Genomic DNA, 56,550 nt, shown 5'->3' with positions numbered 1-56,550 from the left:
CCGTGTGCGTGACCGGCCTGGCCGATCAGCCCGGCATTGCGCCCGAGCAGGTATTGCAAGCGGTGTTCGAGATGGTGGCGGTGGACGCCGCCGGCCGTCCCGTCGCCATCGACACAACCCTTCGCAACCAGGAGACCCCCACATGACTACCGCCACCCTCGACGCCGCAGCCACCGCGGCTGCCACATCTGCCGCGCCCAAGGCCAAGAAATCCGTCGCCCTCTCGGGCGTGACGGCGGGCAACACCCAGCTGTGCACCGTGGGCCGCAGCGGCAACGACCTGCATTACCGCGGCTACGACATCCTCGACATCGCCGAGGTCTGCGAGTTCGAGGAAATCGCCCACCTGCTGGTGCATGGCAAGCTGCCCACGCGCGCCGAACTCAAGGCCTACAAGGCCAAGCTCAAGGCCCTGCGCGGCCTGCCCGGCAGCGTGAAGGCCGCGCTGGAGCAACTGCCCGCCGCCAGCCACCCCATGGACGTGATGCGCACGGGCGTATCGGCCCTGGGCTGCGCCCTGCCCGAGAAGGACGACCACAACCTGCCGGGCGCGCGCGACATTGCCGACCGGCTGATGGCGTCGCTGGGCTCCATGCTGCTGTACTGGTACCACTACAGCAACTCGGGCCGTCGCATCGAGGTGGAGACCGATGACGACTCCATCGGCGGACACTTTTTGCACCTGCTGCATGGCGCCAGGCCGCAGGAGAGCTGGGTGCGCGCCATGCACACCTCGCTCAATCTCTACGCCGAGCATGAGTTCAACGCCTCCACCTTCACGGCACGCGTGATCGCCGGTACGGGCAGCGACATGTATTCGAGCATTGCCGGCGCCATCGGCGCGCTGCGCGGCCCCAAGCACGGCGGCGCCAACGAGGTGGCCTTCGAGGTGCAAAAGCGCTACGACAACCCCGACGAGGCCGAGGCGGACATCCGCCGCCGCGTGCAGGCCAAGGAGGTGGTGATCGGCTTTGGCCACCCGGTCTACACCGTGAGCGACCCGCGCAACGTCATCATCAAGGGCGTGGCCCGGCGCCTGGCGCAGGAGGCGGGATCGACCAAGATGTACGACATTGCCGAGCGGCTGGAGGCCGTGATGTGGGAGGTGAAACAGATGTTTCCCAACCTCGACTGGTTCAGCGCCGTGAGCTACCACATGATGCAGGTGCCCACCGCCATGTTCACGCCGCTGTTCGTCATCGCCCGCACCAGCGGCTGGGCCGCGCATGTGATCGAGCAGCGCCAGGACAACAAGATCATCCGGCCGAGTGCGAATTACACCGGGCCGGAGGATCAGAAGTTTGTGCCCATCGAGGAACGCATTTAAAAAACCATAGCTGCTTGCGCTTATCTCATGCGGGTTACAACCGCTTTACACCCTCTCCCCTTGCGGGAGAGGGCCGGGGAGAGGGGTAAAGCACCCGGCGCAGCGCCTGCCAAGCCCCCTCTCCCCCAGCCCCTCTCCCGCAAGGGGAGAGGGGTGAAAACCCGAAAAACCGTGCCATCCCCATGACGAACACCGCCCACCGCAAACCCCTGCCCGGCACCGCCCTGCATTACTACGACGCGCGCGAGGCCGTCGATGCCCTTGAACCCGGCGCCTGGGCGCGCCTGCCCTACACGGCGCGCATCCATGCCGAAAACCTGGTGCGCCGCGCCGACCCGGCGCAACTCAGCGACTACCTGCGCCAGCTCATCGAGCGCAGGCGCGACATCGACTTCCCCTGGTTCCCCGTGCGCGTGGTCTGCCACGACATCCTGGGCCAGACGGCGCTGGTCGATCTGGCGGGGCTGCGCGATGCGATTGCGAAGGAGGGAGGAGACCCGGCGGCCGTGAACCCCGTGGTGCCGGTGCAGCTCATCGTCGATCATTCGCTGGCCGTGGAATGCGGCGGCTATGACCCCGAGGCCTTCGCCAAGAACCGCGCCATCGAAGACCGGCGCAACGAGGACCGCTTTCACTTCATCGAGTGGACGAAGAAGGCGTTTGCGAATGTGGATGTGATCCCGGCGGGCAACGGCATCATGCACCAGATCAATCTGGAGAAGATGTCGCCCGTCGTCTATGTGCAGGACGGCGTGGCCTTCCCCGACACCTGCGTCGGCACCGACAGCCACACGCCGCACGTCGATGCGCTGGGCGTGATAGCAGTGGGCGTGGGCGGGCTGGAGGCCGAGAACGTGATGCTGGGCCGTGCCTCGTGGATGCGCCTGCCCGACATCGTGGGCGTGAAACTGACCGGCAAGCGCCAGCCGGGCATCACGGCCACCGACATTGCCCTGGCGCTGACCGAGTTTCTGCGGAAAGAGAAGGTCGTCGGTGCCTATGTGGAGTTCTTTGGCGAGGGCGCAGACAGCCTGTCGATCGGCGACCGCGCCACCATCTCCAACATGTGCCCCGAATACGGTGCCACTGCCGCGCTGTTCTACATCGACCAGCAAACCACCGATTACCTGCGCCTGACCGACCGCAGCCCGGAGCAGGTGCGCCTGGTGGAAACCTACGCCAAGGCTGCCGGATTCTGGGCCGACGACCTGCAGACCGCCGAATATGAGCGCGTGCTGACGTTTGACCTCTCCAGCGTGGTGCGTAACATGGCCGGCCCCAGCAACCCGCACCGCCGCCTGCCGACCACGGCGCTGGTGGACCGCGGCATCGCCGGCCCCGTCAAGCTCCAGATGGCGCGCGACGAGGAGGCCAACGGCCTGCTGCCCGATGGCGCGGTGATCATCGCCGCCATCACCAGCTGCACCAACACCAGCAACCCGCGCAACGTCATCGCCGCCGGCCTGCTGGCGCGCAATGCGCGTCGCCTGGGCTTGGTGCGCAAGCCGTGGGTCAAGACCTCGCTGGCCCCCGGCTCGAAAGCCGTGGAGCTGTATTTGAAGGAAGCGGGGCTGCTGGCCGATCTGGAGGTGCTGGGCTTTGGCATCGTGGCCTTTGCCTGCACCACGTGCAACGGCATGAGCGGCGCGCTCGACCCCAAAATTCAGCAAGAAATCATCGAGCGCGACCTCTACGCCACGGCCGTGCTCTCGGGCAACCGCAACTTCGACGGGCGCATCCACCCGTATGCCAAGCAGGCGTTTTTGGCCAGCCCGCCGCTGGTGGTGGCCTATGCGATCGCGGGCACGGTGCGCTTCGACATCGAGCAGGACGTGTTCGCGGTCGTCGATGGCAAGGAAATCCGCCTGAAAGACATCTGGCCCAGCGACGAAGAAATCGATGCCATCGTCGCCCGCGCCGTCAAGCCCGAGCAGTTCCGCAAGGTCTATGAGCCGATGTTCGCCATCCGTGTCGATGATGGCGAGCGCGCCGCGCCGCAGTACGACTGGCGCGCGCAGTCCACCTACATCCGCCGCCCGCCGTACTGGGACACGGAAGGCGTGGGTGCGCTCGCGGCCAACCCGCGCAGCTTGAAAAACATGCGCCCGCTGGCCCTGTTGCCCGACAACATCACCACCGACCACCTCTCGCCCTCCAACGCCATCTTGGCCGACAGCGCCGCAGGCGAGTACTTGGCCAAGATGGGCGTGCCCGAGGAGGACTTCAACTCCTACGCCACGCACCGCGGCGACCATTTGACGGCGATGCGCGCCACCTTTGCCAACCCGCAGCTGGTCAACGAGATGGCAGTGGTCGATGGCAAGGTGCAAAAAGGGTCGCTGGCGCGCATCGAGCCCGAGGGCAGGGTGGTGCGCATGTGGGAGGCGATAGAGACCTACCTGAACCGCCGCCAGCCGCTCATCGTCATCGCCGGGGCCGACTACGGCCAGGGCTCGAGCCGCGACTGGGCCGCCAAGGGCGTGCGCCTGGCGGGCGTGGAGGTGGTGGTGACCGAGGGCTTCGAGCGCATCCACCGCACCAACCTGATCGGCATGGGCGTGCTGCCGCTGGAGTTCAAGCCGGGCGCCAACCGCCTCACGCTCAGGCTCGACGGCACCGAGACCTATGACGTGGAAGGCAAGCTTGAGCCACGCGCCGAGCTTACGCTGCTCATCCACCGCAGGGGCGGCCAGGCCGAGCGCGTGCCCGTCACCTGCCGCCTGGATACGGCCGAGGAGGTATCGGTCTATGAAGCGGGTGGCGTGCTGCAGCGCTTTGCGCAGGACTTCTTGGCACAGCGGGAGGCACCGTGAATCCATCCCCTCTCCCCAACCCCTCTCCCGCAAGGGGAGAGGGGCCAAAGCCGAACGCGACTGCAGTGTTGCTTGTCGTTGGCGGGAGAGAGGCCAAAATCCACAGCCACCGCAGCTCCCCTCTCCCCTTGCGGGAGAGGGGCCGGGGGAGAGGGGGCCTGACCATGCACCAACGCGACTTCGCCAAGACCCTGCGCCAGACCATGACGGACGCCGAGCAGCGCCTGTGGAAGTACCTGCGAGCCCACCGCCTGGACGGCCAGAAGTTCCGTCGCCAGCAACCCATAGGCCCTTACATCGTCGATTTCGTGCATTTCGGTGCCCGGCTGATCGTCGAGGCCGACGGTGGCCAGCATGCCGACTCGCCGCACGACATGACGCGCGATGCCTGGCTGCGCGGCCAGGGCTTCACGGTGCTGCGCTTTTGGAACGACGACATTCTGTTGCGCACCGAGGCGGTGCTGGAAAGCATCTGGGCGGTGCTGCAACCCAACCCCTCTCCCCCGACCCCTCTCCCGCAAGGGGAGAGGGGGGGCAACAGCCGCCCTCATCCATCCTCATCTCCCGCAAGGGGAGAGGGGAGCATGAAAACCAACCACGCCCCTGCCTTCCTCCCCTCTCCCCTTGTGGGCGAGGGGCAGGGGGAGAGGGGGACAAGCAAACCATGACCCACCCTCCTCAACACAAAATCCCCGCCACCTATATGCGTGGCGGCACCAGCAAGGGCGTGTTCTTTGACGCCAAGGACCTGCCCCCGCCCGGCCCGCAGCGCGACGCCATTCTGCTGCGCGTGCTCGGCAGCCCCGACCCCTACGGCAAGCAGATCGACGGCATGGGCAATGCCTCATCGTCCACCAGCAAGGCCGTCATCCTGAGCCGCAGCACGCGGCCCGGGCATGACGTGGACTATCTGTTCGGCCAGGTCAGCATCGACCGGCCCTTGGTGGACTGGAGCGGCAACTGCGGCAATCTCTCGGCCGCCGTCGGGCCCTGCGCCATCCACCTGGGGCTGATCGACCCCGCGCGCATCCCCCTGCACGGCAGCGTCACGGTGCGCATCTGGCAGGCCAACATAGCCAAGACCATCGTCGCCCATGTGCCCATCACCGGCGGCCAAGTGCAGGAGACGGGGGACTTCGAGCTCGACGGCGTGACCTTCCCCGCGGCCGAGGTGCCGCTGGAGTTCATCGAGCCCGCCGACGATGAGGGGGCCATGTTCCCCACGGGCCAGGTGGTCGATGCGCTCGAAGTGCCCGGCGTGGGCACATTCAAGGCCACGCTCATCAACGCGGGCATTCCCACCATCTTTCTCAATGCCCAGGACCTGGGCTACACCGGCCGCGAGCTGCAGGGCGACATCAACGAGGACCCAGCCGCGCTCGCGCGCCTGGAGACCATACGTGCGCATGGCGCCGTGAAGATGGGCCTGATCCGCGACGTGGCTGAGGCCGCCCAGCGCCAGCACACGCCAAAACTGGCCTTCGTCGCGCCACCGGCGGACTATGTGTCGTCCAGCGGCAAGACCGTGCGGGCCGCAGACGTGGACCTGCTGGTGCGCGCCCTGTCCATGGGCAAGCTGCACCACGCCATGATGGGCACGGCGGCAGTGGCCATAGGCACGGCCGCGGCCATTTCCGGCACGCTGGTCAACCTGGCGGCGGGCGGCGGCCAGCGCAACGCGGTGCGCTTTGGCCACCCTTCGGGCACCCTGCGCGTGGGCGCCGAGGCACAACAGATCAACGGCCAGTGGCAGGTCACCAAGGCCCTCATGAGCCGCAGCGCGCGCATTCTCATGGAAGGCTGGGTGCGCGTGCCTCAAGACATCGTTTGACCATCAAGGAGACACCATGTCCACCCGCAAGCAACTCAAGCAACTCGTCGAGGCCCGCCGCGGCATGCTCGTGCCCGGCGCGTTCAACGCCCTCTCTGCCAAGGTCGTCGAGGACCTGGGCTTCGAGGCCATCTACGTGACCGGCGCTGGCGTGACCAACATGTGGTTCGGCATGCCCGACCAGGGCTTCATGGGCCTGCACGAAATCGCCGAGCACACGGCGCGCATCCGCGACGCGGTGCAGCTGCCGCTCATCGTCGATGCCGACACGGGCTTTGGCAACGCGCTCAACGTCGTGCACACCGTGCGCACGCTCGAGCGCGCCGGGGCCGACTGCATTCAGCTCGAGGACCAGGTGGCCCCCAAGCGCTGCGGCCATTTCAGCGGCAAGGAAGTGATTTCCACCGAGGAAGCGGTCAGCAAGATCAAGGCCGCCGTCGATGCCAGGCGCGACAGCGATTTCCTCATCATGGCGCGCACCGACGCCGCCGCGACGCACGGCTTCGAGGCCGCCGTGGAGCGCGCACAGAAGTTCGCCGAGGCGGGTGCCGACATCCTGTTTGTCGAGGCCGTCACTAAGCCTGAGGAGGTGCGCCAGCTGCCCCAGCGCCTGGCCAAGCCTCAGATCATGAACATGGTCATAGGCGGCAAGACCCCCATCTTCAACGCCGAGCAGCTCGGCGAGCTGGGCTACGGCATCGTGCTCTACGCCAATGCCGCGCTGCAGGGCGCGGTCATGGGCATGCAAAAGGCGCTCACCCAGCTGCGCGACGCCAGGGAGGTGCAGGAGTCGAGCGGCCTGGTGACGCCGTTTGCCGAGCGCCAGCGGCTGGTGGGCAAGAGCGAGTGGGATGCGCTGGAGCAGCGCTACACCTGATCTGCTTTAGATTTTGTAGCTGCTTGCGCTTGTGTGGTGTGCGCAAGAGCAATAAATGCCTGTAGGAAGTCGGTCTGCAGATCGGCCTCGCGCACGCCCAGGTGGATTTGCTTGGGGATGCCGCGCGGCCCCAGGCGCACGGGCACCACATCCATCCGTGTGGCGTATTCCTGCACCAGCCAGCGCGGCAGGGCCGCCACGCCGCGGCCGCTGGCCACCATCTGCAGCATGATGTCTGTGGTCTCTATGGTCTTGTGCTGGCGCGGCGCGACGCCTGCGGGCAGCAGAAACTGGGTGTAGATGTCGAGCCGCTCCGTCGCCACGGGGTAGGTGATCAAGACTTCCTGCGCCAGCTCGCGCGGCCGGGCGTAGGCACTGCCCGCCAGTGCGTGGCCGTGCGCAACCACCAGCACCTGCTCGTAGTCAAACACCGGTTCAAAGTGCAGGCCCGGCTTGAATACCGGGTCGGGCGTGACCAGCACGTCGATCTCGTAGTCCAGCAGCGCGCCAATGCCGCCGAACTGGAATTTCTGCTTCACGTCCACCTCCACGTCGGGCCACGCCGCGAGGTAGGGCGATACCACCTTGAGCAGCCACTGGTAGCACGGGTGGCATTCCATGCCGATGCGCAGGCTGCCGCGCTCGCCCTGGGCGAACTGGCGCAGGCGCTCCTCGGCCTGCTGCAGCTGGGGCAGCACGCGTTGGGCCAGTTCCAGCAGGCAGCGACCGGCCTGGGTCAGGCGCAGGCTGCGGCCCTCGCGCTGCCAGATGTCGGCGCCGAGCTGCTGCTCGAGCTTCTTCATGCTGTGGCTCAGGGCCGACTGGGTGACGCAGAGCCGATCGGCCGCGGCCGTGAGCGAGCCTTGCCGCTCGACCTCGAGCACCACGGCGAGGTGGATACGCTCCAGCATGATGTATGAGTGAAACTAATCGATTGGTGAGATAAAACCATTTTACGTCATGGACAACGCTGCCTAGGATGCGCCCCATTCAACTTCATCCAACGGACCTGGGAGCAACACATGACCACCATCCACAACCTCGGCTTTCCGCGCATCGGCGCCCGGCGTGAACTGAAGTTCGCGCTGGAGTCCTACTGGCGGGGCGAGTCCTCGCGCGAAGAGCTGCAGACCCTGGGCGCGCAGCTGCGCCAGCGCCATTGGCAGGCGCAGGCCGGCCTGGATCTTGTGCCCGTGGGCGACTTCTCGTTCTACGATCAGGTGCTGGACATGAGCTTTCTGCTCGGCAACCTGCCCGAGCGCGTGCGGGGCTTTCACGGCGACGCGCTCGACAACTACTTCCGCGTCGCCCGTGGCCGCTCTGCGGCCACTTCCGACGCCTGGCGACTGGCTAAGGGCAGCTATGGCCACGGTGCCTGCTGCGGGGGCGTGGCCGCGGGCGAGATGACCAAGTGGTTCGACACCAACTACCACTACATCGTCCCGGAGTTCTGCGCCGGCACCGAATTCAAGCTCGACGCCGCGCGCCTGCTGGCGCAGATCGCAGAGGCGAAGGCTCAGGGCGTGCGCTTCAAACCCGTGATCGTCGGCCCGGTCACCTATCTCGCCATTGGCAAGGCCAAGGACGACTCGAACAAGCTGGCGCTGCTCGAGCGCCTGCTGCCGGTCTACGCCGAACTGCTCGACACCCTGGCCGCGCAGGGCGTGGAGTGGGTACAGATCGACGAACCCATCCTGGTGACCGAGCTCGACGCCGACTGGCAGCATGCCTTCAACACCGCCTACCACCAGCTCAAGGCGGCCAAGGTCAAGATCCTGCTGGCCACCTACTTCGGCCAGCTGCAGGAAAACGCCTACCTGGCGGCCAATCTGCCCGTGGACGGCCTGCATGTGGATGCCATCAGCGACCCCGGCGGCGTGCTGCCGCTGCTGGGCCTGCTGCCGGCGCACAAGGTGCTGTCGCTGGGCGTGATCAACGGCCGCAACATCTGGAAGACCGACCTGTCGGCCACGCTCGACTGGCTCGACCCCATTGCGCAGCGCCTGGGCGAGCGGCTGTGGATCGCGCCCTCGTGCTCGCTGCTGCACGTGCCGGTGGACCTGGACAGCGAGCAGAAGCTCGACCCCGAGGTCAAGTCCTGGCTCGCCTTCGCGCAGCAGAAGCTCGGCGAACTGCGCGTGCTGGGCAAGGCGCTGCGCAACGGGCGCGACGCGGTGAAGGCGGAACTGGCCGCCAACGCCGCCGCACTGGCCGCGCGCCGCGCCTCGCCGCGCGTGCACAACCCGGCGGTGCAGGTGGCCGTGGCGCGCATCGGCGCCGACCTGGGCCGGCGCGAGAGCGCCTACGCCCAGCGCGCGGCCAAGCAGGCGGCGCAGCTGTCGTTGCCGGCCTACCCCACGACCACCATAGGCTCCTTCCCGCAGACCGCGGAGATCCGCCATGCGCGCGGCGAGTTCAAGGCCGGCCGCCTCGACCGGCCCGCCTACCAGGCCGCGATGCGTGCCGAGATCGCACGCAGCGTGCGCGAGCAGGAAAAACTGGGCCTGGACGTGCTGGTGCATGGCGAGGCCGAGCGCAACGACATGGTCGAGTACTTCGGCGAACAGCTCGAAGGCTATGCGTTCAGCCAGTTCGGCTGGGTGCAGTCCTACGGCTCGCGCTGCGTCAAGCCGCCGATTCTGTTCGGCGACATCAGCCGCCAGAACAATGGAACAAAGGCCATGACCGTGGAATGGACCACCTACGCCCAGTCGCTCACGCACAAGCCCATGAAGGGCATGCTCACGGGGCCGGTGACGATGCTCAACTGGTCCTTCGTGCGCGACGACCAGCCGCGCTCGGCGTCGTGCCAACAGCTGGCGCTGGCCATTCGCGACGAGGTGCTGGACCTGGAGAAGGCCGGCATCAAGATCATTCAGATCGACGAGGCCGCGCTGCGCGAGGGCCTGCCGCTGCGACGCGCGCAATGGCAGCAATATCTGGACTGGGCCGTGGAGGCCTTCCGCATCAGCGCCAACGGCGTGCGCGACGAGACGCAGATCCACACCCACATGTGCTATTCGGAGTTCAACGACATCATCGCGTCGATCGCCGCCATGGATGCCGACGTAGTCACCATCGAGACCAGCCGCTCGGACATGGAGCTGCTCGACGCCTTCGAGCATTTCCAGTACCCCAACCAGATTGGCCCGGGCGTGTACGACATCCACTCGCCCAACATCCCGACGCAGGAGCACATCGTCCAGCTCATGAAAAAGGCGGCCGAGCGCATTCCCGCCGAGCGCCTCTGGATCAACCCCGACTGCGGCCTCAAGACGCGCCAATGGGACGAGGTGATTCCCGCGCTGGCGCACATGGTGCAGGCCGCGCGGGCGCTGCGCGCGGAGCTGGCCGCTCACTCCGAACCCCGATCCGTGGCCGAAGCGACGTGTTAGCCGCCGACCGGATGTCGGTCGAGGTTTTTATATGAAAAATGCCTCCATGGCTTATGGATGAAGCGCAAGCAGCTATCAATTTGAGAGATGCGCGGCGCAGGGCAAAGGCGCACAATGGGCGCCGCTGCGGCCTGCTGCGGGCCGGTCTTACCCAGGAGATGGCGCCATGCCCCACGCACCCTTGTCCCTGCCCCGCCGTGCCCTGCTGCTCGCGGCGCTGCTCCCCAGCCCGGCCGTACACGCGCAGGAGGCCTGGCCCACCCGAACCGTCAGGCTCATCGTGCCCTATGCGGCCGGCGGCTTTGCCGACACGCGTGCGCGCAAGATTGCCGATGCGCTGGGCAAGGTGCTGGGCCAGCCGGTCATCGTGGACAACCGTGGCGGCGCCGGCGGCGTGACCGGCACCGACGTGATCGCCAAGGCCACGGACGGCCATACCTTCGGCTTTGGCTCGCCCGCGCCGCTGGTCACCAACCCCATGCTGATGAAGAAGATGCCCTACGACGCCGAGAAGGCGTTCAAGCCCATCATCCTCATCGAGGAGGCGCCGCTGTTTCTCACCATCGCACCCAATCAGAGCTTCAAGAGCGTCAAGGAACTCGTGGACTTCGCACGCGCCAATCCGGGCAAGCTCAGCTACGGCTCCTCGGGCGTGGGCGGCGCGCATCACCTCTCGGCCGAGCTGCTGGCCTACGACACCAGGACCGAGATGACCCACGTGCCCTACAAGGGTGGGGCGCTGGCGGCCACCGACCTCATGGGCGGGCACCTGGCCTTCATGTTCGAGATGGGCTACGCGGCGCTGCCCTCGATCCAGGCCGGCAAGATCCGCGCGCTGGCCGTCTCGAGCAAGAAGCGCCTGAAGGTGCTGCCCGACGTGCCCACGCTGGACGAGGCCGGCATCAAGGGCTTCGAGTCGTACAACTGGCTGGGCATGATCGCGCCCGCGAGCACGCCCGACGCCGTGATCGCAAGGCTCAACCAGGCCGTCAACGAGGCGCTCAAGCAGAGCGACATCCGCCAGATGATCGAGGGCAGCGGCGGCATCGTCGCCGGTGGCACGCCCGAGGCCTACGGCAAGTTCATCGCCCAGGAACGGGCCAAGTGGGGCCCGATCATCAAGAACGCCAAAATCACGCTCGAGTGAGCGCCAGGCGCGGCGCTCCGCCCGCGCGCCATGCGGCGCACGCTGGCGGGCCGACCATGAAACCCGGGTACGGCGGAATATCAGTCATTCCGGGGCGCCCAGGCCGGGACCGTTCTCTCCCTCGTGGAATGGCCCCCGCCGGCGCGTTGCGCGCCCGCAGCAGTCCGGGTCGGCGTGACCACGACAGCGTTTGATGTAACGCTTTCTGTGCAAAAATGGAAACCCGATTACATCGAACGGACTTCAGGAACCCGCCATGAACATGCGAAGCAGCCGCGCCACCAAGATCGTCGCCACCCTGGGCCCCGCGTCCAGCGACCCGCTGCTGCTCGAGCGCATGATCGCCGCCGGCGTGAACGTGGTGCGGCTGAACTTCAGCCACGGCACGGCGCGTGACCATGTGGAGCGTGCCGCCATGGTGCGCGAGGCCTCCCAGCGCGCGGGCCGCGAGGTGGCCATCATGGCTGACCTGCAGGGCCCGAAGATCCGCGTGGGCAAGTTTGCCGAGGGGCGGGTGATGCTGGAGGCGGGCCAGTCCTTCGTGCTCGATGCCTCGCGTACCGAGCCCGGCGACCTGCAGGGCGTGGGCCTCGACTACAAGGAGCTGCCGCGCGACGTGAAGCCGGGCGACACGCTGCTGCTCAACGACGGCCTCATCGTGCTCAAGGTGGACGCGGTGCGCGGCGAGTCCGTGCACACCACGGTGACGATTGGCGGCGAGCTGTCCAACAACAAGGGCATCAACAAGCAGGGCGGCGGCCTCACGGCGCCGGCTCTCACGGCCAAGGACATGGAGGACATCAAGACCGCGATGAGCTTCCAGGCCGACTACGTGGCCGTGAGCTTCCCCAAGAACGCCACCGACATGGAGATGGCGCGCCAGCTGTGCAACGTGGCGGCGGCCGAGTTCCGCCACAGGCCCGGCCTGATCGCCAAGATAGAGCGCGCCGAGGCCATTCCGCGCCTGGAGGAAATCCTGCGCGTCTCCGACGGCATCATGGTCGCGCGCGGCGACCTGGCCGTGGAGGTGGGCAACGCCGTCGTGCCCGCGCTGCAGAAGAAGATGATCCGCATGGCGCGCGACATGGACAAGGTCGTGATCACCGCCACGCAGATGATGGAGAGCATGATCACCAACCCCGTGCCCACGCGTGCCGAGGTCAGCGACGTGGCCAACGCCGTGCTCGACGGCACCGACGCCGTGATGCTCAGCGCCGAGACCGCCGCCGGCAAATACCCGCTGGAGACGGTGGAGGAGATGGCCAAGATCTGCGCCGTGGCCGAGGCTGCCGAGGACCCAGACCGCGATGCCGACTTCGAGGGCCAGACCGTGGGCCGCGTCGACCAGTCGGTGGCCATGGGGGCGCTGTTCACGGCGCACCACCTGGGCGCCAAGGCCATCGTCGCCATGACCGACAGCGGCTCCACGGCACTGTGGATGAGCCGCCACCGCATCCACATCCCGATCTACGCGCTCACGCCCAAGATCGCCACGCAGCGGCGCATGGCCATGTTCCGCAACGTGCGCCCGCTGCTCATGGACACCAGCGCCGACCGCGACACGGCCCTGGCCCAGGCCGAGAGCCATCTGAAGATGCGCAACATCGTGCAGCAGGGCGACCTGTACGTGATCACCTGCGGCGAGCCCATGGGCCAGCCCGGCGGTACCAACATGCTCAAGATCTGCCGGGCACCGTGAGCCCGTGAGGCCGACGCGCAGGACGCGCCCGTGGGGCGCCGCGGGGCCTGGGGGTGGGGTGGTTAGAATCGGCGGTTACCAAGCGGTTACCGCCGCGTTTTCTCAACCCTCGAACGGATTCACCCCATGCCTCTCGTCTCGATGCGCGAACTGCTCGACCATGCCGCCGACAACGGCTATGGAATCCCCGCCTTCAACGTCAACAACCTGGAGCAGGTGCAGGCCGTGATGGCCGCCGCCGATGAGGTGGGCGCCCCCGTCATCCTGCAGGCCAGCGCCGGCGCGCGCAAATACGCCGGCGAGAGCTTCATCAAATACCTGATCGCCGCCGCCGCCGAGGCCTATCCGCACATTCCGCTGGTCATGCACCAGGACCACGGCACCAGCCCCGCCGTGTGCCAGGGCGCGCTGAACCTGGGCTTCGGCTCGGTGATGATGGACGGCAGCCTCAGGGAGGACGGCAAGACCCCGGCCGACTTCGACTACAACGTGCGCGTGACCCAGGAAGTGGTGGCCATGGCGCACAAGGTCGGCGCCACCGTCGAGGGCGAGCTCGGCTGTCTGGGGAGCCTGGAGACCGGCGAGGCCGGCGAGGAGGACGGCATCGGCGCGGTCGGCAAGCTCGACCACAGCCAGATGCTCACCGACCCCGAGGAGGCTGCGCGCTTCGTCCAGGCCACGCAGCTCGACGCCCTGGCCATCGCCATCGGCACCAGCCATGGCGCCTACAAGTTCACGCGCCCGCCCACGGGCGACGTGCTGGCCATCTCGCGCGTCAAGGAAATCCATGCGCGCATTCCCAACACCCACCTGGTGATGCATGGCTCATCGAGCGTGCCGCAGGACCTGCTGGACATCATCAACCAGTTCGGCGGCAAGATGAAGCAGACCTATGGCGTGCCGGTCAAGGAGATCCAGGAGGCCATCAAGCATGGCGTGCGCAAGATCAACATCGACACCGACATTCGCATGGCCATGACGGGCGCGGTGCGCAAGTTCCAGTATGAGAACCCGGACAAGTTCGACATGCGCGAATGGATGAAGCCCGCGCGCGAGGCCGCGAAGGCCGTGTGCAAGCAGCGCTACCTCGAGTTCGGCTGCGAAGGCCAGGGCGCCAAGATCAAGGGCCACACGCTCGAGCAGATGGCCGCGCGCTACGTCGCGGGCGAGTTGCGTCAGCTCGTGAACTGATGCCCCTGGGGCGCGTCCCCGGTGACCGACACAGACCCGGCAGCCGCCGGGTCTTTTTTTGCACCTGCGTTGTGCGCCTGCACCAAACTGGCGCCTGTCTGGCAGGGCGCGGGGGTTCTTCATGTAAGCTCATGGTCAGCTGCGCCCACTGCATCGGCGCGCGCAAATGGAATCTTCCAAGCCCGACTCCCCCATGAATCTGAAGAAACTGGCCATCCGCTGCTTGTTGTCCTGTGCTGCGGCAGCGCTGGCTGCCTGTGCCCCCATGACAGCGCAACAATGGGAGTACCCCGTAGGTCGTGCGCGCCTGGTGTTGCCGCAGGGCGCATGGGAGAGCCTGGACACTGCCAATGAAGCGGTCACGCTCCTGCCCGAACCGAACGGGCAGATCAGCCTGCAGACCAGACTGGTGGCGCTGCGCGGGGCCCAGGGCCAGCTGCTGGCCGTGCTGCGCGTGCAGACCAACCGGACCAACGAGCGTGAGCCCGCCGTGCATTGGACGGGCAGCTGCCCGCCCCAGCAGGGTGTGTTTGTTGACGATGTCACCGCGGGCAGCCGCGTGCGCCAGGACTGTCTGCGTCTGAAGCGCTGGGTGCACGGTACGCAATGGCTGAACCAGAACCATCCCGCCTTTGCGCGGGCATTGCAGACCCATGGGTTGACGCTGGGTCAACCGCATTCGCACATCCACCATCACTACACCACGGCCAGTGGCGCAATGGTGACGGTGGATGCCTTGATCGACCAGCGCCTGCTGACACCACCCGTGCGCACAAACGAAGATTTTCTGGTCGCCGGCCGTCCAGCCCTGCAATGGGGGCATGACCTGGCCCGGGCCGTGCGCGTGAGCACCGGCATGATGGATGGCTATCTGGCCATTCCGCCCTTTCCCTTCGCCGCGCCGGGTTCCTGACGCGGCATGCGCTGCCGGCGCTGCATAACGATTACCAAACTCGAGGAGACCTCTCATGCAGACCAACCCCAGCCCGCAACCGCAGCGCATAGGCGTGCCGCGGGAAATCTTTCCGCTCGAAAAGCGCGTTGCCACCGTGCCCGACGTGGTGGAAAAGCTCATCAAGCTCGGCTTCACGGTGGCCGTGGAGTCGGGCGCCGGCGAGGCCGCGAACTTCGGCGATGACGCCTACCGTGCCGCCGGGGCCGAGATCGTCGATGGCGCAGCAGCCCTGTGGGCGTCCTCGGACATCGTGCTCAAGGTGCGTCCGCCCAGCAGTGACGAAGTGGCGCTGATGCGCGAAGGCGGCACGCTGATCGACTTCATCTGGCCCGCGCAGAACCCCGCGCTCATGGAGCAGCTCGCGGCCAGAAAGGCCACCGTGCTGGCCATGGACTGCCTGCCGCGCACGCTCTCGCGTGCGCAGAAGATGGATGCGCTTACCTCCACGGCGGGCGTCTCTGGCTACCGCGCGGTGATCGAGGCGGCCAACGCGTTCGGCCGCTACTTCAATGGGCAGATCACGGCGGCGGGCAAGGTGCCGCCGGCCAAGGTGTTCATCGCAGGGGCGGGCGTCGCGGGCCTGGCGGCCATCGGCACGGCGGCCAACCTGGGCGCCATCGTGCGCGCCAATGACACGCGCGCCGAGGTGGCCGACCAGGTCAAGTCGCTCGGCGGCGAGTTCGTCAAGGTGGACTACGAGGAAGAGGGCTCGGGCGGCGGCGGCTACGCCAAGGTGATGAGCGAAGGCTTTCAGGCCGCGCAGCGCGAGATGTACGCCACCGAGGCGAAGAACGCCGACATCATCATCACCACGGCGCTGATTCCGGGCAAGCCGGCTCCGAAGCTGATCACCGCCGAGATGGTGCAGAGCATGAAGCCCGGCAGCGTCATCGTCGACATGGCGGCCGAGCAGGGCGGCAACTGCGAGCTCACCGTGCCCGGTGAGGCCGTGGTGCGCCACGGCGTGACCATCATCGGCTACACCGATCTCGCCTCGCGCCTGGCCAAGCAGTCCTCCACGCTGTACGCGACCAACCTGCTGCGCCTGATGGAGGAGCTGTGCAAGGCCAAGGACGGCCAGGCCTTGGTGAACATGGAGGACGACGCCATCCGTGGCCTCACGGTGATCAAGGACGGCGCCGTCACCTGGCCCGCACCGCCATTGAAACAGCCCCCCGCGCCCGCGCCCAAGGCCGCGGCCGCGCCCGTGGCCGAGAAGAAATCCGCCCATGGCGCGCCCGCACCCATGTCGGCCACCGCGCTGACGGTGGTGTTTGCCATCGGCGCCGTGCTGTTCTGGCTCATCGGCGCCTATGCGCCGGCCGCCTTCCTCGGGCATTTCACGGTGTTCGTGCTCGCCTGCTTCATCGGCTACATGGTGGTGTGGAACGTCACCCCGGCGCTGCACACGCCGCTCATGAGCGTGACCAACGCCATCTCCAGCATCATCGCCATCGGCGCGCTGGTGCAGATCGCGCCGCCGGGGGCGGGCGCGGACGGTCGGCCCGACGGCCTGATCCAATGGCTGGCGTTTGCCGCCCTGGTGCTCACGGCCGTGAACATGTTCGGTGGCTTCGCGGTCACGCGCCGCATGCTGGCCATGTTCCGCAAATAAGAACAACGACAAGGAGATAACAACATGTCGCAAAGCCTTGCAACGGTGGCCTATCTGGGGGCCGCCATACTTTTCATCATGAGCCTGGGGGGCTTGTCCAACCCGGAAACCTCGCGCCGGGGCAACTGGCTGGGCATCATCGGCATGACGCTGGCGGTGCTGGCCACCGTCTTCGGCCCCCGCGTCACCGCCGCCGGCTACGCCTGGATCGTGGGCGCACTGGTGGTCGGCGGCGGCATTGGCCTGTACGCCGCCCGCATCGTGAAGATGACGCAGATGCCCGAACTCGTGGCCCTCATGCACAGCCTGGTGGGTCTGGCGGCCTGCCTCGTGGGCTTTGCCAGCTATGTCGACACCTCGGTGCAGTTCACCGGGGCGGAAAAGACCATCCACGAGGTGGAGATCTACGTCGGCATTCTGATCGGCGCGGTCACCTTCTCGGGCTCGCTGATCGCTTTCGGCAAGCTGGCCGGGCGCATCGGCGGCAAGCCGCTGCTGCTGCCCGCGCGTCACTGGCTCAACCTGGCCGCGCTGCTGGTCGTGATCTGGTTCGGCCGTGAATTCCTGGCCGCCCATGACGTGCAGGCCGGCATGCTGCCGCTCATCGTGATGACGGTGATCGCGCTGTTGTTCGGCATCCACATGGTCATGGCCATCGGCGGTGCCGACATGCCGGTGGTGGTCTCCATGCTCAACAGCTACTCGGGCTGGGCGGCCGCGGCCACGGGTTTCATGCTCAGCAACGACCTGCTCATCGTCACCGGTGCGCTCGTGGGCTCCTCGGGTGCCATCCTGTCCTACATCATGTGCAACGCCATGAACCGCAACTTCATCAGCGTGATCGCTGGCGGTTTCGGCTCGGGCGGCGGCGCGCCGGCCAAGAAGGGTGACGCCGCCGAGCCGCAGGGCGAGGTCGTGCCGATCGGCAGTCAGGAGACGGCCGAGATGCTGCGCGAGGCCAAGCGCGTGATCATCGTGCCCGGCTATGGCATGGCCGTGGCCCAGGCGCAGCACACGGTGTACGAGATCACCCAGACGCTGCGCGAGAAGGGCGTGGAGGTGCACTTCGCCATCCACCCCGTGGCCGGCCGCATGCCCGGCCACATGAACGTGCTGCTGGCCGAGGCCAAGGTGCCCTACGACATCGTGATGGAGATGGACGAGATCAACGAGGAGTTTCCCGAGGCCGACGTGGCGATGGTCATTGGCGCCAACGACATCGTCAACCCGAGCGCCATGGAGGACCCGAACAGCCCCATCGCCGGCATGCCGGTGCTCGAGGTCTGGAAGGCGCGCCACTCCATCGTCATGAAGCGCTCCATGGCCTCGGGCTACGCGGGCGTGGACAACCCGCTGTTCTACAAGGAGAACAACCGCATGCTGTTTGGCGACGCGAAGAAGATGCTTGACGAGGTGCTGACCGCGCTCAAACTCTGACGCGGCATAATCCTCGCCAAAAAAGCACGACCGTGCTAGATTCTCTGGCACGGTTTTTTTGTATCCAACAGAACAGACGAGGAGACGGGATGATGAGTGATCGACCATGGTTGGCCGCCTATCCGCAGGGGGTTCCTGCCGACATTGACCCGACGCAGTACCGGTCGCTGGTGCAGCTCATGGAACAGGCGTTTCGCGACTACGCGGACCGCACGGCCTACAGCTTCATGGGCAAGAACATCAGCTACGCCGAGACCGATGCGCTGAGCCGGCAGCTGGCGGCCTATCTGCAGGGTCTGGGCCTGGCCCGTGGCGATCGCGTGGCGCTGATGATGCCCAACATCCCGCAGTACCCGATTGCCGTCGCCGCCGTGCTGCGCGCGGGCTTCGTGGTCGTCAACGTCAATCCGCTGTACACGCCGCGCGAGCTCGAGCATCAGCTCAAGGATTCGGGCGCCAAGGCCATCGTCATCGTCGAGAACTTCGCCGCCACGCTGCAGGCCTGCATCGCCAACACCGGCGTCAGGCATGTGGTGCTGTGCGCCATGGGCGACCGGATGGGCTTTCTCAAGGGCATGCTCGTCAACTACGTGGTGCGCAATGTCAAGAAGCTGGTGCCTCCCTACCAGCTGCCGGGCGCGGTGCGCTTCAACGACGCGCTGGCCAAGGGTGCGGGTGCGCGGCTCATGCAGCCCGAGCTCGGGCCGGATGACATCGCCCTGCTGCAGTACACGGGCGGCACCACGGGCGTCTCCAAGGGCGCCGTGCTGCTGCACCGCAACGTGATCGCCAACGTGCTGCAGTCCGAGGCCTGGAACTCGCCCGTCATGTCCAAGATACCGGCCGGCGAGCAGCCCACGGCCGTGTGCGCGCTGCCGCTCTATCACATCTTCGCCTTCACCGTGAACATGATGCTGTTCATGCGTACGGGCGGCAAGAACATCCTCATCCCCAACCCGCGCGACCTGCCCGCGGTGCTCAAGGAGCTGTCCAAGCACCGCTTCCACAGCTTTCCGGCCGTCAACACCCTGTTCAACGGCCTGGCCAACCACCCCGACTTCGGCAAGGTGGACTGGAGCCACCTCAAGGTGTCGGTGGGCGGCGGCATGGCCGTGCAGGCGGCCGTGGCGCAGCTGTGGCTCAAGAAGACCGGCTGCCCGATCTGCGAGGGCTATGGCCTGTCCGAGACCAGCCCCTCGGCCAGCTGCAACCCGGTCACGGCCACGGAGTTCTCGGGAACCATAGGCGTGCCGATCCCGAGCACGTACATGCGCATCCTCGACGACGAGGGGCAGGACATCTCCGCGAGCGGCAGGCCCGGCGAGATTGCCATCAAGGGCCCGCAGGTCATGGCCGGCTACTGGCAGCGCCCCGACGAAACCGCCAAGGTCATGACCGAGGACGGCTACTTCAAGACCGGCGACGTCGGCATCATGGATGAGCGCGGCTACTTCAAGATCGTCGACCGCAAGAAGGACATGGTGCTGGTCAGCGGCTTCAACGTCTATCCCAACGAGGTCGAGGACGTGGTGGCGCTGATCCCCGGCGTGCTCGAATGCGCCGTCGTCGGCGTGCCCGACGAGAAGACGGGCGAGGCCGTCAAGCTCGTCATCGTCAAGAAAGACCCGGCGCTCACCGAGGAGCAGGTGCGCGACTACTGCCGCACCAACCTCACGGGCTACAAGCAGCCCAAGATCGTCGAGTTCCGCACCGAGCTGCCCAAGACCCCCGTGGGCAAGATCCTGCGGCGCGAGCTGCGCGACAAAAAATAGCGCTGCCGCCGAAAGCCATGCGCGGGCCGGGATAATCCCGGCTTTTTCACGTCTGCCCTGCCATGACCACCGCCATCCTCAGCGCCCTGCCCGAAGAGCAGGGCAGCCTCATGCACGCGCTGCACGGCGCCCAGGCCCTGGAGCATGCGGGCCGCCGCTTCTGGCGCGGCGAGCTCTACGGCCAGCCCGTGGTGCTGGCGCTGTCGGGCATAGGCAAGGTGGCGGCGGCCACCACGGCCACGCTGCTGGCCGAGCGATTCGGCGCGCGGCGCATGGTGTTCACCGGCGTGGCCGGTGGCCTGGGCGATGGCGTGCAGGTGGGCGACGTGGTCGTGGCGCGGGACTTTCTGCAGCACGACATGGACGCATCGCCCATCTTCGCGCGCTGGGAACTGCCCGGCTACGGGCGCGCGCGCATGCCCTGCGATGCGGACCTGTCTACTACGCTATTTGAAGCTGCCAACGCTTATCTGGCGGGCGCTGCAGGTCAATCTGATGCCATGAATCCGACCGGGAACGCCGGCCGCGCGGCGCGCGCCCACCAGGGGTTGATCATCAGCGGTGACCGCTTTGTCTCCACCTCGGCCGAGTCGGGCGCGCTGCGCCAGGCCCTGGGCATGGCCGGCCACGAGGCCCTGGCCGTGGAGATGGAGGGCGCAGCCGTGGCCCAGGTGTGCCACGACTACGGCCTGCCGTTTGCCGCCGTGCGCACCATCTCGGACCGCGCGGACGACGCCGCCCATGTGGACTTTCCGCACTTCGTCACCCATGTGGCGAGCCGCTATGCCGACGGCATCGTCCATGGACTGCTGCAGGGGCTTTCGAAAACATAGCTGTTCGCGCTTGCCCAGCAAGCGTTAGAGCCGAATTTGACTCCCAAAAACCAGGCGCGACTCAGGCGCGCCTACTTCAGCCACCCGCGCTTGCGGAAGTACAGCATGGGCACGACGGCGCTGGCCACCATCAGGCCGATGGCGTAGGCGTAGCCATGCTGCCACTCCAGCTCGGGCATGACGCGGAAGTTCATGCCGTAGACGCTGGCGATCAGCGTGGGCGGCAGCAGCGCCACGCTGGCCACCGAGAAGATCTTGATGATCTTGTTCTGGTTGATGTTCAGAAAGCCGACCGTGGCATCCATCAGGAAGTTGATCTTGTCGAACAGGAACTGCGTGTGGCTGTCCAGCGACTCGATGTCGCGCAGGATCTGGCGCGCGTCCTCGAACTGCTCTGCGTCGAGCATCTTGCTGCGCATCATGAAGCTCACGGCGCGGCGCGTGTCCAGCATGTTGCGGCGTATGCGGCCGTTCAGATCCTCCTGACGGGCGATGTCGGCCAGCACATGCTGGGCGTAGTCGTCCGTCATGTGGCCTTCGAGCACCTGGGAGCTGACCTTCTTGAGGTCGTCGTAAATGCCCTCGAGCGTGTCGGCGGAATATTCCACGTCGGCGTCGAACAGCGCCAGCAGCACCTCCTTGGCATCCTCGATCAGGCCCGGCGCACGGCGTGCGCGCAGGCGCAGCAGGCGAAAGACCGGGATGTCCTCGTCGTGGATGGAGAACAGCACGCCGCGGCTCTTGAGCTCGGCGTTGTGCTGGTTCAGGATGAAGGCCACGCGCACCGAGCGCGGATCCTCGTCGTCATCGATCAGAAAGTCGCTGCGGATATGCAGCTCGCCGTTGTCTTCCTCGTAGAAGCGCGCCGACTCCTCGATGTCGTCGTCCATCGCATCCTCGGGGATGGACAGGCCGTAATGCTGCTTGATCCAGCGCTTTTCCTGCAGCGTGGGCGATTCCAGGTCGACCCAGATGGGCTGAAAGCGCGTCAGCTCCTCCAGGGAGTCGATCTCCTCCTGCACGAGGCGGCCGTTGACGAGCGAAAAGATGTTGAGCATGGCTCAAGTTCCCGGTGTTTGTTGTGCTGTCGATGGGGGCTGAGGCGCTTTCAGCCCCTCGGCAGGCCGGGAGGCTGAAAGCTACCAACTGGGGTAGGTTTCCATGGTTCCATGTCCTGGATATGTAAGCCGGCGATTATCGCACCCGCAGCCAACCCGCGCCGGCCGGCGCAGGCCCGCTGTTGCGTGGTTTTCGGCGGATTTCAGCGGTGTTCGGCCTCGCGCACCAGGGCCAGCGCGCGGCACAGATCGGCCCAGGCCGCTGCCTTGGCCTCGGGCGCGCGCAGCAGGTAGGCCGGGTCGTAGCTGACCACGGCGGGCGTGCCGTCGGCCAGGTGGTGCGCGCCCGCGCGCAGGCGCCCCAGCGGCTCACGGTTGCCGAGCACCGCGCGCGCCGCGGCCAGGCCCAGCACCAGCACCATGGATGGGCGCAGCTGGGCCAGCGCCTGCTGCAGGCCCACGCCCGGCTCCTGGCCGGTGCCGGCCGGGGCGCCCGCGCCCACGCGCTCGAGCCGCGCGACAAAGGTGCGCGGATGCCGGTGCAGGCCCATGGCGCGCAGCATGTTGTCCAGCAGCTGCTCCACATCGGCCGCCAGCGCGGGGTGGGCCGTGGGGCTCTCCAGCACCACCAGCCAGGCCGCGCCCAGGGCGGCCGGTGTGGCCGCGGCATCGGCCTGCGGGTACAGGGCCTGGGGCGGCTGCAGCAGCAGGCCGGCGGCGCCGGCGGGGGCGGCTGGCGCCGCGCCAGAGCCCACCGGGTGGGGCGCAGCGGCAGGGGCCCGCGCTGGCGTGGTTGGCGGGCGTGCCGGTGGTCGGGCGGGCGGCTGCGCGGCCGGAGTATGAGCCGAAGTACGGGCCGGATCACCGGCCGGGGCCGGGCTGGCGGCGGTGGCGGGTGCGGGCGCAGGCATGGGTGCGGCCGGCTGCGGCGCCCAGACCGTGACGCCCATCTCCTGCAGCATGGCGCGTTGGCGCGCGTCCAGATCGAGGCTCATAGCGGCAGACTCATGACCACGGCGTCCTCGCGCCGGCCGTCCGTGCCCGGGTAATACTGCTTGCGCAGGCCCACGCTGCGGTAGCCATGGCGCTCATAGATCTGGCGCGCGCGCGTGTTGCTCACGCGCACCTCCAGCCACAGCGACAGAGCGCCCTGTCCCCGCGCCCACAGGGCCAGTGCATCGAGCATCACATGGGCCCAGCCCTGGCGCTGGAAGGCCGGTGCCACGGTGATGTTGAGCAAATGCGCCTCCTGCACGCCGGGCATGGCGACGAAGTAGCCCAGCAGCTGCTCGCCGGCCATGAGCAGCTGGACCTGGTAGCCCGCGGCCAGTGCGTCGATGAAGTTGCCGCGCGTCCAGGGGTGGCTGTAGGCGATCTCCTCAATGGCCATGAGCGCGTCCAGGCCATCAGGTGTGAGAGGCTCGAAGCGCACCTCGGTGGCGTCGGGGGACTGGGGCATGGCGCTCATGTGCGCGCTGCCGTCGCGGCGTTGCGCGCGGCCTCCCGTTCGGCGGTGGTCTGGGCCACCTTGTCGCGTATGTAGCGCGGCAGCGCGGCGTCCGCGGCCACGGCCTGGCCCGCGGCCAGCAGCCCCGGGGCCAGGCGCAGCAGGGCCTGGGCCGTGGGCAGGCAGTGCACATCGGGTGCATCGGGCGCGTCGGGCGCCAGGCGCGCGCCGTAGGCCGCGCGGGCGTTGCCGGCCAGGGTCCAGCCCGCGGGCACGCGCACGGCCTCGGGGGCGCAGAGGTCAAAGTCCTGCGGCCCGCGCCAGCCGCTCTGGCCGGGCGCGCTGGCGTCGGCCAGCCATTCGAATGCGGCGCTGTAGACCTCGTCCATGCGCGCGTCGAGCGTGGCCACGACGCGCGTGCAGCCCCGCTCGGCGCGCGCCTGCTCGGCCACGGCCAGCAGCGTGTCCACGGGCAGCACGGGCACACCCTGGCCGCCGCGCGCGCCAAAGGCCAGCCCCTGCGCCACGGAGCAGGCCGTGCGCAGCCCCGTGAACGAGCCCGGCCCGCGGCCGAACACCACGGCGTCGAGCTCGGAAAAACCGAGGCCGGCCTGGGCCAGCAGGGCCCTGATGGCGGGGATCAGCGTGGTCGACGCCTGGGCACCGCCCGGGCCCTGGTGCGCGTGGCAATGCGCGCCATGCTGCACGGCAATGGTCAGGATGTCGGTACTGGTGTCAAAGGCGAGGAGCTTCATGAAGCGCCCGATTATCGGCCCGGCTGCCATGGCGCGCCGCATGGGTAGACTCGTGCGCCATGCTGCCTGGGTCTCTCGCCTCCTTCTGCCGCCGCCTGCTCGGCGTCGCCATTGCCACCATCGGCCTGTGCGCCTGCGCCGCGGGGCCAGCGGCCCTTCCGGGCGCCGTCGGCACGCTGCCCGCGGCCGTCGACGCGGCGCTGCAGCGCGCGGCGCTGCCGCGTGACGCGCTGTCGGTCATGGTGGTGCCGGTGCAGGAGGGTGCGGCCGCGCGGCTCGTGCACCAGGGCGACAGGGCGCAGAACCCGGCCTCGGTGATGAAGCTTGTGACCACCTTTGCGGCGCTGGACCTGCTCGGGCCGGCCTTTGCCTGGGAGACGCCGGTTTATCTCGACGCGCCGCCGCGGGACGGCCTGCTGCGCGGCAATGTCTACATCCAGGGCCAGGGCGATCCGGCGCTGGTCGTCGAGCGCCTGTGGCTGCTCATGCAGCGCCTGCGCGCCCAGGGCGTGGCGCAGATCGACGGCGACATCGTGCTCGACCGCAGCGCCTTTGTGCTGCCTGCGCATGACCCGGCGCAGTTCGATGGCGAGCCCTGGCGCCCCTACAACGTGTCGCCCGATGCGCTGCTGCTCAACTACAAGGCCCTGGTCATGGACTTTCAGCCCGATGCCGCGGCGGGCGTGGCGCGCGTGCGCTACACGCCGCCGCTGGCGGGTATGGATCTGCCCACGAGCGTGCCCCTGGCGCGTGCGGCCCAGGGCTGCGGCGACTGGCGCGCGGCCCTGCGCGCCGAGCTGGCCGATGCCGCGCGCATCGTCTTTGCGGGCGCCTATCCGCCGGCCTGTGGCGCGCGCGAATGGGCCGTGGCGCCCGCCGATCCATCGGGCTACGCGGCGCGTGCCGTGGCCGGCATGTGGCGCGAGGTGGGTGGCCGGCTCACGGGCCGCGTGCGCGACGGCCAGGTGCCCGCGGGCCTGAAGCCGGCGTTCAGCTTGCGCTCGCCCAGCCTGGCCGAGGTGGTGCGCGACATCAACAAGCACAGCAACAACGTCATGACGCAGCAGCTGCTGCTCACGCTGGGGCTGCACAAGGGCGGCCAGGGCAGCTTCGATGCCGCGCGCGAGGTGCTCTCGCGCTGGTGGCAGCAGCGCATGGCCGGCGCCGATGCCCCGGTGGTGGACAACGGCGCCGGCCTGAGCCGCGAGGCGCGCGTGACGGCGCGCGCGCTCGCACGCCTGCTGCAGCAGGCCTGGGCCGCGCCGGTGATGCCGGAGTTCATGGCCTCGCTGCCGCTGGCCGGGGTCGATGGCACGCTGCGCCGCAGGAACGGGCCGAGCCAGGGTGCGGCACACCTCAAGACCGGCAGCCTGCGCGACGTGACGGCGCTGGCCGGCTATGTGCTGGGCGCGAGCGGCCGGCGCTATGCGCTGGTGGCCATGGTCAACCACGAGAACGCCGGCGCCGCGCGGCCCGCGCTGGACGCGCTGGTCGACTGGACGGCGCGCGACCTCGATCATTGAAGCGCTTCGCCTTGTATTGGTAGTTACCCGCGTCGCTGCGGACGCATCCCGGGAGTACGATCGCAGTCGTTTTAAAAACGAACGTTCGTTCTATTTACTCCGGGAGATCTGCGATGAACAAATGGACTGGGCTGGCCATGGCCAGTGCCACGGCCCTGCTGGCGGCCTGTGGCGGGGGATCCGACACGGGCGGCAGCAGCGAGACCGACCTGAGCGGGTCGCGTGGCTCCCTGGTGCACAACCCACCGCTGCGCGTCACGGCCATCGGCGCGGCCGAGCTCAAGGACCGGCTTGCGGCCAACGCCAGCGGGCAGAGCCTGTTGGCGCTTGCGGGCACGCCCAAGTGCGGCGTGAACATCCACTACATCGAGTACGGCACCGTGGGCGGCGCGGGCGAGGCGACCAATGCCTCGGGCGCGCTCATGGTGCCCGCGGGCGATGCGGCGGGCTGCAGCGGCCCGCGCCCGGTGGTGCTCTATGCCCATGGCACGACCACCGACCGCGCCTACAACATCGCCGACATCACGGAGCAGGGCCGCCCCGGCGCCTCCGAGGGCACGCTGCTGGCCGCCATGTACGCGGCCCAGGGCTTCATCGTGGTGGCGCCCAACTACGCGGGCTATGACGTCTCCAGGCTCGGCTACCACCCCTACCTGAACGCGGACCAGCAGTCCAAGGAGATGATGGATGCGCTCGCCGCGGCGCGCAAGGCGCTGCCGCGCATCAATGGCCAGGACGGCGGCAAACTGCTCGTCACCGGCTACTCGCAGGGCGGCCATGTGGCCATGGCCACGCACCGCGCGCTGCAGGCTGCCGGGCAGGCGGTGACGGCGTCGGCCCCCATGTCCGGCCCCTATGCCCTCGGTGCGTTCGGCGATGCCGTGTACTACGGCAACGTGAACCTGGGCGCGACCGTGTTCACGCCGCTGCTGGCGGCGAGCTACCAGAAGGCCTACGGCAACCTCTACGCCCAGCCTTCGGACATGTTCGAGGCCGCGTACGCCACGGGCATCGATACCCTGCTGCCCTCCGCCACGCCGTTGAGCGAGCTGATCGCCCAGGGCAAGCTGCCGCAGACGCAGATGTTCAGCAGCACGCCGCCCGCGCCCGCGTTCGCCGGCATCACGCCGCCGACGCAGCCGCCCGCGCTCGCGCCGCTGTTCGCGCTCGGCTTCGGCAGCAACAACCTGGTGAAGAACAGCGCGCGTCTGGCCTATCTGCAGGACGCCATCGCCAACCCCGACGGCGCCGTGCCCAGCGTGACCACGGGCGCCCAGGCGGTCGCGCCCCAGCACCCGCTGCGCAAGGCCTTCAAGGCCAACGACCTGCGCAACTGGGCGCCCCAGCGCCCGGTGCTGCTGTGCGGCGGCAATGCCGACCCGACGGTGTTCTATCAGGCCAACACCACGCTGATGCAGGGCCTGTGGAGTGCCCCCTCGCCGCTGGCGCTGCCGGCCGGGCTGCTCACCGTGCTCGATGTCGATTCCGCGCCCACGGGCGCAAGCGACCCGTTTGCCGCCGTCAAGGCCGGCTTTGCCCAGGCCAAGGCGGGCGTGGCGGCCCAGGGTGGCGCCAATGCGGTGGTGCAGGCCTACCACGGCTCGCTCGTGCCGCCGTTCTGCAATGTGGCCGCACGTGCCTTCTTCCAGCAGGTGCTGGCCTCGGGCGGTTGAAGCCAATTCCAAGGAGTATTCACGACATGAGTCGCAAGTTTTCCCATGCCCTGACGGGCGCCGCGCTGCTGGCGCTGTGCACCGCCGCATCGGCCCAATGGACGGTGCGCGGGGGCCTCACACACATCGCCCCGCATTCCTCGGCCACCGACGCCGTGGGTCCCATGCTGCCGGGGCCGCCGTCCGGCATCAGCATCAAGGTGAAGGACAAGGCCACGCTGTTCCTGTCCGTGGCCTATGGCCTGAACCCGAACATGGAGCTGGAGCTGGCCCTGGGCTACCCGCCCACCCACGACGTGACGGCCAAGATCGCGTCCTCGCTGCCGCCGCACATCGCGGCCTTCAATGGCCAGAAGGTGGCCGAGGTGCGCCAGATCGCCCCCACGCTGTTCTTCAACTACAAGTTCGGCGATGCCAGCAGCCAGTGGCGCCCCTTCGTCGGTGTCGGGCTGAACTACACCAACTTCGACAAGCGCAAGTCCACGGCGGCCAACAACGCGCTCAACGGCGGGCCCACGGACATCCGCCTGACCGACTCCTGGGGCCTCGCGGGCCAGGTGGGCCTGAGCTATCGCATCAACGACCGCTGGTCCATTACCGGCGCCCTGGCCACGGCGCGCGTCAAGAGCCGCCTGACCACGCACACGGCCGGGGTGCAGCGCCAGATCGACATCCGCTTCCACCCCGTGGTGCTGACGATCAACGCCGGCTATACGTTCTGATCCGGGGTACCGCAAACAACAAAGCCGACCCGCGGGTCGGCTTTGTCATTGTGAACGCAGCAAAAGGGCTGATTACCAGCGCTCGCGCAGCTGGTTGTAGGCGTAGTCACCAAACAGGCGATGGGCTGCCGGCGTCAGATACACCTTGTCGGCGAACAGATAGCGGTTCTGGTCCGCTCCGGCCAGCAGGGTGGAGGTGGTGCACAGGGCGGAGTTCACCTCGCCCGCGCCTATGCCGATGCCGGGCCCGGCGTCCACCGAGGTGCACACGGGTTGGCTGCTGCTGTCGAAGCCGTAGCTGCCCGGGTTGGCCTCGAACAGGTTCACGTAGTAGGCCAGATCCACGTAGAGCACGGTCTTGCCATATCTCTCGAGGTTGATCTTCAGGTCGTCGTTGAAGCGCTGGCTGGCGTTGTGGATCAGCGCCTGCTTGCCCAGGCCCTTGGCCCAGGGGCTGCGCTCGAGGTCGTAGCTGCCGGTCACGACGATGTGCTTGGCGCCGGCATCGGACAGGCGGATCACCTGCTGGGCCAGATCCTTGCCGGCCTGGCCGGCCGCGGCGATGTACTGCTCCTCGGTCAGGCTGCCGGCCTGCACGGCGGCCATGCCGGCGATGATGTCGCTCGCGCCGGCGCTCACCAGCACCACGTCGTTGTCGGTGAACTGCGGATTGGCGAGGAACTGGTCGACCTGCTGCGCCACCGTGGGCGTGCTGGAGTCGCCGGCGGCGTCGGGCGTGGCCGTGATGCGTGCGTTGCCCTGGGCGTAGCTCAGGCCGCCGGCCGACACCGGCTTGATCGTGAGGCCGTATTGCGCGGCCAACTGCGCCGTCCAGTTGTTGGTGCTGCCATCGTTGACCGTGTAGCTCGAGCCCTTCTGGCCGACATCGGCCATGGCGTCGCCAAAGGTGATGATGCGGCTGGGCGAGATCGCCGAGTCGATGCTGCTGGAGCCGCAGGCGGCCAGCAGGGTTGCCGAGGCGCAGGCGGCCGCCAAGAGGCTGCGGCGCATCCAGTTTGCTGCCATGTATTTCTCCATGTTCAAGGGTGCGAGAGTGTAAGCCTTGTGTGTCAAGCCGCCGCCGCGGCGCGCTGCAGGCGGTCGCGCACGCCCTCCCAGTCGGGGCTGTCGGGCGGGGTTTCTATCCAGATGAGTTTCACGCCGGCATCGTCGAAGCCGCGCAGCGTGGCAAACAGCTGCTGGGCCGCGGCGGCGGCATCCTGGGGCATGCGGCGCAGCACGACCTTGGCCGATGCCGTGCGCAGCGCGGCGCGCGCGTACACGGCCAGGTGGGCCGCGTCGGCGCCCAGCACATCGAGCCCGGCCTGCAGCTGCCTGGCGTCCATGAGGCGCACGCGTGCCGTGGGGGCGTAATGGGCCAAAAGTGTGCCTGACGCCCGTGGGGTATGCGCTGGTAGCTCTTCTTTCGATAGTGGTGCGATGCCGCAGACGCGCTGCACGTCGGCGCGCGAGATGGCGCCCGGGCGCAGCAGCACGGGCACGCCGCGCGTGCAGTCGATGATGGTCGATTCGATGCCCACGGCGCAGGCGCCGCCGTCGAGCACCGCCAGCGCCTCGCCAAAGGCCTCGGCCACATGCTGGGCGGTCGTCGGGCTGACCTTGCCGAACAGATTGGCGCTGGGCGCGGCCACGCCCCAGACGGGGGGCTCAAGCCGCTGGCAGGCGGCGAGCACGGCGTGCGCCACGGGGTGGGCCGGGCAGCGCAGACCCACGCTGTCCTGCCCGCCCGTGGCGGCGCGTGCGGCCTGGGGCAGGCGCGGCAGTATGAGGGTGAGCGGGCCGGGCCAGAAGGCGTCGATGAGCTGCTGGGCGAACAGCGGCACCTCCTTGGCGTAATGCGTGATGGCGGCGCTGTCGGCCACATGCACGATCAGCGGGTGGTCGGCCGGGCGGCCCTTGGCGGCAAAGATCTGCGCCACCGCGGCCTCGTTGTCGGCGTCGGCCGCGAGGCCGTAGACGGTCTCGGTCGGCAGGCCCAGCAGCTCGCCGCGCGCCAGCGCCTGCGCTGCGGCCTGCACCGAGGCGTCCAGGCGTCCGTCGAGGATCATGCAGGCCCCGCTCAGAACGGCGCGATGCCGAGGATGGCCGCGGCCTGGAGCGCCGTGGCGCGCACGGCCTCGGGCGTGGCGCCGGTCACGTTCAGGTGGCCCATCTTGCGCCCGGGTTTGGCGTCGCGCTTGCCGTACAGGTGCAGGTGGCAGCCGGGCAGGGCCAGCACCTGCGCCCAGTCGGGCGTGACGGGCTGGTCTCCCTGGGCGAACCACAGGTCGCCGAGCAGGTTGAGCATGATGGTCGGGCTGTGCAGGCGCGGCTGCACCAGCGGCAGGCCGGTCATGGTGCGCAGCTGCAGCTCGAACTGCGAGACGTCGCAGGCGTCCTGGCTGTAGTGGCCGCTGTTGTGCGGGCGCGGCGCGATCTCGTTGACCACCAGCGATCCGTCCTGCAGCACGAAGAACTCCACGCACAGCACGCCCACGTAGTTCAGGCCATCCGCTACGCTTTTCGCAGCTGTCAGCGCTTGATGGGTCTGCGCTGCGGGCAGATTTCCTTCAAAGACTTCGGTCACGGCCAGAATGCCGTCGCGGTGCAGATTGCGCTGCACGGGCAGGTGCACCATGCTGCCGTCGCGGCCGCGCGCGACGATGACCGAGCATTCATGGGCCAGCGGCAGCATCTTCTCGAGCACGCAGGGCACGCGGCCGAGCCGCTCCCAGGCGCCGGCCAGGTCGGCCGCGGTCTGCACGCGCACCTGGCCCTTGCCGTCATAGCCCATGCGCGCGGTCTTCAAGATGCCGGGCAGCAGATCGGCCGATACGGCGGCCAGCTCTTCGGGCGTTGCTATCACCGCATGCGGCGCCACGGGCACGCCGCAGCGCACGAAATGCGCCTTCTCGGCCGCGCGGTCCTGGGCGATGGCCACGGCGCCGCCCGCGGGCGAGACGCGCAGGCTCTGCGCCAGCAGGTCGAGCGAGGCGGCCGGCACGTTCTCGAACTCGGTGGTCACGGCGGCGCACAGGCGCGCCATCTCGGCCAGGCCCTGCGCGTCCTCGTAGCCGGTGCGGATGTGGTGGTGGCTCACCAGGCCCGCGGGGCTGGTGGGGTCGGCATCGAGCACCACGGTGAAGTAGCCCATGGCCTGGGCCTTCTGCACCCACATGCGGCCCAGTTGCCCGCCACCGAGCACGCCCAGCGTGGCGCCGGGCAGGATCACGTCGCCCGCGCTCATGGCGCCACCGGGGGCAGACGCATGGCGCGCGCGGCCTCGGTCTGCTCGGCGCGGAAGGCCTCGAGCCTGGCGCGCAGCTGCGGGTCGTTGTTGGCCAGCAGGGCCACGGCGAACAGCGCCGCGTTCGCCGCGCCGGCCGCGCCGATGGCAAACGTGGCCACGGGCACGCCCTTGGGCATCTGCACGATGGAGTGCAGCGAGTCCACGCCCGAAAGGTGCTTGCTGGCCACGGGCACGCCGAGCACCGGCACCACGGTCTTGGCGGCAATCATGCCGGGCAGGTGGGCCGCGCCGCCCGCGCCCGCGATGATGGCCTTGAGGCCCCGCCCCGCGGCGGCCTCGGCGTAGCGGAACATGTCGTCGGGCATGCGGTGGGCCGAGACCACCTGCGCCTCGTGCGCGACGCCGAACTGCTCAAGAATGGCAACTGCGTGCTGCATGGTGTCCCAGTCGCTGCTGGAGCCCATGACCACGCCGATCTGTATGGGGTTCATGTGGGGGTGCGCGCGTGGCGCTCGCCAGGGGAAACCCGCAATTTTACGGTTTCTCGGATTTTCGGTCTCAGTGCGCGAGTGCGGCGGCTGCGGCCCTGGCGCCGGCGTCCAGCACGATGGAGCGGATGGGAATGCGCGCGTCGCGCGGCAGCTCGCCCGTCAGCTGCAGCGCCAGGTAGCGCGTGCAGCACACGCGCAGGAAGGAGCTGAAGTTGTCCACCGCGCCATGTTCGGCCACGAGCTCGTCATGGAGCCGGGTGCAGAGCTGGGCGACGCTGTAGCCGTCGCGCTCGGCGATCTCCTGCAGCACCTGCCAGAACATGTTCTCCAGGCGGATGCTGGTCGCCACGCCGTGCAGCCGCACGGAGCGCGAGCGGCTCGCGTAGAGCATGGGGTCGGCGCTGATGAAGACCTGGCACACGGTGGACTCCTTGGGGGGGCAGGACGGGCGATGGTGGCGCCCGCCGTGCCGCGCGTCAAGTCGGGCGGCGCACTTGAAAAACAATAGCTGCCTGCGCTTTGTCCATGGGCGCCAGCCCCGTTTTTCTTTCAAAGAACGATGCGCGTGCCCAGCAGGGCCAGGAACTGCGCCATCCAGGCCGGATGGGCGGGCCAGGCCGGGGCGCTGACCAGGTTGCCCTCGGTGTGGGCCTGGTCCACCGCGATGTCGGCGTAGCGGCCGCCGGCCAGCTCGACCTCGGCGCGGCAGGCCGGGTAGGCCGAGCAGGTGCGGTCCTTGAGCACGCCCGCGCCGGCCAGCAGCTGCGCGCCGTGGCAGACGGCGGCCACGGGCTTGTTGGCCTCGAAGAAATGGCGCACGGCGGCGCACACGGCGGCGTCGCCGCGCAGGTATTCGGGGCCGCGGCCACCGGGGATGACGAGCGCGTCGTAGTCCCGGGCGTCGATGTCGGCGAACGTGGCGTTGAGCGTGAAGTTGTGGCCGGGCTTCTCGCTGTAGGTCTGCGCGCCCTCGAAGTCGTGGATCGCCGTCTTGATCTGCTCGCCCGCCTTCTTGCCGGGGCAGACGGCATGCACCTGGTGTCCCACGGCCAGCAGCGTCTGGAAGGGCACCATGGTTTCGTAGTCCTCGCAGTAGTCGCCACAGATCATCAGAATCTTCTTGCCAGCCATGAATGTCTCCTTGTCGGGTGGTTGCGGTGGCGGCCATTGTGGGTGGCCGCCTCGGGCCGCGGGTATTAACCCGCTACTACATGTGCGCTGCGGTCCGGGCGAGGGCGAATATGTCCGAGAATCCGCGCTGACCATGACCGGCGCCGCGCGCCGCCCAACCAGGATTGCCATACATGATCGACGTCACCCTAGAAAGCTTTGAGACCGAGGTGGTTGCCGCCTCCATGACCACGCCCGTGCTGGTGGACTTCTGGGCGCCCTGGTGCGGCCCGTGCAAGACGCTGGGCCCGGTGCTGGAGAAGCTCGAGGTCGAATACGCGGGCCGTTTCAAGCTCGTGAAGATCGACTCCGACCAGCAGCAGCAACTGGCCGCCATGTTCGGCATCCGCAGCATCCCCACCTGCGTGCTGATGATGAACGGCCAGCCCGTCGATGGCTTCATGGGCGCGCTGCCCGAGGGCCAGCTGCGCGCCTTCCTCGACAAGCATGTGCCCAGCGCCGAGGCGCTGCAGGCCGAGGAGCAGGATGCCGAGGCCCAGGACGCGTTGGCCGAGGGCGACGCCGAGGGCGCGCTGGAAAAGCTCCAGCAGGCCGTGGCCACCGACCCGGCCAACGACGAGGCGCGCTTTGACTACGTCAAGCTGCTGCTTTCGCTCGGCCGCGAGGACGATGCCAAGGTGGCCTTCGCGCCCGTGATCTCCAAGGCCGAGGGCTCGCGCCGCCTGGGTGCCCTCAAGGCCTGGATGGACGCTATTGATTCGGTAGCTGCTGGCGCTCGTGGGAAGGACGCTGGGGCCGAATTCGATGCAAGAATCGCCGCCAACAAGCGCGACTTCGAGGCGCGCTTTGGCCGCGCGCGCTGGCTCATGGCGGGCCAGCAGTGGACCGAGGCCATGGACGAGCTGCTCGAGATCCTCATGCGCGACAAGAGCTGGAACGAAGAGGCTGCGCGCAAGACCTATGTCGCCATCCTCGAGATCATCGAGCCGCCCAAGGTCAAGGTGGCCGAGGGTCAGATCCCGCCCGAGGACCCGGTGGTCGCCACCTACCGCCGGCGCCTGTCCAGCGTCGTGCTGAGCTGAAACAACAAGGCCCCATCCGGGGCCTTGGTTGTTTTCGGGGCGATCAGGCCGTCAGGCGCTGCAGGGCCTCGCGGTACTTGGCGGCGGTCTTCTCCACCACCTCGCGCGGCAGGCGCGGCGCGGGTGCGGTCTTGTCCCAGGGCTTGCCGCCCACCAGGGCCTGCTCGAGCCAGTCGCGCACGAACTGCTTGTCGTAGCTCGGCGGGTTCTCGCCCTTGGCCAGGGCCTCGGCATAGCCCTCCACGGGCCAGTAGCGCGAGCTGTCGGGCGTCAGCACCTCGTCCATGAGCACCAGCCGGCCGGCCGCATCCAGGCCGAACTCGAACTTGGTGTCGGCAATGATCATGCCCTTTTCCAGGGCGATGGCCGCCGCGGCCTCGTACAGCCGGATCGACACGTCGCGGATCTGCGCGGCCAGCTCGGGGCCGACCATCTCCACCGTGCGCTCGAAGGTGATGTTCTCGTCATGCTCGCCCACGGCCGCCTTGGCCGCGGGGGTGTAGATCGGCTGGGGCAGCCGGGCGGCATTGGTCAGTCCCTCGGGCAGCGGCACGCCGCAGACCGAGCGCGTGGCCTGGTACTCCTTCCAGCCGCTGCCGGCCAGGTAGCCGCGCACCACGGCCTCGATGGGAATGGGCCTGAGGCGCTGCACGAGCATGGAGCGCCCGCGCACCTGGGGCGCCTCGGCATCGGTGACCACGCTCTCGGGCGACTCGCCCGTCAGGTGGTTGGGCACGATGTGACCGAGCTTGTCGAACCAGAACAGCGCCATCTGCGTGAGCAGCTCGCCCTTGCCGGGAATGGGCTCGCCCATGATCACGTCGAAGGCCGAGAGCCGGTCGCTGGCGACCATCAGGATGCGGTCGTCGCCCACGGCATAGTTGTCGCGCACCTTGCCGCGCGCCAGCAGCGGCAGCGACGTCAGGGCGGAAGTGTGCAGGGCGGAGGTGTTGATCTGGGTCATGGCGGGGAACGCGCGCGCAAATGCTGGGAGAACTGGCCTGGTCGGCGCCAGGGCGGGAAAACGGGCATTTTAGTGGCCTGTCCGGCCGATGCCGAACAGCCCGTCATGCCCGAGAGATGCCGCCGCCGGGGCGGGGGAGGGGAGGCCCGGGCGCACAGGGTAACCGGCCCATTGTGCGGGCTTTTGCGCCCGCGCGCATCCGGGCGCCAGAACCCGTGCGCGCAGCCGGGACACGCGTTGCGTTGCGGCGCGGGCGCGCGCATAGTGGGCTCAGGCGGCCACGCATCGGTTCTGGTGGTCGGCCCGGCTGACCCTCGGGGCAGCGTTTTCTCAACCGTAAGCCACAGGAGGCTTGTCTATGAATTTGACGATCAGCGGCCATCACCTTGACGTGACTCCCGCCCTGCGCAGCTATGTCACATCCAAGCTTGATCGCATCATTCGCCACTTCGACCAGGTGGTGGATGTCAAGGTGCTATTGACCGTAGAGAAGCAGAAGGAGAAGGAGAAACGCCAGCGTGCCGAATGCACGGTGCGCGTCAAGGGCAGCGACCTGTTCGTGGAAAGCGCACATTTCGACCTCTATGCCGCCGTCGACGAGCTGATGGACAAGCTCGACCGCATGGTCGTGCGCTACAAGGATCGCCTGCAGGACCATCAGGCCGGCGTGCGCCGGGCAACGGCCCAGGCGGCCGCGGCGACCTGACGGCCGCGCCCGCACGGTGCGGGGCCTGACCGGCTCCGCCCGCAACCGCCCATGGGGCGGTTTTTTTATGGGCGTGATGGTGTACATCGAGATACGTTTTCAGGGTTTCCGCTAGGCGTGCATAATCAACGCACTCACTATGAACCGACTCGCTTCCATATTGCCTGCCGCACAAGTGCTCGTGAGCGTCGATGCCACCAGCAAGAAACGTGCGTTCGAGGAGGCAGGCCTGCTGTTTGAAAGCCAGCATGGCCTGTCGCGGGCCCTGATCACCGACAGCCTGTTTGCACGCGAGCGTCTGGGCTCCACGGGGCTGGGCCATGGCGTGGCCATTCCGCATGGGCGCATCAAGGGTCTGAAGTCCCCCATGGCAGCGGTGTTCCAGCTTGCCCAGCCCATAGGCTTCGACGCTCCGGACGAGCAGCCCGTGGTGTTGTTGATCTTTCTGCTCGTGCCCGAGGCTGCCACGCAAAAGCACCTGGAGATTCTTTCCGAGATCGCCGAGCTGCTCAGCGACAGCGCACTGCGCGAGCGCCTCAAGAGCAGCACCGATGCGGCCGCCCTGCACGCCATGATTGCGGGCTGGCAGTCCTCCCAAGGCTCCGCCTGACGCCGACCGCCCGTTGCCGTGAAGCCCAACGTCGTCAGTGCCGATGCGCTTTTCGAGGAGTTCCGGGTCCTGCTCAAGTGGCAATGGATTGCGGGCCTGAGCGCATCGGAGCGGCGCTTCGCGGAGGTCGCGGTGCGCGCGGCGCGCTCGAGCGCCGACCTCGTGGGCTATCTGAACTACATCCACCCGTATCGCGCTCAGGTGCTCGGCGAGCGCGAGGTCGCCTACCTGACCAACTCCACGCCCCAGGACTGCGAGCGCCGCATCGCGCGCATCGTTACGCTGGAGCCGCCGGTGCTGGTGCTGGCCGACGGACAGACGGCGCCCCGGGAACTGGTGTCCATGTGCGAGCGCGCGCAGATACCGCTGTTCGCCACGCAGGAGTCGGCGGCCTTCATCATCGACGTGCTGCGCGCCTTCCTGTCTAAACATTTTGCCGACCGCATCACCATGCACGGCGTGTTCATGGACATCCTGGGCCTGGGTGTGTTGATCACGGGCGAATCGGGCCTGGGCAAGAGCGAGCTGGGGCTCGAGCTGATCTCGCGCGGCAACGGCCTGGTGGCCGACGATGCCGTGGACCTGTACCGCATCAACCAGACCACCATCGAGGGCAAGTGCCCCGAGCTGCTGCAGAACCTGCTCGAGGTGCGCGGCATAGGCCTGCTGGACATTCGCGCCATCTTCGGCGAGTCGGCCGTGCGCCGGCGCATGCGCCTGAGGCTCATCGTGCACTTGGTGCGCAAGGAGACGCTGGAGCGCGACTACGAGCGCCTGCCCTTCGAGCCGCTCACGCAGGACGTGCTGGGTGTGCCCGTGCTCAAGGTGGTGATCCAGGTGGTCGTGGGGCGCAACATCGCCGTGCTGGTCGAGGCCGCGGTGCGCAACACCATCCTGCAGCTGCGTGGCGTGGACACCTACCAGGAGTTTCTCGAGCGCCACCGCCGCGCCATGGAGAGCGGCGGCTCCTGAGGCAGGCCGCGCGCGGCTTGGGTCTATGCGCTCAGCGCTTCTTGGCGCAGTTGGCGCACTGGCCGTACAGCGCCATCGAGTGGTCCTGAATCACCCAGCCCTTCTCCTTGGCGATGAGGTTCTGGCGCTTCTCGATTTCGGCGTCGTAGAACTCCTCGACCTTGCCGCAGACCGTGCAGACGAAGTGGTCGTGGTGCTGGCCCTCGTTGAGCTCGTAGATCGCCTTGCCGCTCTCGAAGTTGCTGCGCAGCAGGATGCCGGCCTGCTCGAACTGCGTGAGCACACGGTAGACCGTGGCCAGGCCGATGTCCGAGCGTTCGTCGAGCAGCACGCGGAACACATCCTCGGCCGTCATGTGGCGCTGGCTGCCCTTCTGGAATATTTCCAGGATCTTCAGGCGCGGCAGTGTGGCCTTGAGGCCGGTGTTCTTGAGTTCGTCGATGTTCGTCATGTCAGGTCCCCCTGGAGCCAGGGCGAAATCGGCCGGAAGAGCCGCGCAGCCTGCATGCCAGGCACCGGCCGCTACAATGGGCCGGATCATATCCCCTATGCATAAACCCATGTTTGCTCACGCTTGTTGGGGCGCCCGCCGGGGCGCCATTGTGTTGCTGACCGCTGCGCTGGCGGCTGGTCTGGCCGGTTGTGCGGGCACGGGTGAGCGCCTGTCGAGCATGGTCACGCCCTACAAGGTGGACGTGGTGCAGGGCAACTTCATCTCGCGCGAGCAGGTGCAGGCGCTGCAGCCCGGCATGGGGCGCCAGCAGGTGCGCGAGATCCTGGGTACGCCGCTCATGGTGAGCCTGTTCCACGGCGACCGTTGGGACTATGTGTTCACGCTCAAGCGCCCGGGCGTGGAGGCGCAGACGCGCAGGCTCACCGTGTTCTTCAAGGACAACGTGATGGACCATGTCGAGGGTGACGAGATGCCCTCCGAGGCCGAGTTCGTCGCCTCGCTGAGCTCCAAGCAGACCAGCGTCAAGGTGCCCCGGCTCGAGGCCACCGAGGCCGAGCTCGCGCGCTTCCCCAAGGCACCGCCCGCGGCCGAGCCGGCGGCCACGCCCGCGCCGCAGCCCGCAACGAGCTACCCACCGCTGGAATCGCCGCGCCGCTGACCCTCACAGGCCCTGCCGCCCGCGCCGGGCGGCCTTCGTCGTTCTCACATTCATAGCCCGCCGACATGACTGCAACCTCCTCCACCGCATCGACCGCACGCCGCCGCGTGGCCGTGGCCGGCGCCTCCGGCCGCATGGGCCGCATGCTCATCGAGGCCATCGTGGCCAGTGACGACTGCGTGCTCGCGGGCGCGCTGGACATCGCCGGCAGCCCCGCCCTGGGTCAGGATGCTGCTGCCTTCCTGGGCCGCCAGAGCGGCGTGCTCATCACCTCCGATCTGCGCGCGGGCCTCAAGGACGCCGACGTGCTCATCGACTTCACGCGCCCCGAGGGCACGCTGGCCCATGCGGCCCTGTGCGCCGAGCTCGGCGTGCAGCTCGTCATCGGCACGACGGGCTTTTCCGACGCGCAGAAGGCCGAGATCGAGGCCGCCGCGCGCAAGGTGGCCATCGTGCTCGCGCCCAACATGAGCGTGGGCGTCAACGTCACGCTCAAGCTGCTGCAGATGGCGGCCCAGGCGCTCGATGCCGGCTACGACATCGAGATCATCGAGGCCCACCACAAGCACAAGGTGGATGCGCCCTCGGGCACGGCGCTCAAGATGGGCGAGGTCATCGCCGAGGCCCAGGGCACGCGGCTTGCCGACCGCGCCGTGTACGAGCGCTACGGCCACACGGGCGAGCGCAAGCCCGGCAGCATAGGCTTTGCCACCGTGCGTGGCGGCGACATCGTGGGCGACCACACCGTGCTGTTTGCCGGCACGGGCGAGCGCGTGGAGATCACGCACAGGTCCAACAGCCGCGCCGGCTACGCCCAGGGCAGCCTGCGCGCCGTGGGCTTCCTCGCGGGGCAGCGCACGGGGCTGTTCGACATGTTCGACGTGCTCAGGCTCCGGTAGGCCCGGCATGGACGGCCTGCACTGGTGGCGCCAGGGCGATGTGGTCACGCAGGCCACGGCCGCGCTGCTGCTGGCCATGTCGGTGGCCAGCTGGGTCGTCATACTCTGGAAGCTCTACCTGATGCGGCGCGCGTCGCAGGACGTGCCGCGCGGCATGGCCGCGTTCTGGCAGGCGCCATCGCTGGCCCAGGGGGCCGAGCGCGTGCGGGCCGTGGACAGTGCGACGCTGGTGCTGCCGCTCGTGCAGGCCGCGCAGCAGATCGAGGAGGGGCGCGCGGGCGGCGCGCTCTCCAGCCAGGGCAGCCTGTCGCAGCGCCTCACGCGCGTGCTGCGCAATGCGCTGCATGGTGTGCTCGGCCGGCTGCAGTTCGGCCAGGTGCTGCTGGCCACGGTGGGCTCCACCGCGCCCTTCGTGGGTCTGCTGGGCACGGTCTGGGGCATCTACCATGCGCTCACGGCCCTCGCCGGCGTCGAGCAGATCAGCATAGAGCGCCTGGCCGGCCCCGTGGGCGAGGCGCTCATCATGACCGCCGCGGGCCTGACCGTGGCCATACCCGCCGTGCTGGCCTACAACTGGTTCGGCCGGGTCATCGCCCGCATCGAGGCCGACCTCGAAGGCTTTGCGCATGACCTGCGCGAGCTCGTCATAGACACCAACGCCGCCGACTGAGGGCGCCTCCCCATGGCATTCGGCCGCATAGAACGCAGCCCCGGCGCACAGCCCATGAGCGAGATCAACGTCACGCCGCTGGTGGACGTGATGCTGGTGCTGGTGGTGATCTTCATCCTCACCGCGCCGCTGCTCGCGAGCAGCATCCGCCTGCAGCTGCCGCGTGCCGAGGGCACGCAGGCCGGCGCCGCCGCGCGCAGCGTGACGGTGGCGCTCGATGCCGCGGGCCGGCTGTTTGTGGACGATGCGCCCGTGGACGCCGCGGCGCTGCAGCAGCGCCTGGCGCAGATCGCCGCGCACGACCCCGACACCGAGCTGCAGCTGCGCGCCGACGAGGCCGTGCCCTACGGCCGCGTGGTGCAGATCATGGGCGCGGCCCAGGCCGCGGGGCTGCGGCGCGTGGGCTTTGTGGCGCAGCCCGTGCAGCAAAAACAATAGCTGGTTGCGCTTTCCTGCCGGGCGTTCGAGGCCAAAATGACCATGAACTTTCGTTCGTCGGGCGCTACGGGCTTGGCGGCAGCGCCCGCTGACCCAGCCCGGTGCGGATGTCATGCCCCGTGGGGCTCTGGAACAGGCGCAGGTCGAACTCCGGCAGCACGGCGATCAGGTGGTCGAAGATGTCGCCCTGTATCCCCTCGTACTGCAGCCAGGCCGTGGTGGCGGTGAAGCAGTACAGCTCCAGCGGCACGCCCTCGGCCGTGGGCTCCATGGTGCGCACCATCAGCGTCATGCCCTGGTGAATGCCGGGGTGGGCGCGCAGATAGGCCTGCACATAGGCGCGGAAGGTGCCGATGTTGGTCAGGCGGCGCAGGTTCGTCGGCGTGGCCGCGCGCTCGCCCAGGGCGGCGTTGGTGGCGTGCACGGCCTCGCGCTTTTCCTGCAGATAGGGCGTGAGCAGCGCGATGCGCTCGAGCCGGTCGATGTCGGCTTCGCTCAGAAAATGCACGCTCGCCGCGTCGATCTGCAGCGTGCGCTTGATGCGCCGCCCGCCCGATTCGCTCATGCCGCGCCAGTTGCGGTAGCTCTCGCTCATCAGGCGCCAGGTGGGGATGGTGGTGATGGTCTTGTCCCAGTTCTGCACCTTGACGGTGTGCAGCGCGATGTCGACCACATCGCCATCCGCGCCCACCTGGGGCATCTGTATCCAGTCGCCCACGCGCAGCATGTCGTTGGACGAGAGCTGCACGCCCGCGGTGAACGACAGTATGGTGTCCTTGAACACCAGCATCAGCACCGCCGACATGGCGCCCAGGCCCGACAGCAGGATCAGCGGCGAGCGGTCGATGAGCGCCGCCACGATGACGATGGCGCCCACCAGCGTCAGCGCGAGCTTGCCGAGCTGCACATAGCTCTTGATCGAGCGCGTGCTCGTGGGCGCGCCGCCCGGGGTGTTTTCCTGCGCTTGCAGCGTGGCGTCGAGCAGCGCATTGAGCGTGCGCACGAGCTGCAGCACCGTGAGGGCCACGGCCAGGTTGCGCACCACGGCGAACGCCGTCGGGTGCAGCTGCGGCACGGCGTCAATGCCCAGCTGGATCACCAGGGAGGGCACGACATGGGCGAGCCGGCGCAGCACCTGGTCGTGCCAGACCACCTGCGCCCAGCGCACATCCATGCGATCGCGGATGCGCGGCACCATGTGCAGCAGCAGGTACTGCGCCACGGCCTGGGCCAGCCAGGACAGCAGCAGCAGGCCGGCCAGGCCCAGGCCGGCCTGCATCCAGGGGCTGAGGGCGTGCAGCTCGGAGAGGGCGGAATCGATCAAGAAAACTCCTTGCAAGGCAATGGCGCGCCGGCCCTGGTGGGCGGGCGCAACGGGGTGGCATGGGGGATGAACGCCTAGAATTGGGCGCAACGAATCCCATTGTGACCGCTGCGCCGACGCGCAGTTCCCCGCAGCATCCTGTTCCCAGCTCCCATGCAAGACAAATACAACCCCTCCGAGGTGGAGCGTGCCGCGCACGCCCATTGGACCGCCCGCGACGCCTACCGCGTCAGCGAGGACGAGAACAAGCCCAAGTTCTACGCCTGCTCCATGCTGCCCTACCCCAGCGGCAAGCTGCACATGGGCCATGTGCGCAACTACACCATCAACGACATGCTCACGCGCCAGCTGCGCATGAAGGGCTTCAACGTGCTCATGCCCATGGGCTGGGACGCCTTCGGCCTGCCGGCCGAGAACGCCGCGCTCAAGAACAAGGTGCCGCCCGCGCAGTGGACGTACGACAACATCGCCTACATGAAGGGCCAGATGCAGGCCATGGGCCTGGCCATCGACTGGAGCCGCGAGATCGCCACCTGCGACCCCGACTACTACCGCTGGAACCAGTGGCTGTTCCTGAAGATGCTGGAAAAAGGCATCGCCTACCGCAAGACCCAGGTCGTCAACTGGGACCCGGTGGACCAGACCGTGCTGGCCAACGAGCAGGTCATCGACGGGCGCGGCTGGCGCACGGGCGCCCTCGTCGAGAAGCGCGAGATCCCCGGCTACTACCTCAAGATCACCGACTACGCGCAGGAGCTCCTGGACCACGTGCAGATCGGCAACGACAAGGCGACGCTGTCGGGCTGGCCCGACAAGGTGCGCCTGATGCAGGAGAACTGGATAGGCAAGTCGAGCGGCGTGCGCTTTGCGTTCACGCACGACATCAAGGGCGCGGATGGCAAGCCCATCCAGGACGGCCGCATGTATGTCTTCACGACGCGCGCCGACACCATCATGGGCGTGACCTTCTGCGCCGTCGCGCCCGAGCATCCGCTGGCCCAGCATGCGGCAGCCAGCAACCCTGAGCTTGCCGCCTTCATCGAGGAATGCAAGAAGGGCGGCACGACCGAGGCCGAGCTCGCGCTCAAGGAAAAGGAGGGCATGGCCACGGGCCTGTTCGTCACCCACCCCCTGAGCGGCGAACAGGTCGAGGTCTGGGTCGGCAACTACGTGCTCATGAGCTATGGCGACGGCGCCGTCATGGGCGTGCCCGCGCACGACGAGCGCGACTTTGTCTTCGCGCTCAAGTACGGCCTGCCCATCGAGCAGGTCATCCTCGTCGACGGCGAGACCGCCTTTGACGACCAGCGCTGGCAGGACTGGTACGCCGACAAGGAGCGCGGCGTGACCATCAACTCCGACAACTTCAGCGGCCTGGGCCACAAGGACGCCGTCGCCGCCGTGGCCCGCGCGCTCGCGGCCAAGGGCCTGGGCGAGCTCAAGACCACCTGGCGCCTGCGCGACTGGGGCATCTCGCGCCAGCGCTACTGGGGCACGCCCATCCCCATCATCCACTGCGAGGCCTGCGGCCCGCAGCCCGTGCCCGAGAAGGACCTGCCCGTGGTGCTGCCGCAGGACCTGGTGCCCGACGGCAGCGGCAATCCGCTGGTGAAAAGCGAGCAGTTTCACGCCGGCGTGACCTGCCCCTGCTGCGGCAAACCCGCGCGGCGCGAGACCGACACCATGGACACCTTCGTCGACTCGTCCTGGTACTACCTGCGCTACTGCGACCCGAAGAATGCCGACAAGATGGTGGCCGACGGCGCGGCCTACTGGATGCGTGACGGCGGCATGGACCAGTACATCGGCGGCATAGAGCACGCCATCCTGCACCTGCTGTACGCGCGCTTCTGGACGAAAGTGATGCGCGACCTGGGCCTGGTCAAGGCCGACGAGCCCTTCAAGCGCCTGCTCACCCAGGGCATGGTCTTGAACCACATCTACAGCCGCCGCACGGCCAAGGGCGCCAAGGACTACTTCTGGCCGCACGACGTCGAGCATGTGCTGGGCGATGACGGCAAGATCGTCGGTGCCAGGCTCAAGAACCCGGCCGAGAGCGGTGACGGCCTGCTGCCCGTGGGCACGGCGATTGACTACGAGGGCGTGGGGACCATGTCCAAGTCCAAGAACAACGGCGTCGATCCGCAGCAGCTCATCGAAAAATACGGCGCAGACACCGCGCGCCTGTACACCATGTTCACCGCGCCGCCCGAGCTCACGCTGGAGTGGAACGACGCGGCCGTGGAGGGCAGCTACCGCTTCCTGCGCCGCGTGTGGAACTTCGGCGTCAAGCTTTCTGCTATCGATAGAGAAGCTGCCAGCGCAAGCGTGGCGGGCGCTGCAGGTCTGAAAGACGTTGAATTCGGCAAGGAGGCCAAGGCCCTGCGCCTGGAGATCCACAGCGTGCTCAAGCAGGTCGATTACGACTACCAGCGCATGCAGTACAACACCGTGGTCTCGGGCGCGATGAAGATGCTCAACGCGCTCGAGGACTTCAAGGCCATGGACAGCGCAGGCGCCGCCGTGGCGCTGATCGAGGGCTTTGGCATCCTGCTGCGCGTGCTCTACCCGGCCACGCCGCACATCACCCATGGGCTGTGGAGCGAGCTCGGCTACGCCGGCGCGCTCGGCGACCTGCTCGACGCCGCCTGGCCCCAGGTCGACCCGGCCGCGCTGGTGCAGGACGAGGTCGAGCTCATGCTGCAGGTCAACGGCAAGCTGCGCGGCGCCATCCGCGTGCCGGCTGCGGCCGACAAGGCCGCCATCGAGCAGGCGGCCCTGGCCAGCGCCGACTTCCAGAAGTTCGCCGAGGGCAAGGCGCCCAAGAAGGTCATCGTCGTGCCCGGCCGCCTGGTCAACGTGGTGGTCTGAGCCATGCACAAGCGTCACCTGCTCATCGCCTTGGCCGCCGCGCCGCTCGCCGCCTGCGGCTTTCGCCTGCGCGGCGTGCCCCGGTTCGCGTTTCGCTCCATCTACGTGCAGGCGCCCGCGGGCTTGCCCCTCGCGCGCGAGCTCGTCCGCACCCTGCAGGGCGCGGGCAGCGGCGTCACCGTGATCACCGACGAGGCCCAGAAAACCCAGGCTGAGGTCGTGCTGGACCTCCTCTCCGAGCAGCAGGAGCGCGTCGCCGTCGGCCAGAGCGCCGCGGGCCAGGTGCGCGAGCTGCAGCTGCGCCTGCGCATCCGCTTTCGCCTGCGCGGCCAGCAGGGCCAGGAATGGATCGCCGAGACCGAGCTGCTGCAGCAGCGCGACATCAGCTACAACGAAACCCTGGCCCTGTCCAAGGAGGGCGAGGAGGCCATGCTCTACCGCAACATGCGCAGCGACCTGGTGCAGCAGCTGATGCGGCGGCTGGCAGCGGTGAAGCCCGGTGCGGCTGCCTGAGTCGCGGCGCATTCGTCGTTGAGGCAATGATCATGGCGGGGGCTTATGTGACCCAGGCAGCCTGGCCGCGACATCCCTGGGGCGCATCCTCCGTGCGCGGGCGCCCCGTCACCTCGTCATCCCCGCGAAAGCGGGGATCCAGGCCCCACCCTGGCGCCGGTGCGGGCGTCGTTGTGGATCCCCGCTTTCGCGGGGATGACGCCGCAAGCACATCGCAGGCGCCAGGCAGGGGCCGGTCTCGGGCGCAGACATCGCCGTGTTGCTATCAGTGTCATAGCTGTCAGCGCTTGACACATAAGTGTTGGAGGCCTGTTTGGCTCAAATCCCTCTGAACCAGCTCACCGCCCAGCTGCAAAAAGGCCTGCGCCCGCTCTACACGCTGCATGGCGACGAGCCACTGCTGCAGCAGGAGGCGCTGGACGCCATCCGCGCCGCCGCGCGCGCGCAGGGCTACACCGAGCGCAGCAGCCACACCGTGGCCGGCGCGCATTTCGACTGGAGCGCCGTGCTCGCCGCGGGCGGGTCCTTGAGCCTGTTTGCCGACAAGCAAATCCTCGAGGTCCGCATCCCCTCGGGCAAGCCCGGGAAGGACGGCAGCGCGGCGCTGCAGCAGCTGGCCCAGGCGGCCGTGGGCAACGACAGCCTGCTTGCCATCGTGCTGCTGCCGCGCCTGGACAAGGCCACCAGGACCGGCGCCTGGTTCTCCGCGCTCGAATCGCACGGTGCCACCGTGCAGATCGACCCCGTCGAGCGCGCCCAGCTCCCGCAATGGATCGCCCAGCGCCTGGCCGCCCAGGGCCAGCGCGTGGCGCCGGGCGAGGAGGGTCAGCGTACCCTGCAGTTCTTTGCCGACCGCGTCGAGGGCAACCTGCTCGCCGCGCACCAGGAGATCCAAAAGCTCGGCCTGCTCCACCCCCAGGGCGAGCTGACCTGGGCGCAGGTCGAATCGGCCGTGCTCAACGTCGCGCGCTACGACGTGTTCAAGCTCTCAGAGGCCGTGCTCTCCGGCCAGGTGGCGCGCACCCAGCGCATGCTCGACGGCCTGCAGGCCGAGGGCGAGGCCGAGGTGCTCGTGCACTGGGCCCTGGCCGAGGACATCCGCGCCTTGAAGCGCTGCAAGGACGCCATGAACGCCGGCAAGCCCCTGCCCATGGCGCTGCGCGAAAACCGCATCTGGGGCAACAAGGAGCGCCTGTACGAGCGCCTGCTGCCCCAGGCCAGCGACGCGCAGCTCGCGCGCCTGCTGCACGCGGCCCACATCGTCGACGGCATCGTCAAGGGCCTCAAGACCCCCGACTGGCCCCAGGACGGCTGGCAGGCCCTGTCGCGCCTGGCGCTGCAGCTGTGCAGGCTGGGCCAGGCGCCCGCGCGCCGCTGAAGGTCAATGGATATCGCTGCTTGATTCATTGTTTTGACTCAAGCAGCGCTGCCTGTTGATGGCGCGCGATGCTTGCAAAACCCACCGTCATCCCCGCGAACGCGGGGATCCACGGCGGCGGCGAAGCAAGGGCGTGGGTGGCATCTGGATCCCCGCTTTCGCGGGGATGACGGGGGGCAATGAATATCGTTTTCGCGGGGATGACGAGGTCAATGGGTATCGCTGCTTGATTCATTGTTTTGATAGCTGTTGGCGCTTGTCTGGTGGGCCATGGAGGCCTATTCAACCCGATATTGCCGCACGCGCCTTGTCCAGCCACAGTTGCAGGCTGTCGGCCAGGCCCTGGTGGCTGAAGGAGCAGCTTTCCTCGGTGAACAGCGCGCCGGCTTCGAGCCGGTCGAGCAGGGCGAGCAGCACCTCCTTATAGCGAGGCGGCAGGGCGGCGAGCAGCTGCGCGTGGCCGCGCGCGGCGGCGCTGAAGGCGTGGGGTGTGAGGCGCTGCGCGCGCAGGGCGTGCAGGTCTTGTTGCAGTTGGGTGAGCTGGTCGAGGGCGTGAGGGTCTGGCATGGCGCGTAGCGTAGCCGCACTCGGCGATGGGGCAAGCCAGGGCCCGGGCGATCTGGGTCAAAATCGCGGCCATGAACGCCCTGAACATCGCCGAATACACCCAGACGCTGGGTTTGCAAGCAAAAACGGCCTCAGCCCTTATGGCGCGGGCGCCGGCAGCTATCAAAAACAAGGCATTGCTGGCGCTGGCGCGGCTGCTGCGCGAGAACGTGGATGCGCTGCAGCAGGACAACGCGCGCGATCTTGCGCGCGCGCGCGCCGCGGGTCTTGCCGAGCCCATGGTCGATCGCCTCAAGCTCACCCCCAAGGTGGTCGAGACCTGCGCCCAGGGCTGCGAGCAGCTGGCCGCCATGCCGGACGTCATCGGCGAGATCATGGGCATGCGCCAGCAGCCCAGCGGCATCCGCGTGGGCCAGATGCGCGTGCCCATCGGCGTGTTCGGCATGATCTACGAGAGCCGGCCCAACGTGACCATCGAGGCGGCCAGCCTGTCCATCAAGAGCGGCAACGCGTGCATTCTGCGCGGCGGCTCGGAGGCCATTGACTCCAACCAGGCGCTCGCGCGCCTCGTGGGCCTGGCGCTGGCCGAGGCCGGTCTGCCCGTGCATGGTGTGCAGCTGGTGCAGACGACCGACCGCGCCGCCGTGGGCCAGCTGATCGCCATGCCGCAGTATGTGGACGTGATCATTCCGCGCGGCGGCAAGGGGCTGATAGAGCGCATCAGCGCCGAGGCCAAGGTGCCCGTCATCAAGCATCTGGACGGCAACTGCCACAGCTATGTGGACGAGCCCTGCGACATCGACCTGGCCGTGCGCGTGGTGGACAACGCCAAGACGCAGAAGTACAGCCCCTGCAACGCCAGCGAAAGCCTGCTGGTGGCGCGTGGCGTGGCGGCGCAGTTTCTGCCGCGCATCGGCGCAATCTTTGCTGAAAAAGGCGTGGAAATGCGGGTTTGCGCCGAAAGCAGGGCGCTGCTAGCTAGCGTTTCAGGAGCGAATCTGGTGGATGCCCAGGAGTCGGACTGGAGCGAGGAGTACCTCGCGCCCATCATCTCCATCCGTGTGGTCGCGGGGCTTGACGAGGCGATTGCGCACATCAACCGCTACAGCAGCCACCACACCGAGGCGATTCTGACCACCGACCATGTCCACGCCCAGCGCTTTCTGCGCGAGGTCGATTCCAGCAGCGTCATGGTCAACACCAGCACGCGCTTTGCCGACGGCTTCGAGTACGGGCTGGGCGCGGAGATCGGCATCAGCACCGACAAGTTCCACGCGCGCGGCCCCGTGGGCATCGAGGGGCTGACCTCGCTCAAATGGGTGGTGCTGGGCGAGGGCGAGGTGCGGCAGTAGGCCGCAGCAGAGAGCCGGGCGTTCCAGTCCCTCGGCGCAGACCATGAAGATCATCATCCTTGGCGCGGGCCGCGTGGGCCAGGCGGCGGCGGCCAGCCTGGTGTCCGAGCGCAACGACATCACCGTCATCGACACCGATGGCGAGCGCCTGCGCGAGCTCGAGTCGCGCCTGGACCTGCGCGGTGTGGTGGGCAATGGCATAGACCCGGCCGTGCTGGCCGAGGCCGGCGCGCGCGACACAGACCTCCTGATCGCCTGCGCCGCGCAGGACGAGACGAATCTGGTCTGTGCCAAGGTGGCGCAGATGCAGTTCAACGTGCCGCAGTGCATTGCGCGCGTACGCACCAACGGTTTCGAGGACGGCAGTGCGTTGCTCTCGCGCGAGGGTTTTGCCGTCGACCACATCCTGTGTCCCGAGAATTCGCTGGTGCGCTACATCTCCAAGCTGGTGGAGTACCCCGGCGCGCTGCAGGTGCGCGAGTTTGCCGGCGGACGCGCCTGCCTGATCTCCACCCGCGCACGCACCGGGGCGCCGGCCGTGGGGCAGGAGATCCGGCTGCTGCGCCAGCAGATGCCCGAGGTGGCCATGCGCATCGTCGCCATTTACCGGCGCTTTGCCGACGAGCCAGACCGCTTCGTGCCGTGCGACGGCACGACGCGCATCGAGCCCGGCGACGAGGTGTTCGCCCTGGCCGGCAAGGAGCGTGTGCCCCAGGTGCTGGCCGCGCTGCGCATTCGGCCTGGCCAGCCGGCGCGGCAGGTGCGCCGCATCATGATGGCCGGCGGCGGCGTGGTCAGCGAGCGCCTGGCGCGCGCGCTGGCTGCGCAGCAGGGGCGCTTTCAGCTCAAGATCGTGGAGCGTGATGCCGATCGTTGCACGGAGCTGGCCTCCAGCCTGCCCGAGGAGGTGCTGGTGCTGCAGGGCGAGACTTCGGACGAGGACCTGCTGGCCGAGGAGGGCATCGACGATGTGGACTTCTTCCTGGCCCTCTCCGGGGACGACGAGAACAACATCATGTCCTGCCTGCTGGCCAAGCGCATGGGCGCGCGCCGCGTGCTCGCGCTCATCGACCGCCTGGCCTACGCCGAGCTGATGCACGGCACGCAGATCGACATTGCGCTCACGCCCGCCCAGGCCATGCTGGGCGAACTGCTGGCGTACACGCGCCGCGGCGACGTGCAGGCCGTGCACAGCCTGCGCCGCGGCGTGGCCGAGGCGCTGGAGATCGTGGCACGCGGCGACAGAAAGAGCTCGCGCGTGGTCGGCCGGCGCGTGGAGGACCTGCCGCTGCCCCCGGCCGTGCACATGGGCCTGATCGTGCGCGGCCTGCCCGATTCGGAGGCGCCGCCACCGGTCGAGGGCGAGGCGCCGCCCGCGCCACCGGGCGAGCCCGAGGTCATCATTCCGCGCAGCCACACGGTGATAGAGAGCAACGACCATGTGGTGTTCTTTCTGCCGCACAAGCGCCTGGTGCGCGAGGTGGAAAAGCTGTTTCGCGTCAGCGCGACGTTCTTTTAGACGCCCGGGCCATGCGCGACCTGTTTCCCGTTCTGCGCGTGCTGGGCATGCTGATGTGCATGTTCGCGCTGTCCATGGCGCTGCCGGGCGCGGTGGCGTGGTGGCTGCAGGAGTTGGTGTGGCCGGTCTACCCCCTGTCCCTGGCCGTGACCCTGGTGGCCGGCCTGCTGCTGCTGTGGTTCATGCGCGGCTATCGCCAGGAGCTGCAGCCGCGCCATGGCGTGATTCTGGTGACCCTGGTATGGGTGCTGCTGCCGCTGTGCGCCAGTCTGCCGCTGTGGCTGGCCATGTGGGAGATCGGGCGGCCGATCAGCTTCACCCATGCCTACTTCGAGGCCGTCTCGGGCCTGACGACCACGGGCTCGACGGTGCTGTCAGGGCTGGACGCGCTGCCGCTGTCGGTGAACCTCTGGCGCACCTTTCTGCAGTGGCTCGGCGGCATGGGCATATTGATTCTGGCCGTGGCCGTGCTGCCGCTCCTGGGCGTGGGCGGCAGCCAGCTGTTCAAGGCCGAGGCCGCGGGCCCCCTCAAGGACACCAAGCTGACCCCGCGCATGACGGAGACGGCCAAGGGCCTGTGGGGCGTGTATGCGGGCATCTCTGTGCTCTGCGCGCTGTGCTTCTGGGCCGGCGGCATGCGGCCCATGGACGCGGTGATGCACATGTTCACCACCGTGAGCCTGGGTGGCCTGTCCTCGCACGACAGCAGCTTTGCCTTCTTCAATTCGCCGCTGCTGGAGGCGGTGGCGGTGTTCTTCATGCTCGTGGCCAGCTGCAATTTCACGCTCTACTTCGTCGCGCTGCGCAAAGGGCATTGGGCGGGGTTCTGGCGCGACCCCGAGGTGCGCGCCACCATGCTGGTGCTGATCGGCGGCGGCCTGCTGGTGGCCCTGCTGCTCTGGGCCAAGGGGGTGTATGGGCCGCTGCTGGCGCTGCGCCACGGCATGTTCCATGTGGTGTCGGTGGCCACCACCACGGGCTACGCCACGCAGGACTACCTGGCCTGGCCGGTGTTCGCGCCGGTGTTCATGCTGTTTCTGTCGGGCGTGGCCACGAGCGCCGGGTCCACCGGCGGCGGCATCAAGATGGTGCGCATGCTGATTCTGGTGCAGCAGGCGCGGCGCGAGCTCACGCGCCTGGTGCATCCGCGCGCGGTGCAGCCCGTGCTGCTGGGCGGGCGCGTGGTGGACAGCCGCATGATCTTCTCGGTGCTGGCCTTCATGCTGGTCTATGGCGCCACGGTCATCGTGCTGAGCATGGTGCTGCTGCTCACCGACCTGGACCCGCTGACGGCGTTCTCCGCGGTGCTGGCCAGCGTGCACTGCGCCGGCCCGGGCCTGGGCATGATTGGGCCGAGCTCCAACTACGCCGTGCTCACCGACTTCCAGACCTGGGTGTGCACGCTGGGCATGCTGCTCGGGCGGCTGGAGATCCTGAGTTTCATGGCGCTGCTCTCGCCGGCCTTCTGGCGTCGTTGAACTACGTACGTGGTGGGGGCAGTGGCATCCCTACAATGCGGCGCTTGACCATATCACCAGGGTTTCTATGGTTCCCCATCTCATCACGGCATTGACGGGTCCGATCAACGAGCTGGAGCAGCGCATTCTCGACTCCATGCCGGCCATCGAGCGCTGGTTCCGCCTGGAGTGGATGGAGCACACGCCGCCGTTCTACACCTCGGTGGACATCCGCAACGCGGGCTTCAAGCTCGCGCCGGTGGACACCAACCTGTTTCCCGGCGGCTGGAACAACCTGACGGACGAGATGCTGCCGCTGGCGGTGCAGGCGGCCATGGCGGCGATCGAGAAGATCTGCCCCGAGGCGCGCAACCTGCTCATCATCCCCGAGAACCATTCGCGCAACACCTTCTACCTGGCCAACGTGGCGCAGCTGGTGCGCATCTTCAACATGGCGGGGCTCAATGTGCGCGTGGGCTCGATCAGCCCGGACGTGAAGAAGACCACCACCGTCACACTGCCCCATGGCGAGAGCGTGACGCTCGAGCCGGTGATCCGTACCAAGCGCCGCCTGGGGTTGAAGAACTTCGACCCCTGCACCATCCTGCTGAACAACGACTTGTCGGCCGGCGCACCGGGCATTCTGGAGGAGCTCTACGAGCAATACCTGCTGCCGCCGCTGCACGCGGGCTGGAGCGTGCGCCGAAAGAGCCGTCATTTCAAGAGCTACGAAGAGCTGGCCAAGCGCTTCGGCAAGATGCTGGGCATAGACCCCTGGCTCATCAACCCGCTGTTCGGCCATTGCGAGGGCGTGGATTTCGGCGAGGGTCAGGGCATGGAGGCGCTGGCGAGCTCCGTCGATGCGCTGCTCGCCAAGGTGCGGCGCAAGTACAAGGAGTACGGCATCAAGGAAAAGCCGTTTGCCGTCGTCAAGGCCGACAACGGCACCTATGGCATGGGCATCATGACGGTGCACGACGCCAAGGAGCTCGAACAGCTCAACCGCAAGACGCGCAACAAGATGGCCGTGATCAAGGACGGCCAGGTGGTGCACGATGTGATCGTGCAGGAGGGCGTGCTGACCCAGGAGCGTGTGCACGAGGCCGTGGCCGAGCCCGTGGTCTACATGATGGACCGCTATGTGGTGGGGGGCTTCTACCGCATCAATGCCGAGCGCGGTGTGGACGAGAACCTGAACGCGCCCGGTGCGGGCTTTGTGCCGCTGGCCTTCCAGCACAGCACCCAGTTGCCCCAGCCCGGTGCGCGCCCCGGTGCGAGCGCGCCGAACCGCTTCTATATGTATGGTGTGATCGCGCGCCTGGCCATGGTGGCGGCCAGCTACGAGCTCGAGGCCACCGACCCCGAGGCCGAGGTGTACGACTGAGGCGGCCCGCCGGCCCGGCCGTCGTGCGCGCCGCACCTGCGCGGCGCACAATCTTCATCCCTTCCCACAGGAACTCCGGTCCGTGACCGGGGGCAGACCGTGCAAAACTCCAAATCGTCGCTTGCGGGCCTGACCGTGGGTGCCATCGGCGTCGTCTTCGGCGACATCGGCACCAGCGTGCTCTACACGGTCAAGGAAATCTTTGCCACCGGCCATGTGCAGTTCACCCATGACAACGTCTATGGCGTGCTCTCACTGATCTTCTGGACGCTGTCCATCATCGTCTCGCTCAAGTACGTGGTGCTGGTGCTGCGCGCCGACAACAACGGCGAGGGCGGACTCGTCGCCATGCTGACGCTGGCCTCGCGCGCCGTGGCCGACCGGCCGCGGCTGCGCCACTGGATGCTGCTCGTGGGCATCTTCGGCACCTGTCTGTTCTATGGCGACGGCGTCATCACCCCGGCGATCACGGTGCTGGGCGCCATGGAGGGGCTGGAGGTCATGTCGCCCGAGATGAACCGGTATGTCATTCCGCTCACGCTGCTGGTGCTGTTTGCACTCTTCTTCGTGCAAAAGCATGGCACGGCGGGCATAGGCCGGTTCTTCGGGCCGGTGATGATGCTGTGGTTCGTCACGATTGCCGCCCTGGGCGTGCTGCACATCGTGAGCCATCCGGAGATCCTCTGGGCCGTCTCGCCGCATTTCGCGTGGCGCTTTGGCATGCAGAACCCCGGCATCACCTTCATCATCCTGGGCGCCGTGGTGCTGTGCGTGACCGGCGGCGAGGCGCTTTATGCCGACATGGGGCATTTCGGCAAGCAGCCCATCCGCCTGGCCTGGTTCTCCATTGCCATGCCGGCGCTGGTGCTCAACTATTTTGGCCAGGGCGCGCTCTTGCTGGCCGAGGGCCACGAGGCCGTGAAGAACCCGTTCTTCCACATGGCGCCCGAATGGGCCACGCTGCCCCTCGTGGGGTTGGCCACGGCGGCGGCGGTGATCGCCTCGCAGGCGCTGATCTCGGGCGCGTACAGCGTCACCAAACAGGTGATTCAGCTTGGCTTTCTGCCGCGGCTGCAGATCCTGCACACTAGCGTGCACGACAAGGGCCAGATCTACATGCCCTTCGTGAACTGGGGGCTGTTCGCGCTCATCGTGCTGGCCGTGGGCATGTTCCGCAGCTCGGGCAATCTCGCGGCGGCCTATGGCATCGCCGTGACCACCGACATGCTGATCACCACGGTGCTCACCTTCTTCGTCGTGCGCTATGCGTGGAAGCTGCCGCTCGCGCTGTGCATCGCCGCCACGGGGGTGTTCTTCACGGTGGACATCCTGTTCTGGTCGTCCAACCTGCTCAAGCTGATCCACGGCGGCTGGTTCCCGCTGGCCATCGCCGGCGCGGTGTTTCTGCTCATGGTCACCTGGCGTGACGGGCGTGCGCTGCTGACCGAGGCGCTGCAGGCGACGGCGCTGGACCTGAAGGAGTTTCTGGCGGGCCTGATGATTGCGCCGCCCACGCGTGTGGCGGGCACGGCGGTGTTCCTGACCTCGCGCGACGGCATCGTGCCCAATGCGCTCTTGCACAACCTCAAGCACAACAAGGTGCTGCACGAGTACAACCTGTTCGTCACCGTGCACAACCATGAGGTGCCCTGGATCGGCATGGACAAGCGCCTGGAGACCGAGTCGCTGGGTGGCGACTGCTGGCGCGTCGTCGTCAACTACGGCTTCAAGAACGACTATGACCTGCCCAAGTCGCTGGCGCTGCTGCAGGGCCGCGGCGTGGACTTGAACCCCATGACCACGAGCTACTTCCTGTCGCGCGACATCGTCACGCCCAGGCTGGGCGAGGGCATGTCCATGTGGCGCGAAAAGCTGTTTGCCCAGATGCACCACAGCGCGAGCGCGGCGGCGGAGTTCCTTAACCTGCCGAGCAATGCCGTGGTGGAGCTGGGCTCCAAGGTGGAAATTTGAGGTGTTTTTGGCCTCTATCGCCCGTCAATCAAGCGCGTAAAGCTATTGAATTAATAGCTTTTGTGGCGACGCAAGCGCGACCGCGCTGCCACAATCAGCGGCCATGCAGTACTTCAAAGACCTGAGCCTGTCCGCCTTTACGGCCGGATTCGTCGCCGTGCTGGTGGGTTTCACGAGTTCCGTGGCCATCGTGTTCCAGGCGGCCCAGGCCTTTGGCGCCACGCCCGAGCAGGTGACGTCCTGGATGTGGGCGCTGGGTCTGGGCATGGGGCTGTGCTCGCTCGTGCCCTCGCTCGTCCTGCGCCAGCCGGTCATGGTGGCCTGGTCCACGCCGGGCGCCGCGGTGCTGGCGACGGCCGGGCTGGCCGGGGGCTTTTCCATGGGCGAGGCCGTCGGGGCCTTCATGGTCTGCGCGCTCTTGATCCTGCTCGCGGGCGTGACGGGCTGGTTCGAGCGCGTCATGAACCGCATCCCCATGGAGATCGCCTCGGCGCTGCTCGCGGGCGTGCTCGCGCGCTTTGGCATGCAGGCCTTCGCGGCCCTGCAGACGGCGCTCCCCCTGGTGCTGGCCATGCTGCTGGCCTACCTGCTCGCGCGTCGCCTGCTGCCGCGCTATGCCGTGGTCGTCACGCTGGCCGTGGGCATTGGCTGGGCGGCCCTGGCCGGGCAGATGCGCTGGTCGGCCGTGCACCTGGCGCTGGCCATGCCGGTGTTCACGGCGCCGCAGTTCAGCCTGCAGGCCGTGATGAGCCTGGCCCTGCCGCTGTTCATCGTCACCATGGCCTCGCAGAATCTGCCCGGCGTGGCCGTGATGCGCGCCACGGGCTACCAGTTGCCGGTGTCGCGCCTGATCAGCCTGACCGGGCTGGTGACGCTGGTGCTCGCGCCCTTCGGTGCGTTTGCGCTCAACTTCAGCGCCATCACCGCCGCCATCTGCATGGGCCCCGAGGCGCACCCCGACCCGGCGCGTCGCTATACGGCGGCCGCCTCCTGCGGCCTGCTCTACATCGCCGTGGGGTTGTTTGGCGCCGTGGTCACGGGCCTGCTGACGGCCTTTCCGGCGGAGCTGGTGGTGGCCATCGCCGGCCTGGCGCTGCTCTCGGCCATCGGCGGGGGGCTCGCGTCGGCCCTCGCCGAGGAGACCCACCGCGAGGCGGCGCTCATCACCTTCCTGGTCACGCTGAGCGGTGTGAGCATCGCCGGCATTGGCTCGGCCTTCTGGGGCGTGGTCGCAGGCAGCGTGGCGCTGTTTGTGCAACAGTACGGGCGACGGCGCGCGCAGGCCGCGCCGCGCCCGCATTGACAACCCCTGGCGTGCACCCCATGAATCTATTGTTTGTTGCCGATCCCGTAGAGCATTTCAAGATCTACAAGGACACCACCTTCGCCATGATGCGCGAGGCGCAGCGCCGCGGCCATCGCCTGGCCGTGTGCGAGCCCGCGCACATGCATTGGCAGCGCGGCGGCAAGGTCACGGCGGGCGTGCGCGACATCACGCTCACGGGCCATGCCGTGGACTGGTTCACGGCCAGCGAGCCACGCGAGGCGGCGCTGGCCGACTTCGACGCCGTGCTCATGCGCAAGGACCCGCCGTTCGACAGCGAGTATTTCTACGCCACCCACCTGCTCGAGCAGGCCGAGCGCGAGGGCGCTCGCGTGTTCAACAGCCCGCGGGCGCTGCGTGACCATCCGGAAAAGCTCGCCATCATGGAGTTTGCGCAGTTCATCGGGCCCACGCTGGTGACGCGCGACCCGCAGGACATCCGGCGCTTTCACGCCGAACATGGCGACGTGATCCTCAAGCCCCTGGACGGCATGG

Annotated in this window: 51 protein-coding genes (2 of these 51 cut by a window edge); 36 read left to right on the top strand and 15 right to left on the bottom strand. The window is 68.0% G+C overall.

Annotated elements, in window-relative coordinates:
• The 6 genes from ABUE11_RS17085 to ABUE11_RS17060 all read left to right on the top strand — a co-directional run.
• Positions 1-146, top strand: the 3' end of a protein-coding gene (locus ABUE11_RS17085) for an acyl-CoA thioesterase (RefSeq protein ID WP_367066616.1). Its footprint begins 253 nt before the window's first position; 146 of the gene's 399 nt are visible here — the last part of the coding sequence; its start codon lies off the left edge, out of view; it ends in the stop codon at positions 144-146.
• The gene (gene prpC, locus ABUE11_RS17080) at positions 143-1,327 is read left to right on the top strand and encodes a 2-methylcitrate synthase (RefSeq protein WP_367066615.1); all 1,185 of its coding nucleotides are present in this window, start codon (positions 143-145) and stop codon (positions 1,325-1,327) included. Before ABUE11_RS17085 ends, prpC begins: the two co-directional genes overlap by 4 nt.
• A 182-nt stretch (positions 1,328-1,509) precedes the next feature.
• On the top strand, positions 1,510-4,140 hold the full coding sequence (gene acnD, locus ABUE11_RS17075; RefSeq protein ID WP_367066614.1) for a Fe/S-dependent 2-methylisocitrate dehydratase AcnD: 2,631 nt from the start codon (positions 1,510-1,512) through the stop codon (positions 4,138-4,140).
• 164 nt (positions 4,141-4,304) lie between these two features.
• Positions 4,305-4,808 (top strand): endonuclease domain-containing protein, encoded by a 504-nt coding sequence (locus ABUE11_RS17070; protein WP_367066613.1) that lies wholly within the window; start codon positions 4,305-4,307, stop codon positions 4,806-4,808.
• On the top strand, positions 4,805-5,971 hold the full coding sequence (gene prpF, locus ABUE11_RS17065) for a 2-methylaconitate cis-trans isomerase PrpF (protein WP_367066612.1): 1,167 nt from the start codon (positions 4,805-4,807) through the stop codon (positions 5,969-5,971). Before ABUE11_RS17070 ends, prpF begins: the two co-directional genes overlap by 4 nt.
• 16 nt (positions 5,972-5,987) lie before the next feature.
• Positions 5,988-6,848 (top strand): isocitrate lyase/PEP mutase family protein, encoded by an 861-nt coding sequence (locus ABUE11_RS17060; protein WP_367066611.1) that lies wholly within the window; start codon positions 5,988-5,990, stop codon positions 6,846-6,848.
• Here the strand turns inward: ABUE11_RS17060 and ABUE11_RS17055 are convergent.
• Complete coding sequence (locus ABUE11_RS17055; protein WP_367066610.1) at positions 6,839-7,759, bottom strand: LysR family transcriptional regulator; 921 nt, start codon at positions 7,757-7,759, stop codon at positions 6,839-6,841. The genes ABUE11_RS17060 and ABUE11_RS17055 overlap by 10 nt on opposite strands.
• Positions 7,760-7,870: 111 nt before the next feature.
• Between ABUE11_RS17055 and metE the strand changes: the two genes are divergently transcribed.
• From metE to ABUE11_RS17010, 9 genes are all read left to right on the top strand, one after another.
• Positions 7,871-10,243, top strand: a complete 2,373-nt coding sequence (gene metE / locus ABUE11_RS17050) for a 5-methyltetrahydropteroyltriglutamate--homocysteine S-methyltransferase (RefSeq protein WP_367066609.1) — start codon at positions 7,871-7,873, stop codon at positions 10,241-10,243.
• Between the two features lie 166 nt (positions 10,244-10,409).
• Complete coding sequence (locus ABUE11_RS17045; protein ID WP_367066608.1) at positions 10,410-11,390, top strand: tripartite tricarboxylate transporter substrate binding protein; 981 nt, start codon at positions 10,410-10,412, stop codon at positions 11,388-11,390.
• 262 nt (positions 11,391-11,652) lie between these two features.
• Positions 11,653-13,089 carry a pyruvate kinase gene (gene pyk / locus ABUE11_RS17040; protein ID WP_367068854.1) on the top strand — a complete coding sequence of 479 codons (1,437 nt, stop codon included), beginning with the start codon at positions 11,653-11,655 and terminating at the stop codon, positions 13,087-13,089.
• A gap of 126 nt (positions 13,090-13,215) precedes the next feature.
• Complete coding sequence (fba, locus tag ABUE11_RS17035; RefSeq protein ID WP_367066607.1) at positions 13,216-14,280, top strand: class II fructose-bisphosphate aldolase; 1,065 nt, start codon at positions 13,216-13,218, stop codon at positions 14,278-14,280.
• A gap of 265 nt (positions 14,281-14,545) precedes the next feature.
• Positions 14,546-15,193, top strand: coding sequence for a hypothetical protein (locus ABUE11_RS17030; RefSeq protein ID WP_367066606.1), 648 nt, complete (start codon positions 14,546-14,548; stop codon positions 15,191-15,193).
• Positions 15,194-15,248: 55 nt separating this feature from the next.
• Positions 15,249-16,850 carry a Re/Si-specific NAD(P)(+) transhydrogenase subunit alpha gene (locus ABUE11_RS17025; RefSeq protein WP_367066605.1) on the top strand — a complete coding sequence of 534 codons (1,602 nt, stop codon included), beginning with the start codon at positions 15,249-15,251 and terminating at the stop codon, positions 16,848-16,850.
• A 24-nt stretch (positions 16,851-16,874) separates the two neighbouring features.
• Positions 16,875-18,287: a Re/Si-specific NAD(P)(+) transhydrogenase subunit beta gene (gene pntB / locus ABUE11_RS17020; protein WP_367066603.1), complete on the top strand. Its 1,413-nt coding sequence runs from the start codon at positions 16,875-16,877 to the stop codon at positions 18,285-18,287.
• Between the two features lie 92 nt (positions 18,288-18,379).
• Positions 18,380-20,059 (top strand): long-chain-fatty-acid--CoA ligase, encoded by a 1,680-nt coding sequence (locus ABUE11_RS17015; RefSeq protein ID WP_367066601.1) that lies wholly within the window; start codon positions 18,380-18,382, stop codon positions 20,057-20,059.
• 62 nt (positions 20,060-20,121) lie between these two features.
• A complete protein-coding gene (locus ABUE11_RS17010; RefSeq protein WP_367066599.1) occupies positions 20,122-20,892 on the top strand; it encodes a 5'-methylthioadenosine/adenosylhomocysteine nucleosidase in 771 nt (256 codons plus the stop codon).
• A 71-nt stretch (positions 20,893-20,963) separates the two neighbouring features.
• Here the strand turns inward: ABUE11_RS17010 and corA are convergent, their stop codons facing one another.
• The 4 genes from corA to tsaB all read right to left on the bottom strand — a co-directional run bounded on the left by corA (position 20,964) and on the right by tsaB (position 24,152).
• On the bottom strand, positions 20,964-21,950 hold the full coding sequence (gene corA / locus ABUE11_RS17005) for a magnesium/cobalt transporter CorA (RefSeq protein ID WP_367066597.1): 987 nt from the start codon (positions 21,948-21,950) through the stop codon (positions 20,964-20,966).
• A 203-nt stretch (positions 21,951-22,153) separates the two neighbouring features.
• The gene (locus ABUE11_RS17000; RefSeq protein WP_367066596.1) at positions 22,154-22,945 is read right to left on the bottom strand and encodes a uracil-DNA glycosylase family protein; all 792 of its coding nucleotides are present in this window, start codon (positions 22,943-22,945) and stop codon (positions 22,154-22,156) included.
• Positions 22,942-23,418, bottom strand: coding sequence for a ribosomal protein S18-alanine N-acetyltransferase (rimI, locus tag ABUE11_RS16995; RefSeq protein WP_367066595.1), 477 nt, complete (start codon positions 23,416-23,418; stop codon positions 22,942-22,944). The genes ABUE11_RS17000 and rimI overlap by 4 nt, the downstream gene beginning before the upstream one ends.
• On the bottom strand, positions 23,415-24,152 hold the full coding sequence (gene tsaB / locus ABUE11_RS16990; protein ID WP_367066593.1) for a tRNA (adenosine(37)-N6)-threonylcarbamoyltransferase complex dimerization subunit type 1 TsaB: 738 nt from the start codon (positions 24,150-24,152) through the stop codon (positions 23,415-23,417). Before tsaB ends, rimI begins: the two co-directional genes overlap by 4 nt.
• Before the next feature lie 59 nt (positions 24,153-24,211).
• Between tsaB and dacB the strand changes: the two genes are divergently transcribed.
• From dacB to ABUE11_RS16975, 3 genes are all read left to right on the top strand, one after another.
• Complete coding sequence (gene dacB / locus ABUE11_RS16985) at positions 24,212-25,675, top strand: D-alanyl-D-alanine carboxypeptidase/D-alanyl-D-alanine-endopeptidase (RefSeq protein WP_367066592.1); 1,464 nt, start codon at positions 24,212-24,214, stop codon at positions 25,673-25,675.
• A gap of 113 nt (positions 25,676-25,788) precedes the next feature.
• Positions 25,789-27,348 carry an alpha/beta hydrolase gene (locus ABUE11_RS16980; protein WP_367066591.1) on the top strand — a complete coding sequence of 520 codons (1,560 nt, stop codon included), beginning with the start codon at positions 25,789-25,791 and terminating at the stop codon, positions 27,346-27,348.
• Between the two features lie 26 nt (positions 27,349-27,374).
• Positions 27,375-28,070, top strand: a complete 696-nt coding sequence (locus tag ABUE11_RS16975; RefSeq protein ID WP_367066589.1) for an OmpW family outer membrane protein — start codon at positions 27,375-27,377, stop codon at positions 28,068-28,070.
• 72 nt (positions 28,071-28,142) lie between these two features.
• On the opposite strand, the gene ABUE11_RS16970 is transcribed toward ABUE11_RS16975, so the two are convergent.
• From ABUE11_RS16970 to ABUE11_RS16945, 6 genes are all read right to left on the bottom strand, one after another.
• Positions 28,143-29,096: an SGNH/GDSL hydrolase family protein gene (locus tag ABUE11_RS16970; protein WP_367066587.1), complete on the bottom strand. Its 954-nt coding sequence runs from the start codon at positions 29,094-29,096 to the stop codon at positions 28,143-28,145.
• A 44-nt stretch (positions 29,097-29,140) separates the two neighbouring features.
• The gene (locus ABUE11_RS16965) at positions 29,141-30,139 is read right to left on the bottom strand and encodes an L-threonylcarbamoyladenylate synthase (protein ID WP_367066586.1); all 999 of its coding nucleotides are present in this window, start codon (positions 30,137-30,139) and stop codon (positions 29,141-29,143) included.
• 11 nt (positions 30,140-30,150) lie between these two features.
• A complete protein-coding gene (locus ABUE11_RS16960; RefSeq protein WP_367066584.1) occupies positions 30,151-31,317 on the bottom strand; it encodes a 5-(carboxyamino)imidazole ribonucleotide synthase in 1,167 nt (388 codons plus the stop codon).
• Positions 31,314-31,811, bottom strand: a complete 498-nt coding sequence (purE, locus tag ABUE11_RS16955) for a 5-(carboxyamino)imidazole ribonucleotide mutase (RefSeq protein WP_367066583.1) — start codon at positions 31,809-31,811, stop codon at positions 31,314-31,316. The genes ABUE11_RS16960 and purE overlap by 4 nt, the downstream gene beginning before the upstream one ends.
• A gap of 67 nt (positions 31,812-31,878) precedes the next feature.
• Positions 31,879-32,232, bottom strand: a complete 354-nt coding sequence (locus ABUE11_RS16950) for a ribbon-helix-helix domain-containing protein (protein WP_367066581.1) — start codon at positions 32,230-32,232, stop codon at positions 31,879-31,881.
• Between the two features lie 128 nt (positions 32,233-32,360).
• Positions 32,361-32,942 carry a DJ-1/PfpI family protein gene (locus tag ABUE11_RS16945; RefSeq protein WP_367066579.1) on the bottom strand — a complete coding sequence of 194 codons (582 nt, stop codon included), beginning with the start codon at positions 32,940-32,942 and terminating at the stop codon, positions 32,361-32,363.
• A 173-nt stretch (positions 32,943-33,115) separates the two neighbouring features.
• On the opposite strand from ABUE11_RS16945, the gene trxA reads away from it, so the two are divergent.
• Positions 33,116-34,024 (top strand): thioredoxin, encoded by a 909-nt coding sequence (gene trxA / locus ABUE11_RS16940; protein WP_367066577.1) that lies wholly within the window; start codon positions 33,116-33,118, stop codon positions 34,022-34,024.
• Positions 34,025-34,067: 43 nt separating this feature from the next.
• Here trxA and ABUE11_RS16935 read toward each other — a convergent pair whose 3' ends face one another.
• Positions 34,068-34,988 carry a phosphoribosylaminoimidazolesuccinocarboxamide synthase gene (locus tag ABUE11_RS16935; RefSeq protein ID WP_367066576.1) on the bottom strand — a complete coding sequence of 307 codons (921 nt, stop codon included), beginning with the start codon at positions 34,986-34,988 and terminating at the stop codon, positions 34,068-34,070.
• Between the two features lie 358 nt (positions 34,989-35,346).
• On the opposite strand from ABUE11_RS16935, the gene raiA reads away from it, so the two are divergent.
• The 3 genes from raiA (at position 35,347) to hprK (ending at position 37,276) form a co-directional block, all read left to right on the top strand.
• Positions 35,347-35,694, top strand: a complete 348-nt coding sequence (gene raiA, locus ABUE11_RS16930; RefSeq protein WP_367066574.1) for a ribosome-associated translation inhibitor RaiA — start codon at positions 35,347-35,349, stop codon at positions 35,692-35,694.
• A gap of 139 nt (positions 35,695-35,833) precedes the next feature.
• Positions 35,834-36,304: a PTS sugar transporter subunit IIA gene (locus ABUE11_RS16925; RefSeq protein ID WP_367066572.1), complete on the top strand. Its 471-nt coding sequence runs from the start codon at positions 35,834-35,836 to the stop codon at positions 36,302-36,304.
• Positions 36,305-36,322: 18 nt separating this feature from the next.
• A complete protein-coding gene (gene hprK, locus ABUE11_RS16920; protein ID WP_367066571.1) occupies positions 36,323-37,276 on the top strand; it encodes an HPr(Ser) kinase/phosphatase in 954 nt (317 codons plus the stop codon).
• A 31-nt stretch (positions 37,277-37,307) separates the two neighbouring features.
• Here the strand turns inward: hprK and fur are convergent, their stop codons facing one another.
• Entirely contained in the window at positions 37,308-37,727 is a 420-nt protein-coding gene (fur, locus tag ABUE11_RS16915; RefSeq protein WP_367066570.1) for a ferric iron uptake transcriptional regulator, read from the bottom strand.
• Between the two features lie 97 nt (positions 37,728-37,824).
• Here fur and ABUE11_RS16910 point away from each other — a divergent pair, with 97 nt between their 5' ends.
• The 4 genes from ABUE11_RS16910 to ABUE11_RS16895 all read left to right on the top strand — a co-directional run bounded on the left by ABUE11_RS16910 (position 37,825) and on the right by ABUE11_RS16895 (position 40,395).
• On the top strand, positions 37,825-38,388 hold the full coding sequence (locus ABUE11_RS16910; protein ID WP_367066569.1) for an outer membrane protein assembly factor BamE: 564 nt from the start codon (positions 37,825-37,827) through the stop codon (positions 38,386-38,388).
• Between the two features lie 65 nt (positions 38,389-38,453).
• A complete protein-coding gene (gene dapB / locus ABUE11_RS16905) occupies positions 38,454-39,287 on the top strand; it encodes a 4-hydroxy-tetrahydrodipicolinate reductase (RefSeq protein WP_367066567.1) in 834 nt (277 codons plus the stop codon).
• Positions 39,288-39,294: 7 nt separating this feature from the next.
• Entirely contained in the window at positions 39,295-39,957 is a 663-nt protein-coding gene (locus tag ABUE11_RS16900) for a MotA/TolQ/ExbB proton channel family protein (RefSeq protein WP_367066566.1), read from the top strand.
• 12 nt (positions 39,958-39,969) lie between these two features.
• Positions 39,970-40,395 (top strand): biopolymer transporter ExbD, encoded by a 426-nt coding sequence (locus ABUE11_RS16895; RefSeq protein ID WP_367066565.1) that lies wholly within the window; start codon positions 39,970-39,972, stop codon positions 40,393-40,395.
• A 64-nt stretch (positions 40,396-40,459) separates the two neighbouring features.
• On the opposite strand, the gene ABUE11_RS16890 is transcribed toward ABUE11_RS16895, so the two are convergent.
• A complete protein-coding gene (locus ABUE11_RS16890) occupies positions 40,460-41,719 on the bottom strand; it encodes a mechanosensitive ion channel family protein (RefSeq protein ID WP_367066563.1) in 1,260 nt (419 codons plus the stop codon).
• A gap of 153 nt (positions 41,720-41,872) precedes the next feature.
• Here ABUE11_RS16890 and leuS point away from each other — a divergent pair, with 153 nt between their 5' ends.
• The 3 genes from leuS to holA all read left to right on the top strand — a co-directional run bounded on the left by leuS (position 41,873) and on the right by holA (position 46,481).
• Complete coding sequence (leuS, locus tag ABUE11_RS16885) at positions 41,873-44,590, top strand: leucine--tRNA ligase (RefSeq protein ID WP_367066562.1); 2,718 nt, start codon at positions 41,873-41,875, stop codon at positions 44,588-44,590.
• Between the two features lie 3 nt (positions 44,591-44,593).
• Positions 44,594-45,103, top strand: a complete 510-nt coding sequence (gene lptE / locus ABUE11_RS16880; protein ID WP_367066561.1) for an LPS assembly lipoprotein LptE — start codon at positions 44,594-44,596, stop codon at positions 45,101-45,103.
• A 313-nt stretch (positions 45,104-45,416) separates the two neighbouring features.
• Complete coding sequence (gene holA, locus ABUE11_RS16875; RefSeq protein WP_367066559.1) at positions 45,417-46,481, top strand: DNA polymerase III subunit delta; 1,065 nt, start codon at positions 45,417-45,419, stop codon at positions 46,479-46,481.
• A 282-nt stretch (positions 46,482-46,763) separates the two neighbouring features.
• Here the strand turns inward: holA and ABUE11_RS16870 are convergent, their stop codons facing one another.
• On the bottom strand, positions 46,764-47,048 hold the full coding sequence (locus ABUE11_RS16870) for a hypothetical protein (RefSeq protein ID WP_367066557.1): 285 nt from the start codon (positions 47,046-47,048) through the stop codon (positions 46,764-46,766).
• A gap of 71 nt (positions 47,049-47,119) precedes the next feature.
• Between ABUE11_RS16870 and ABUE11_RS16865 the strand changes: the two genes are divergently transcribed.
• From ABUE11_RS16865 to gshB, 7 genes are all read left to right on the top strand, one after another.
• Positions 47,120-48,400 (top strand): glutamate-5-semialdehyde dehydrogenase, encoded by a 1,281-nt coding sequence (locus ABUE11_RS16865; RefSeq protein WP_367066555.1) that lies wholly within the window; start codon positions 47,120-47,122, stop codon positions 48,398-48,400.
• A 43-nt stretch (positions 48,401-48,443) separates the two neighbouring features.
• On the top strand, positions 48,444-49,919 hold the full coding sequence (gene trkA, locus ABUE11_RS16860) for a Trk system potassium transporter TrkA (RefSeq protein WP_367066554.1): 1,476 nt from the start codon (positions 48,444-48,446) through the stop codon (positions 49,917-49,919).
• An 11-nt stretch (positions 49,920-49,930) separates the two neighbouring features.
• Complete coding sequence (locus ABUE11_RS16855; protein WP_367066553.1) at positions 49,931-51,397, top strand: potassium transporter TrkG; 1,467 nt, start codon at positions 49,931-49,933, stop codon at positions 51,395-51,397.
• Positions 51,398-51,464: 67 nt separating this feature from the next.
• Positions 51,465-52,760 (top strand): glutamate--cysteine ligase, encoded by a 1,296-nt coding sequence (gene gshA / locus ABUE11_RS16850; protein ID WP_367066551.1) that lies wholly within the window; start codon positions 51,465-51,467, stop codon positions 52,758-52,760.
• A 99-nt stretch (positions 52,761-52,859) separates the two neighbouring features.
• A complete protein-coding gene (locus ABUE11_RS16845; RefSeq protein WP_367066549.1) occupies positions 52,860-54,731 on the top strand; it encodes a potassium transporter Kup in 1,872 nt (623 codons plus the stop codon).
• Between the two features lie 103 nt (positions 54,732-54,834).
• Positions 54,835-56,034 carry a benzoate/H(+) symporter BenE family transporter gene (locus ABUE11_RS16840; protein WP_367066548.1) on the top strand — a complete coding sequence of 400 codons (1,200 nt, stop codon included), beginning with the start codon at positions 54,835-54,837 and terminating at the stop codon, positions 56,032-56,034.
• A gap of 20 nt (positions 56,035-56,054) precedes the next feature.
• Positions 56,055-56,550, top strand: the 5' portion of a protein-coding gene (gshB, locus tag ABUE11_RS16835; RefSeq protein ID WP_367066546.1) for a glutathione synthase. It continues 458 nt past the right edge of the window; only the first 496 of its 954 coding nucleotides appear in the window; it begins with the start codon at positions 56,055-56,057; its stop codon lies beyond the right edge, outside the window.

Origin of the sequence: Oryzisolibacter sp. LB2S (genome assembly GCF_040732315.1) — a bacterium.
GTDB lineage: Bacteria > Pseudomonadota > Gammaproteobacteria > Burkholderiales > Burkholderiaceae_C > Alicycliphilus > Alicycliphilus soli.
This window is presented reverse-complemented; position numbering and strand designations above follow the sequence as displayed.

Coding starts and splice junctions, on each gene's coding strand:
- ABUE11_RS16960 (WP_367066584.1), bottom strand. CDS start 31,317: ATGAGCGCGGGCGACGTGATCCTGCCCGGCGCCACGCTGGGCGTGCTC.
- trxA (WP_367066577.1), top strand. CDS start 33,116: ATGATCGACGTCACCCTAGAAAGCTTTGAGACCGAGGTGGTTGCCGCC.
- ABUE11_RS16945 (WP_367066579.1), bottom strand. CDS start 32,942: ATGGCTGGCAAGAAGATTCTGATGATCTGTGGCGACTACTGCGAGGAC.
- raiA (WP_367066574.1), top strand. CDS start 35,347: ATGAATTTGACGATCAGCGGCCATCACCTTGACGTGACTCCCGCCCTG.
- ABUE11_RS16935 (WP_367066576.1), bottom strand. CDS start 34,988: ATGACCCAGATCAACACCTCCGCCCTGCACACTTCCGCCCTGACGTCG.
- purE (WP_367066583.1), bottom strand. CDS start 31,811: ATGAACCCCATACAGATCGGCGTGGTCATGGGCTCCAGCAGCGACTGG.
- pntB (WP_367066603.1), top strand. CDS start 16,875: ATGTCGCAAAGCCTTGCAACGGTGGCCTATCTGGGGGCCGCCATACTT.
- ABUE11_RS17010 (WP_367066599.1), top strand. CDS start 20,122: ATGACCACCGCCATCCTCAGCGCCCTGCCCGAAGAGCAGGGCAGCCTC.
- ABUE11_RS17025 (WP_367066605.1), top strand. CDS start 15,249: ATGCAGACCAACCCCAGCCCGCAACCGCAGCGCATAGGCGTGCCGCGG.
- ABUE11_RS16980 (WP_367066591.1), top strand. CDS start 25,789: ATGAACAAATGGACTGGGCTGGCCATGGCCAGTGCCACGGCCCTGCTG.
- ABUE11_RS16855 (WP_367066553.1), top strand. CDS start 49,931: ATGCGCGACCTGTTTCCCGTTCTGCGCGTGCTGGGCATGCTGATGTGC.
- ABUE11_RS17060 (WP_367066611.1), top strand. CDS start 5,988: ATGTCCACCCGCAAGCAACTCAAGCAACTCGTCGAGGCCCGCCGCGGC.
- trkA (WP_367066554.1), top strand. CDS start 48,444: ATGAAGATCATCATCCTTGGCGCGGGCCGCGTGGGCCAGGCGGCGGCG.
- ABUE11_RS16840 (WP_367066548.1), top strand. CDS start 54,835: ATGCAGTACTTCAAAGACCTGAGCCTGTCCGCCTTTACGGCCGGATTC.
- tsaB (WP_367066593.1), bottom strand. CDS start 24,152: ATGAAGCTCCTCGCCTTTGACACCAGTACCGACATCCTGACCATTGCC.
- ABUE11_RS16965 (WP_367066586.1), bottom strand. CDS start 30,139: ATGATCCTCGACGGACGCCTGGACGCCTCGGTGCAGGCCGCAGCGCAG.
- ABUE11_RS17030 (WP_367066606.1), top strand. CDS start 14,546: ATGACAGCGCAACAATGGGAGTACCCCGTAGGTCGTGCGCGCCTGGTG.
- ABUE11_RS16970 (WP_367066587.1), bottom strand. CDS start 29,096: ATGGCAGCAAACTGGATGCGCCGCAGCCTCTTGGCGGCCGCCTGCGCC.
- fur (WP_367066570.1), bottom strand. CDS start 37,727: ATGACGAACATCGACGAACTCAAGAACACCGGCCTCAAGGCCACACTG.
- dapB (WP_367066567.1), top strand. CDS start 38,454: ATGACTGCAACCTCCTCCACCGCATCGACCGCACGCCGCCGCGTGGCC.
- ABUE11_RS17070 (WP_367066613.1), top strand. CDS start 4,305: ATGCACCAACGCGACTTCGCCAAGACCCTGCGCCAGACCATGACGGAC.
- gshA (WP_367066551.1), top strand. CDS start 51,465: ATGGTTCCCCATCTCATCACGGCATTGACGGGTCCGATCAACGAGCTG.
- corA (WP_367066597.1), bottom strand. CDS start 21,950: ATGCTCAACATCTTTTCGCTCGTCAACGGCCGCCTCGTGCAGGAGGAG.
- ABUE11_RS17000 (WP_367066596.1), bottom strand. CDS start 22,945: ATGAGCCTCGATCTGGACGCGCGCCAACGCGCCATGCTGCAGGAGATG.
- ABUE11_RS16975 (WP_367066589.1), top strand. CDS start 27,375: ATGAGTCGCAAGTTTTCCCATGCCCTGACGGGCGCCGCGCTGCTGGCG.
- dacB (WP_367066592.1), top strand. CDS start 24,212: ATGCTGCCTGGGTCTCTCGCCTCCTTCTGCCGCCGCCTGCTCGGCGTC.
- ABUE11_RS16870 (WP_367066557.1), bottom strand. CDS start 47,048: ATGCCAGACCCTCACGCCCTCGACCAGCTCACCCAACTGCAACAAGAC.
- ABUE11_RS17015 (WP_367066601.1), top strand. CDS start 18,380: ATGAGTGATCGACCATGGTTGGCCGCCTATCCGCAGGGGGTTCCTGCC.
- prpC (WP_367066615.1), top strand. CDS start 143: ATGACTACCGCCACCCTCGACGCCGCAGCCACCGCGGCTGCCACATCT.
- leuS (WP_367066562.1), top strand. CDS start 41,873: ATGCAAGACAAATACAACCCCTCCGAGGTGGAGCGTGCCGCGCACGCC.
- ABUE11_RS16910 (WP_367066569.1), top strand. CDS start 37,825: ATGCATAAACCCATGTTTGCTCACGCTTGTTGGGGCGCCCGCCGGGGC.
- rimI (WP_367066595.1), bottom strand. CDS start 23,418: ATGAGCGCCATGCCCCAGTCCCCCGACGCCACCGAGGTGCGCTTCGAG.
- ABUE11_RS16895 (WP_367066565.1), top strand. CDS start 39,970: ATGGCATTCGGCCGCATAGAACGCAGCCCCGGCGCACAGCCCATGAGC.
- ABUE11_RS16900 (WP_367066566.1), top strand. CDS start 39,295: ATGGACGGCCTGCACTGGTGGCGCCAGGGCGATGTGGTCACGCAGGCC.
- acnD (WP_367066614.1), top strand. CDS start 1,510: ATGACGAACACCGCCCACCGCAAACCCCTGCCCGGCACCGCCCTGCAT.
- ABUE11_RS17055 (WP_367066610.1), bottom strand. CDS start 7,759: ATGCTGGAGCGTATCCACCTCGCCGTGGTGCTCGAGGTCGAGCGGCAA.
- ABUE11_RS16925 (WP_367066572.1), top strand. CDS start 35,834: ATGAACCGACTCGCTTCCATATTGCCTGCCGCACAAGTGCTCGTGAGC.
- ABUE11_RS17045 (WP_367066608.1), top strand. CDS start 10,410: ATGCCCCACGCACCCTTGTCCCTGCCCCGCCGTGCCCTGCTGCTCGCG.
- pyk (WP_367068854.1), top strand. CDS start 11,653: ATGCGAAGCAGCCGCGCCACCAAGATCGTCGCCACCCTGGGCCCCGCG.
- lptE (WP_367066561.1), top strand. CDS start 44,594: ATGCACAAGCGTCACCTGCTCATCGCCTTGGCCGCCGCGCCGCTCGCC.
- fba (WP_367066607.1), top strand. CDS start 13,216: ATGCCTCTCGTCTCGATGCGCGAACTGCTCGACCATGCCGCCGACAAC.
- prpF (WP_367066612.1), top strand. CDS start 4,805: ATGACCCACCCTCCTCAACACAAAATCCCCGCCACCTATATGCGTGGC.
- ABUE11_RS16865 (WP_367066555.1), top strand. CDS start 47,120: ATGAACGCCCTGAACATCGCCGAATACACCCAGACGCTGGGTTTGCAA.
- metE (WP_367066609.1), top strand. CDS start 7,871: ATGACCACCATCCACAACCTCGGCTTTCCGCGCATCGGCGCCCGGCGT.